Source organism: Halobacillus litoralis (assembly GCF_009856445.1).
Taxonomy (GTDB): domain Bacteria; phylum Bacillota; class Bacilli; order Bacillales; family Halobacillaceae; genus Halobacillus; species Halobacillus litoralis.
Genome location: NZ_WMFA01000003.1, coordinates 57,672 through 115,342, shown reverse-complemented (window position 1 = coordinate 115,342; position 57,671 = coordinate 57,672). Strand labels below are relative to the sequence as shown.

Genomic DNA, 57,671 nt, shown 5'->3' with positions numbered 1-57,671 from the left:
CATCTTCTGCAGGGCATGATCGTAACCGAGCTTTTCCCTGATCGTGCGGATCGCCTGGGCGGGCTCCATTTCGTTGATTTCTTTAAAAAGCTTTTTCGCCTTCTTGATGTTCTTTGATTGATAGTCAGGAATGTCCTTCTCCAAAAGCCGATCAAAAATCGACACCTGGCTGTTTCTCTTTTTCAAAAAGAAGATCTGTTTTTTCGAAATGTAAGCATTAAACTTCGTGTGAATACGCTCGAGAATATCGACACGGCGGTCATTATAGGAAAAACGCATGAAGTTCAGGATATCTTCTACGACCCAGTGTTTAAAAAACTTCGGATCGATGTCTTTCATGTAAAAATTGATGCCGGCTTTATCGAGCTGATCAGCGATCGGCACAGCCGAGGCGTTGTTTCGGTAAAGGACAGCCACCTCTTCACCCGGGTTCCTCTTTTTCAGCTGCTCCGTGAGATATTTCACCTGCTTTTCATAATTGCTCAAGTTTTTGATCTCGATGGGAGTATGGGCCTCATTTTCCGTGAACATTTCTTTCGCATACCGCTTCTTATTGCGTTTGATAAACTGATTGGATACTTTCACAATATCCTCGGAGGAGCGGTAGTTCTGGGACATCGTCAGGACCGTCCCGTTCGGATACGTCTCTTCAAAATCTAAAAGTTTGTCGACATCTGAACCCCGCCACATGAAGATTGACTGGTCATCATCCGCTACGACACAAAGGTTGTTCTGCGGTTTTGCCAGCAATTCAACGATTTCATGCTGAACCAACGAGTTATCCTGACTTTCATCCGTCAACATGTACTCAAACCGCTGCTGATATTTGGATAGGATTTCAGCATCGTCCAATAAAATTTGATGACAATACGTCAGCATGTCATCAAAATCCAGCAGCAACTTGAACGGATCTTTCTTTTTGAACGCTTCATACGATTGATAGATGACCGCTGCCTGTTTCACCTGACAAGAGACACGGTCAAGCTCTTTCCCTTCCAACATCCGGTTCTTCACAAAACTGATGTACCTCATCAGCTCGTCCATCTCATCATCCGTCATCTGCACGCCATTTGTGTCTTCATACAACTTCTTCAAAATGAACTTCTTATGAAGCGGAACTTCCGGGCCGTCCCAGCCTTTTTTCAATTCTTCATCACTGATGTTTCCTTCAATCAGCTGAAAATCCTGACTATTCTTTCGTAAGGACTCGCGGACCACCTTGTATGCGAAACTGTGGATAGTGGAAAAGTGGACCTTTTCATTCGTCAGACCGGAAAAGAAACGATCGAAACGTTCCGACATATCCCGGGCTGACGCTTTACTGAATGTGACCGCCATGATCCGGTCCGGGTCTACTTTCTTCTCAAGAATCAAATAACCGATCTTCATATTCAGTGTCGTCGTTTTCCCTGACCCGGGTGACGCAAGCAAAAGCAGCGGCCCGTCCGTGTGCACCACCGCCTGTTGCTGCACCTCATTCAAAAGGACACCCGTCTCCTGTTTCATCCGCTCAAAAAAATCCATATCTCTCCTCCTCCTTCCGATCAACGTATAACGAAAAAATAGATGGAAGAAGGCACACGCGCTTCTTCCATCTATTTTTACAACTTCACTTATTATACATTGGATTTGCAATCGTTTCTAGATGAATTTCTTCCCTCACTTACATGAGAAATTACAATCCGAATCATAATAAAAAAGAGAGGGAGGTGAAAGATCATGGCGAAAAGAACGAAGAAACATGATGCAGAACAAAAGAACAAAAAGGGATTTGACCCTAAACAGGCCGATACTGAGTTTTCTCAGGAATTCGGAAGTGCAGCAGCTAACGAAGCTCACAAACAAGAAGCTAAAAAAGCACGCAAATCTAAAAAAGCAAAACAAGACAACTAATAAAAAAAGGATTCCCTTATGCGGGAATCCTTTTTCGTTAGAAGGCAGGATACCTTCCATTCTAGACCGCCTGCCTTTGGCCTAACTCCTGATCCAGTAATAAAATGGCTGAAGGATTATCCTGTGCCAGTTTCAAGCGGTCCACAATCGTTTGGCTTTGAGCTTCTTCATCTATCTGCTCTCTTAAGAAATCCTGGATGATGACGGCCGCTTGAGGGTCGGTCTGGTTCGCATAATTGAAAGCCTGACGATAAGAATTGGTGACAAACTGCTCATGTTCCAACACCTTTTGAACGTTTCGAGTGGTGAACCATATTCTGTCGGCTGGGCAGGAATTTAAGACAACTGCACCGTCCCATCTTTATCTACGACATAATCAATCAACTTCAACATATGTGTCCGTTCTTCCTCTGATTGAAGGCGTAGCCAATTGGCCATTCCTGTATAATTCTTCTTCCCCATATAGGCAGACATCGCTAAGTATAAGGTCGTTGATACGTGTTCAATTTCAATCAGCCGATTGAATAATTGCTCCATTTCCTTATTCAAGCTTCCACCTCCCTTTGTATATGGCTCACCCTAAAAATGTATGACCACGAGGGCAAAGATATACAGAGAAGCGCGGCTGCACTTCCTTATTTTTCTTATCCTCTTTCTTCTACCTGTGTTAAAATAAGAGAACGATAGAGAGCGAAATTTAGGAGTGAACGATGGATGGACAAAAAAGACATCGCCGGTATCCGCAGGCAGCTTAAAGTGGATAATGACCTACTGAAGATCAAGAACATCTTCAACGTCTATATTATGAAAGAAACGACGGAAATTTTTCATCACCAAAGCCAGCCATTTGAAATGCTCGATAAAGACCAGCAGGAACTTTATATGAACAATTTCAAAAAGCTTCTCACCGGGCAGCTGGATGAAAAGTTGTTCGAACTGAAGTTTCAGCGAGAAGCCGAAGAAAACAGCCAGCTGATATTACATAAAGGTTTATTAAGTAATCATGTAGACGACTGGAAGGAACAAATGCTCCAGATGACAGAAAAAATCATCCGCGACAACCCTTATGAGAAGGATGTCGTCATTTCTTTCATCCGCGCCGAATACATGAAACCGACGAGGCGCCGCAGTGAAGAATCAGAGGAAAGCAGCCGCGACGCTGTGTATTCAAACCCATTCATCCTCTGCAGCATCAATAAAACCGAGGACCCGAAAAAAGAAATCCAGTTCGACTATATAGAGAAAGAGTTTAAATATAAAATTGAAGTCGATCCTGTCATCGACTTGAAGAACCCGATGACCGGCTTCCTTTTCCCAGGCATTACAGACGGTGCTTCCGACGTGAACCATATCCTCTACTCTGCAGGAAAAGCGAACGAACCGGACTATCGTTTCATTGAAGACGTATTGAACGGAGAAGAAATCATGACGGCGAAAGAAGATAAAGCCATTTTCGAAGAAGTCATCCGCGACGTCGTCGGCGACCAGCTGAGCCCTTCCACCCTTGCTAATGTGTATGGGGAGATCAACCGAACCGTCGAAGAAAACGAAGACGATACTCCTCCGAAGCTCGACTACCGGGATGTCGAACGCGTCTTGAAATCGAGCGGTGAACAGGTCGATTCGGAAAAAGTAAAACACGCCTTCGCCCAGATTACCGATAATGAAGGCTATGAGCTGAAAGCAAGCAGTATCGTACCGAAATACAACTCCAAGTCGATTAAAATCAATACGAAAATCGCTAATATTTCAATCAGCCCTCAGGACCTGCAGTATGTCAGGCAGGTCAATTACAAAGGGAAACGCTGCATCATGATTGAAGTGGAAGAAGATGCAGAGGTGGATGGATTCAAAATGCTGCCGGAGGCTTTCGGAGAATAAGTGTGATAAGACTCAAAAGGAAGTCCCTGCCCCCCCACGTGGGGGGGCAGGGACTTTCGCAGAGTTTTGGTTGATATTTTTCATTATTGATTGATATGTTGGAAATTTAATTGATTTATTCAATTTTTAATTGATATCTCACAACTTTAATTGATATCTCTGATAGATATACTTTCAGTTAGGACAAAACATATGAGGAAAGGCACGTATAAAGAATATACGTGCCTTTCCTCATACTCGAATGAATGCTTGAATCACATGTCCGATCCCTGTATGCCGTTCCCCTTCCGTCCGGTCCGCTTCGCCATAACAGAAGTGAAGGCACTTGTAATCCCTGATCCAATCCAGCACCTCTTCAGGTTTATAAAGCATTTGTTTATCCTTCGGCCCTCCAGTACCATAAATGATTTGATCTTCAGAATAGACTTCAAAGAGAACATATCCTCCAGGCTTCACGGACTTGATCATCTGATCAATAAGAAAACGCTGATGATCTTTCGGAACATGACCGAAGACCATAACCGCTGCATCAAATTGTCCAGGTTCCATTTCTTTTTTCGTAAAATCCGCTTGAACCGCATCTATATGAACACCCTCTTCTTCTGCCAGCCGTTCAGCTTTTGCCAGCCCTTCTTCCGATTGATCGAAGACCGTTACGTGATGTCCCTGCTTTGCCAGGTGCACAGCATTTCTACCTTCACCCTCTGCGAAACAAGCGATTTTTTCAGCTTCTTTCAGCTGTTCAGTCTTTTCAACTACGAACGTATTCGCCTGCTTCCCATACACATAAGTATCTTTTGAAAAGCTCTTATTCCAAAATTCTTTAGACATTTCAAATACCCCCTTCTGTATATAATGTCTATGGTAAGCATAGCACGGGTTCACTCTCTTATGCGAAAAAGCAACTCTATATCGTATAGCTGCGTAGAAACACGTTTCATTATTTACCCCTAAGGATAATGGCAAACCATACATAGAAATAAAGGAGGGCGACCATGTCCATTACACAAGGAATTCTCCTATTGTTTATCGGTTTTTTCATATTTACACTAGATAAAAAGCAGGAAAACCTGCCTGTACCGACGGTTCTCGTCTTTATCGGCATCGCTTTATCTTTCATCCCTTACTTTTCTTCCATCGAAGTGACAGAGCATATGATTTATCATGTGTTTCTGCCCGCTCTATTATTTGTGTCCGCCTATCGTTTCCCGGCAGATCAATTTAAAAAGCATATGGGTTTGATCCTTTTTCTAGCTACGGCCGGTCTTCTGTTGACGCTCGGGTTCTTAGGAGGTCTTGTCTATGCGATCAGCGGACCTTTTCTTTCGCTCTCGTTCATCGGTGCATTACTGCTGGCTTCTATTTTAACGCCAACGGATCCTGTGTCTGTGGTTTCGATCTTAAAGAATTCTACCGGCAATGAAAAGATTGCGGATGTGGTGGAGGGTGAATCCCTTCTGAATGACGGAACCAGCATCGTGATGTTTTCTGTGCTTCTGGGCATCTATACGAGCGCTGAGGATTTCACTCTCCTCTCCTTCGCAAGCGAGTTCTTAATCGTTTCTTTAGGGGGAGCCGGTCTTGGGATTGCGTTCGGTTGGTTGATGAGTAAAGGGATCCATTATACGCCTAACAAAGAATACCAGGTGATGCTGAGCATCGTTCTTGCTTATGGCATTTTCAACCTGGCAGAAGCCCTTGGTGTTTCTGGGGTTCTTGCAACCGTTTCGGCCGGTCTTATGCTTTCTTTCGAATACGGCCGAACGATCAAGGAAGAACATTTCAAGGATACATTGGACGGTTTTTGGGGGATTGTAGAAATTTCCGGCCTCTCTCTATTATTTTTGCTGATCGGAATCAAAGCCGCCCCCTATTTAAGCACCCCTGTCTGGGGGTTCGCGTTTGTCGTCTTTATCTTATCCATGCTCGTACGGTTCCTCATTATCGCCGGCAGCACAACCCTCTTCCCCCATTGGCGGAAGGAAATATCCTGGCGTGAATCCACAGTCATTTCGTGGTCCGGACTTAAAGGAACAATGTCTGTGTTTCTCATTTTAAGTTTTCAAGTGCAGCAGACAGGTACTCATGAAATGTTTCTTTCGTTAGCCTTTGCCACTGTCCTGATTTCTCTTATCATCCAAAGCCTTGGAGTCTATCCACTTTCAAAGAAATTGCTGTAGCCTCCTATTACAAAAATAAAAACAGATCAGCTGAAAAGCTGATCTGTTTTTTGTTTATGCAATTTTTCTACAAGCATCTGCACAATCCTGGCAGGCTTTCGCGCACGCTTGGCAGTGGTCATGATCATGCTTGGCACATTCTTTCCCGCAATCATCACAAATCTTCGCACAGACGGATGCAAGTTCCGCCACATAAGGAGTTCCTCTTGTAATCGCTGCTTCTAAGTATCCACAAATATCTGCACACTCACGATCCAGACGAATACACTCAGCCATCATTTTCACGTCTTCTTCTTTAAGACAGGCATCATAACAGTGGTTGCATGCCTCCATACAATCATGTAGCACCTTAAGCGTTTCCTGATACTGCTGGTGAGCCATACATAATTCCTCCTTAAAATTTTGATCTTACACAGTTATAATACCCAGTACCGGTATAAGTAAACATGTTTTTTACTTTTTTATCCATTTGTATCCGACACCCCACACCGTCTTCAAGTGGTCATTGATCGGAAAACCTGTGCGCCGGATTTTCTCACGGATGTGACGGACATGAGAGTCAATCGTTCTTCCTCCTGTGTCTGATTGAATGCCCCAGACGAGATCAAGCAGATCATTCCTATCATAGACATGATTTGGATGTTTCAGCAGAAGCCCTAAGAGTTGGAACTCCTTCGGAGTCAGAGGGATCTGTTCGCTCCCATAGTGGAGCTCATATGTATCACTATTCCACTCCAAGCCATTCATTTCGATGGAAGCTTGCGGATTTTCTCTCCTTAATAACGCTTCAATGCGTGCAATCAGGATTTCTTCATCGAAAGGCTTGGTTATGTAGTCATCCGCACCTGTCTTCAAACCTCGGATGACATCTTCTTTCTGATCTTTTGCGGTCAGCATAATGATGGGAACCTCACTGAATGTACGTATGCGCCGGCACGTTTCCATTCCATCCATATCCTTCATCATAATATCCAGAAGGACCAGGTCGTAAGAATAGTTCCGGAGTTCTTCCAAACCTTCCGCTCCGCTTCTAACTTTGCGAACCTCATATCCGTGAGGGACCAAATACAATTCTAATAAATCCAACATTCGCTTTTCATCATCGACTAAGAGAATTCTTTTCATCGTTATCTTCCTTTGGCCAAGTGATTAAGATGGTCAACCCTTCATCATTGAAAGCTTTCACGACTCCCCCGTGCAATTCAATGATTTCCCTTACAATGGAAAGGCCCAGTCCCGTTCCTCCGATCTCTCTGGATCTCGCTTTATCTACACGATATAAACGTTCGAATAAGTAAGGCAGAGCGCTTTCGGGGACACCAGGCCCATTATCAGATATTCTGATGATTACGTGCTGTTTTTCTGTTCCAGCAGTAATCGCTATCTTTGTTTCTTCGCCTCCATAACGGAGACCATTTTCCACGATGTTAAAGAAGACCTGTTTGAACCGCATAGGGTCCGCATAAATTTTCGTGTTTGACGGAACATCCAGGACCAATCGGGCTTTCTTTTCCTCTAAAGCAGGCTCCAGATGTTCCTTTACCTCTGCGAGAATACAAGACACATCAAGGAGTTGGGCTTCAATAACAAACGAATTTTCATCCATTTTTGCAAGTTGAAAAAGCTGCTGAACCATGTCGGTCAAGTGCGTGGCTTCTTCTTTAATGATGTTCAAGTATTTATCTTTATCTTTGAAGGATGTCTCCTTTTTTGACGCCACATCTGCATAGCCTTTGACATAGGTGAGCGGGGTCCTCAGTTCATGAGCAATCGCAGATAAAAAATCGTGACGCTCTTTTTTTATCCGTTCGAGATCCTCAGATAATCGGTTGATCGACGAGGCGAGAACCCCCAGCTCATCATTCGGATGTTCATCCAGATACTCTTCCACTTTGCCGGTACTTAAGTTCTCTGTGACTTCTTTCATCCGAATAAGAGGACGCGTGATAAATTTGGACAAAGCCCCAACAATCAGGACTGTAACCAGGATAAGGACGACCATAACAAGAACAAACTGACGGGTGAGATGACCAATGATGCTGCGTATTACTTCAGAGGGAGAAAACATGATCACCTTTCCGATCTCTTCATTCTCCACGATAATCGGGGAGAGCGTAGCCACATAGGGCTCCGTTCTCCACTCATCCTCAATGATTCTCTCTTTTTCTTCTGCCTTTCCATCAATTGCTTCATAGAATACATCAGGGTAGGTTTCTCCATTAAACGATTCTGATAGGATGTTTCCATCCCCGTCGGTAATGATCACCTCTGTTACAGCCTCCGATTCCATCAAGGCAACGTGAGCGAGAGTGGATTCATCAAAATTATTCTCCAACACATCCCGATGACCTGCGCCGCGCGTCAGTAACTCCTCCATTACTTCATTGATTCGATGGGAAGAAACGGTTGTATATAATACGGCAAAAAGCAAAAGTTCAATTAAAATCATAGAAATCAAAAAGAGTAATCCTAATTTGATTGATATTTTATGCTTCATATAACCTCTCATTTTCAGGGGAATACCTTGTTCATTCAATTCTACCCTCTATTTGTGCAGAAACTGTGCAGAAAATGGGAATCAGGATGCTTTGAGAAGTTTTGCGTTAATCGCTACAATCACTGTACTCAAACTCATGAGGACCGCTCCGACAGCAGGACTTAATACGATGCCGACAGGAGCAAGAACGCCTGCGGCCAGTGGAATCGAAAAGATATTATAGCCTGCTGCCCACCATAAGTTCTGAACCATTTTCTTATACGTGTTTTTCGATAAGGTTACGATTGATACAATATCTCGCGGATTGCTCTTCACGAGTACAATATCCGCTGTTTCCACCGCAACATCGGTTCCGCTTCCGATCGCAATCCCTACATCGGCAGTTGCGAGAGCCGGCGCATCATTGATTCCATCCCCGGTCATCGCCACTTTCCTGCCTTCTGCCTGTACCTTTTTCACTTGCTCCGCTTTGTGATCCGGCATAACTTCTGCATACACTTCATCAATGCCGATTTGTTCAGCCACCCAGTCAGCTACTCGTTGGTGATCCCCTGTAAGCATGATTGAGCGGATTCCTCTTTCTTTCAATTCAGATACAGCTTCTTTCGCAGAATCCCGGACCATATCTGCTAAAGCAATCATCCCGATATAAGTGTCATCCAGAAGAACAAATACGACCGTTTTGCCTTGTTCCGATAAGCGGCTGAAGGTGTCCTGATCATAGTCGTAATCGTTCTCTGCCATATATCCCGGACTCATGACTTTCACTTCTTTTCCATCCACGGTTCCTTTCAAGCCTTTTCCAGTAACGGAATCAAAGTCTTCCACTTTTCCAAGAGAAATCTCCCGGTCTTCTGCTTCCTTCAGAATCCCTTGAGCCAATGGGTGTTCAGAATTCTGCTCCGCACTTGCAGCCCAGTAAAGAAGGTCCTTTTCATCGTCTTTTTCCGGCATAAGGTCGGTCACCCCGAACTCCCCTTTGGTGAGCGTTCCTGTTTTATCAAAAATAACAGCATCAACATTCCGTGCATTTTCAAACTGTGTCCGGTTCCTTATGAGAAGCCCCTGTTTCGCAGAAAGGGAAGTGGATACTGCAACAACTAATGGTGCCGCTAACCCTAGAGCATGAGGACAAGTAATAACCATCACCGTGACCATACGTTCTAGAGCGACATCCAATGAAAAGCCTAAGGCGAGCCACACCACAAACGTCGTAATCCCTGCGCCCAGAGCCAGGTAGAACAGCCATTTAGCCGCCCGGTTTGCGAAATCCTGTGCTTTGGATTTCGAGTTCTGCGCTTCTTCCACAAGGGTAATGACCTGTGATAAATAGGTGTCGTCTCCTAACTTTTCTACTTCCAGCGTGAGACTTCCTTCTTTATTAATTGAACCACCGATGACTTCTTCTCCCGTTTCTTTCTCTACCGGCACCGATTCACCCGTAAGCATGGATTCATCAATGGCTGACTTTCCATCTATGATTTTCCCATCAACCGGGATTTTTTCTCCCGGCTTCACAAGGACCCGATCATTTTCCTTCAATTCACTCACTGGAACATCTTCAACTTGATCACCTTCTGTCAGGCGATGAGCCTCGCTCGGCATCAGCTTCACCAATTCCTGTAAGGCATTGGAAGCTCCCATTACGGACTTCATTTCAATCCAGTGACCAAGGAGCATAATATCTATCAACGTCGCAAGCTCCCAGAAGAAGTTCCTTCCTGACCACCCGAATACCACGAGGGAACTGTAGGCATAGGCCACGAATATAGCAAGCCCGATCAGAGTCATCATTCCAGGATTTTTATTTTTCAGTTCATCGATAGCTCCCGTCAAGAACGGCCATCCTCCGTAGAAAAATACGAATGTAGCTAAAGCGAATAACACGTATTGATCAAACGGAAACGTGAAGCTGAATCCCAAAAGCTCCTGGATCATAGGAGAAAGGACGAGGATAGGGATGGTTACGATTAAGGATATATAAAACCTTCGTTTGAAATCATCAATCATCGCCCCGTGGTCATGACCTTCGTGAGAATGATCATGGCCTTCATGAGACTCTTCATGATGGTGCTCTTTATGTTTTTCATGAGAATGTTCTTCACTCATCGTTCAAACCTCCATTTCTGTGAATTAAGGCTGATTCGTCTGATTCAGTTCGAAAGGTGAAAAAACACTTTCGTAATCGACAATGGTTACCATGCCACGATCCGCATGATTATTATCATGACAATGGAACAACCATTCCCCTTTATTGTCCGCTTCGAAGTAAATCGTATACGATTCTCCAGGTTTCACATTAATCAAATCTTTCACGACAGCTCCTCCGCCTTCTGCTTCCACTTGAAAACGGTGGCCATGCAAATGCATGGGATGATTCAACCGCCCGTCATTGGTGATGTCCACTTTTACGATGTCTCCTTTTTCCACTTGAATCGGTGGTGTATCAGGGAAAACACCGTCATTAATCTGCCAGACCATCCCTTCTCCCATGTTCATTCCCATACTAAGGTTCATATCATACGAGACGTCCACATCCGGTACGTTATCAAAAAGCAGATCCTTACTCGCATGGGAAGTACCTTTGCTTACCGCCTGATCTTCAGCCTCTACTTGTAAATTCTCCGCTTTAGAATCCGAAGAGAGAACGGGAATCTGCATATCCTGAGAGTGTTCAACCGCAGGCATTTCCCCGATCATTTCATCGGATTCTCCCTTCGTATATAAGACATCGATCCTTTCACCAGGGGCGATCTCCAAAACGTTGTCTTCCCCCGAGTTTTGTACAGGTTCCGCATCAACAGCAATCATTTCCATCGAGCCTTCAGGAAAAACGAGACGGTGCAGCTGGTAGCCGGCATTCACAAACCGAAGCCTCGCTGTTTCGCCTTCTTCCATTCTCAAAGGTTCGATGGCCTCGCCAGCTTTGCCGTTCACTGTGAAAGTATCGTACATTTCTTTTGTATCGGCTTCTCCATCTCCCTGCATGGAACCCATCATCATGCCGCCCATATTGGTCCAATTCTCACGGTCCTGATTGACCGCCCACTCATCTAAAATGAAAACTTCATCCTGCTCAGGTTCGTCTCCTTTTTCTTCAACGACAAGCGGCCCATATAATCCCTTGTCTACTTGGAGAGCACTATGTTGGTGTGAATGGTACCAATACGTTCCAGGGTCTTCTGCAATGAATTCATATGTGAAGGACTCCCCTGGTTCAACAGCATCCTGGGTCACCCCTGGCACCCCGTCCATCCGATTCGGGAGAATAACCCCGTGCCAATGAATAGTAACAGGAACATCTAATTCATTGTGCAGTTCAACCTGGACTAAATCGCCCTGTTCAACGTGTAAGGACTCACCAGGAACTTTTCCGTTATAGGTCCAGGCCTGGACGGACTCCCCCTTTTGTATTTCCCACTCGGTTTCTTCCGCCGTTAGTTCAAATTTTTTGGTTGGTCGGCTTCCAGCCTCTATCGGTTGAATATCCAAAATACTTGTTCCTTCTTCACTAGTATTTAAGTTCCCTGCGCTCTTCTGTTGCATGAATGGAGATTGGAAAAATACCCAGACTCCTATGCCGATGAGCACGACGATCATAAATGAACCGAGCCACATCCTGTTCATGATTTGCACCTCCAACATCAGTCATCCAATTTCTTTTTCAAGCGGTCGTATTCTTCTTCTGTAATTTCCCCGCTTGCCAAACGTCTCTTTAATACCTCTTTAGACCTTGGCTCCCTATGTTCTCGATCATTGGAATTGCGCTCTTCTGCATTTGGTTTCATCATCCATCTGACAATGAAAAAGATGGCGATGATCAGAATCAAGAGAATCAATCCAAAGCCGAAAAAGCCCCCGAAGAAGCTGTTTCCCATTCCACTACCGTCCATCATTCCACCCATTTTCATTCCTCCTTTTTCATAATACCTATACCTTGTACTGTATATATTTAAGCTAACAGGTTCTATTTGTCTATCCCCATCAATTGTGCAGAATTTATGGATTTTTTATAGACTTTTTCTTCATCCTCTTTTCATTGCTCTATATCCTTAGATTCATTTATCGCTTGTAAGAGGGCTGTCATTTCTCTATAGAAGAAAAATTTGGTATATTGTTTTCCATCATATAGAAAAGGAAGGAATGCGAAATGAAAAATGGTTATGTCATCACAATTTTGTTCAGTCTGCTTCTGGTTATAAGCGCGTGTGGGAATAGCGAAAATCAAGAAGTTGAAAAGAATACGGAAGAAACACCACCGACAGAAGAAACCAGTCAGGATGAAATGAGCGGAGATGATATGGAAGGCGATCATTCTACGGAAGAAGGACATGGTCACAGCATGTCCAGTGATGGAGAAATTCCAGAAGGATTGCAAACCGCTGAAAATCCTGCCTATAACGAAGGCGATCAGGTGATTATTGAAGCCGAGCACACGGAGGGTCATGACTCAGTAATGAAGGGGGCAGAGGCTACCGTGACAGGAGCTTTTGATACCACCGCTTATGCCGTATCTTTCACCCCGACTACCGGTGGAGACCCGGTGACGAATCACAAGTGGGTCATACATGAAGAGCTCGAAAATGCGGAAAGTGCTCCTCTCTCAGAAGGAACAGAAGTGACGCTGGCGGCTGATCATATGGAAGGAATGGATGGTGTAAAGGCGACCATCGACACAGCTGAACAAACCACTGTCTACATGGTTGACTTTACAACCGTTGACGGGGAGCAGGATGTGACCGACCACAAATGGGTAACGGAAAACGAATTGCGTTCACCTGAATAATAGTTATACAAAAACGGGGCGGTAGAAGATCATCTTCTACCGCCCCATGCTTATCCAAATATGGTGACCATTGCTCTAGAAACTCCCCTTTAAAAAACACCTTAGTAGACGAGTAGTGTAAGAAGCGAGATTCCTATCCCTAAGAAACCGAGCAGAATACTATAGGGTAGGTTTCTCAGCACAATCTGATAAGGATTCATCCGTAAAGCTACTGAAGTGATGGTAACGATCAGACCATAAGGGGCGGAAGGCACCGTAGCAATCGCACAGGCAGACAGAAGAATGGTCAGGGTCACCTCAGGGAACGTTCCAATCAACAGTTCACTGACACCACCAAAGATCCCCATCGTCGCAAGCGGATGAACGCCCAGCAGCGTCATCACAAGGAAAGCAGCCTGAATGAAGAGCATGATGAGAAGCGGACTTCCCTCAAGCGCAATCAGAGGATCCTGTAAATACTTTAAGTATGGCGAAGCATTCAATGTCTCTGTTAAAAAGGATAGCGACAGCAGGAGAACGATGAAGTTACTTAAATGGTTTGTCTTCCATTTCCATGTCGGCCAGCCGACATGCAGGAAACTCCGTCTCCGCTTCACAAGCACCGCCCATGTGAAAGCGAAGGGGAAGATCGATACGGTGACAGCAAAAAGAAAGTCCAGCTGAATGACGTTTCCTAAAAATACGACCACGGATAAAAACAGGACGAGCGCGACAATGAACTGAACGAGTTTATTCCTGCTTTTCCCTGTCCCTTTTTCTAGTGAAGGGGGTGCTTCCATCCCGTATTTGCGAAACATCATTTTCCCCATCAAAGAATCCATCGAAATACCAAGAACCGCGATCAGCAGCATCCACGGCAGCACTTCTAAATAATTCGCCCCTGTAATGAAAATCGAAGTCGCAAGCAGGATTTCCAGCGGGCTCCATAACAAAGCAAGCGAATACCCACGAAGTGTCGCCATTAAAATGAAGCTGTTCTTCACCTTCGTTTTCACATCTTTCAACTGTTCCTTCAACAAGTCCTGGGAAATGGTGGCGGAAGACAAGTTCAGGAAAGCGGCAAGAGAAACCATGGTGACTTCACTCCGGACATATAAAGAACCAAGTCCCTTGGCGTTACTTCCTAATAAGGATTGCAGGAGTTTGTTATACCTTCCCGCTTTTACCACACTATTCATCCATGGAAGCATGGATAATAGGAAGAGCAGGCCAATGTTCCCGGCAAAGAACGAGGGAATCTCCTGGAAGGTCGTCTCACTCGAGAAGAAGAAAAACGCACCGGCGACTAACAACACCATTCCTAAGATCTTGAACACACGATCCGATCGAGGAAAACTGATCGCCAGCATGACGATTCCAAGAATTCCGATGATGGTGTATAAAGTCGAATTGTTCCAAAACACGTGAACGACATTCAAGGCGAACACGAATGAGTAAAATATGTACAAGTAGTTGGATATGTGACGCACAATCATTCCCCTATCTCATCGACTGGATTTCTATGTTTGTTTGGGTGCATCGATTACTAGAATCAATGCTTTCATGCTATACACAATGGGAATATTTTTCAATGAATTTGTATTTGAAAAGCAGAGACTTTTTCTTATGCGTTTATCCATGCAGGTTTCTCTTTCCCATCCACTAACAGCCCTATTCGTAACTTTATCAATCTATTAAAATATGATTCGCGTTTTTCTTCTATATAATGAAATAAAATTTTTCCAGTAAATCAGAGGGTTCTGCCTTTCAAAAAATGACTCTTTTTATTATAATTATAATCTAAGACCGATTATAATTTTTTCACAAATATAGGAGGGTATCATTCATGGACAAAAATGAAATGCATGACAGCCAAGCTGGAAAGTGTCCCGTAACCCACGAAAAAACGAAAGAAGAAAGCGCCGTAACGACAACGAAAGTCGGCACAACGAACAAAGACTGGTGGCCCAACCAGCTGAACCTGCATATTTTACGTCAGCACGATAAAAAGTCGAATCCGATGGGAGAAGACTTCGATTATGAAGAGGAATTCAACAAACTTGATTATTACGCCCTGAAGCAGGACCTGCACGAGCTGATGACAGACAGCCAGGACTGGTGGCCGGCAGACTACGGACATTATGGCCCCCTATTTATTCGTATGTCCTGGCACGCAGCCGGTACGTATCGTACAGGAGATGGACGCGGTGGTGGTGCCACAGGAAACCAGCGATTCGCACCTCTGAACAGCTGGCCGGATAATGCGAACCTCGATAAAGCCCGCCGTCTGCTTTGGCCGATCAAACAGAAATATGGCAATAAAATCTCCTGGGCAGACCTGCTCGTACTTACTGGAAACGTCGCGCTTGAATCCATGGGATTGAAGACCTTTGGCTTTGGCGGAGGACGCGAGGACATCTGGCATCCAGAAGAAGATGTCTATTGGGGAAATGAAAAAGAGTGGCTCGGCGACAATCGTTACTCCGGCGACCGCGAACTTGAAAGCCCACTCGCTGCTGTGCAGATGGGACTCATCTATGTAAACCCGGAAGGTCCAAACGGCAACCCGGACCCACTTGCAAGTGCACGCGATATCCGCGAAACGTTCGCCCGTATGGGAATGAATGACGAAGAGACTGTTGCTCTAGTCGCTGGTGGTCACACTTTCGGTAAAGCTCACGGTGCCGGCGACCCTGACAAAGTCGGTGCATCCCCTGAAGCCGCTGACATTGAGGATCAAGGCTTAGGCTGGATGAGCTCTCACGGAAGCGGGAAAGGACGCGACACGATCACAAGTGGTGTCGATGGTGCATGGACAGCGAACCCGACCGTTTGGGACAACGGCTATTATGATCTATTGTTCGGCTACGAATGGGAATTGACGAAGAGTGCAGCAGGTGCGAACCAATGGGCGCCGGTCAATCCTAAAAAAGAGGACATGGCCCCGGATGCGGAGGATCCTTCGGTAAAAGTCCCTACCTTTATGACGACAGCCGATATGGCGCTTCGTATGGACCCGGATTACGAAAAGATCTCCCGTCGTTTCCATCAAAATCCGGATGAATTTGCCGATGCCTTTGCTCGTGCATGGTTCAAGCTGCTTCACCGTGACATGGGACCAAAAGCAAGATACCTCGGACCAGAAGTTCCGGATGAAGACTTGATTTGGCAGGATCCGATTCCAACAGTGAATTACGAATTAACCGATGCTGAAGTGGCAGAGCTGAAAACAAAAATTCTCGACTCAGGTCTTTCTGTCAGCCAACTTGTGAAAACGGCCTGGGCTGCAGCAAGCACATATCGTGGATCGGACATGCGTGGTGGCGCGAATGGTGCCCGCATCCGACTCACTCCACAAAAAGACTGGGAAGTGAACGAACCACAACAGCTTTCCAAGGTACTTGCCGTCTATGAAGGCATTCAAAAGCAGTTCGATAAAGAAGTCAGCCTTGCTGATTTAATTGTCCTTGGAGGGAGCGCAGCCGTAGAAAAAGCGGCCAAAGATGCAGGCGTCGAAGTCACGGTTCCATTTGTATCCGGACGCGGCGATGCCACCCAGGAGCAAACCGACGAAGAAAGTTTCGAAGTCCTCGAGCCGATGGCGGATGGATTCCGTAACTATGAGAAGAAGAGATATACGTTGAGCCCTGAAGAGTTGCTCGTCGACAAAGCACAGCTTCTTGGTCTTTCTGCACCGGAAATGACTGTACTCGTCGGCGGTATGCGCGTACTTGGTGCCAACTACAAAGACACAGACTACGGCGTATTCACAGACAAAGTCGGCACACTGACAAACGACTTTTTCGTGAACCTTCTTGATATGAACATCGAGTGGAAGCCGAGTGATTACAATGAATATGAAGGCCGCAATCGTCAAACAGGCGATCTTGTCAGAAAAGCAACACGCGTCGACCTCGTCTTCGGATCCAACTCTGTCCTGCGTTCGCTCGGTGAAGTGTATGCACAGGAAGACAACAAAGAGAAATTTGTCCATGACTTTATTGCTGCTTGGGTGAAAGTAATGAACGCGGATCGTTTTGATTTGAAGAAGAAGAAAGATTTGGCTTATCATAACGCGTAAGTAAGAAGCAGGAGGCTGCACCAGCCTCCTGCTTTTCTTCGTTCATATGTATCTATTACTCTTCCCTTCCACCCACTTTAGAGCTTCACCATAGTCCGTGGGGCAGGCCCGATTTAAGTGTATTTTGTGGTGGTTGTACGTCATCTAAGAAAAAACCCCTGCTCTTTCACCCCTCCCAATCATTTCCACTTTTTCATTTTTATGTGAACCATCCCGCTTTCTCATTGGTATAGTTAGTAAAAGAACCTTTGGAGGTGTACGCAATGGATACAGGCTGGATTGTCTCATTGATTGTTGTGGGAATTTGGATGGTCATTATTTTAGGGATTATGATTCCATTGGAAAGAAAACACATCGTAAGAAAGAACGGAAAAATTGATTATCATAAAACAACGATTTTCCTAAGATGGAATGTGTTCGATACACTGACGATCGCTTTGGTCATTTATACCATCATTTGCGTACAGGCGCTTAATTTGCTGATTTCATCAGGGCAGACGGTAGACAATGTCTATGTCCAATTCTTTACGAATCAATCGCAAGCTTGGACGATCATAGCTTTCATCTACCTGCTTATGAGACTATCGAACACCCTGAAGTCCATCCGCGCCCGCTATGGAGGAACCCTTGAATAAAACGGTTGAAGACTGGATGAGCGATTACCAGCATGGAAACAAAGATGCTCTGGAATCACTTTATCAGTTGTACAAAGAGCCTCTGTACTCGTTCATTTACCGCTATACCCGAGACGAACCGTTCAGTGTGGACGTTGTTCAAGATACCTTTGTAAGACTGCAACTTAATAAAATGCAATACGATCCAGAGCGAGGCACACTTAAAGCGTATCTCTTTCAAATCGCTTATCGCATCATGATTACGAAACTGAATCGCCGTAAGAAATGGCAATCCCTTCTACCATTTTTAACACCACAGCCGGCCGACTCCTTTTCCCAAGAAGATAAAATGTCGGTTCAGGAAGCGGTATCTAAGCTACCTGCCACTCATCGGGCTGTCATTCTCTTATCCTACTACCACGACCTGCCACACGCGGAAATCTCGAGTATTCTCAATCTTCCCATTGGAACGGTCAAATCACGATTGCATACAGCCATTCAACTGTTAAAAAAAGACCTCGAGGTGAAAAGTAATGAAGAAAAACCCCTTTGAACAAGAAGAACATTTAAAGTATCAGTTAGACCAATACAAGGTGGACGTTTCAAATGTCGAATGGGAGAGGAGCCGGAAAAGCCGGTGGATTCATTACTTAGCTTCCCCGACGAACAATCCATTAGACCTTCTTATGGAAACGATGCGGGGCTGGACGTTGACGAAAGTCATTCCGGCTGTTCTTTCCATGTGTCTGGCCATTTTGCAGGTCATCTTCCTGTAGTGCGAGCAGAAGAATAGCCTGCCCCTCTCCCTTTCGTTAATGCAGGAGTACAGTAGGGACAGTCACCGATATACAATTTGTCATGTGGATATCGATTCCACTTCAAGAATAACCAATGAATGTGGCTTTAGACAACGGACCACGCTTTCATAGATATCTGCTATCATGGTAGAGGGGATCAATATATTCCTACTGCGGAGAGTGGACCAACTAAAAAAAGCCCCCGCTTACAAAGGAGGTATGCTGTGTGGATCGTAACCATGAAGAGGAAGTGATACGTAATTATCAAAAAGGCGAAAAAATGATGATTTTGCTTTTTGCCCAGTGGTGTATCAATCATGACCTGGATCCAGTGGCTATTTATAAAGAGGCCTATCCTTATCAGGAGAAAAATAAAGAGCTGATCGATGCCTTGGAGCTGACCGTATCGAAGCAGGAGTCCGATCACATTGATTCTGAGACTCTTCTTGAAGTGCTGTCTCTCTATGGAAATGACGACCTTGCTTTTGTTGTATCTGATTTAATCAGCCGTAAAAATTTGAAGTAAGTAAAACTAAAAAGAAAGCACCTTCTCGTGATGCCACCGGGGCACCACGAGAAGGTGCTTTCTTTTGGTGCGTGTTATTTTGTTGCACTTCCCTTACTCCGTCAGTCCTTTACCAAGTACCTAGCAGTTGCCCCCTTACTTTTCAACTGCAACGAATGAGGGTATGGTAAAACTAGTAAAAAGTATAAAAGGAGTTTGAGGGGCAAATATGGCATACGTTTTATTAATTGTCGGCTTCGGTTTATTAATCAAAGGAGCCGATCTATTCGTTGATGGGTCTTCCAACATTGCCAGGCTACTCCGTGTACCTCCTATTTTAATAGGGTTAACGATTGTAGCTTTCGGCACAAGCTCTCCCGAGGCGACAGTCAGCATCATCGCAGCTTTACAAGGAAATGCTGAAATTTCGCTGGGCAATGTTGTAGGAAGTAATATCTTCAATGTCACTCTAGTTGTAGGGATTGCCGCTTTCCTTTACCCATTAATGGTAGAGAGCGAAACAACGAAAAAAGAAATCCCATTTGTATTGCTCGCTAGTGGAGCATTACTCGTACTTATTAGTGATACGGAGTTACAGAGTTTAAGTGAAAACTTGCTTACACGCAGCGACGGTATCATCTTTTTATTGTTCCTATCTATTTTTATGTACTATGTGATTGAAGTGGGGCTGAAAAGTAGAAAAGAATCGACACATGAAGCCATCCCCCCTGGGATCAAGTGGGGAAAAAACAGTCTTGTGACGCTGGCAGGTTTAGTAGCTATTATTTTTGGCGGCGACCTGGTGGTAGACAGCGGCACAGAAATTGCTTATGACCTCGGTATGAGTAAAACGTTAGTGGGATTAACCATCATTGCGATAGGTACATCCCTTCCCGAACTCGTAACCTCCATATCCGCAGCATTAAAGAAAGAAAGTGGAATAGCATTAGGGAATGTAGTGGGCAGCAATATCTTCAATATTTTGTTTGTTCTGGGGGCTTCCTCTGTCATTTCGCCTTTATCTGTAAATGGCAAAATCTTTATCGATGTCATGATTATGATCGTACTGAGCTTATTATTGTTTCTATTCTCAAGGACCCATTATAAAATCGGAAAAATAGAGGGTTCCATCCTTGTGGCCATGTATATCATTTATCTTGTTTACATTATTTTGAGAAACTGAAATTTCCAGTGGTTATGAAAGGGAAAATCACTTTCGTCTTTGAAAATCTGAAATAAAAAAGCCCCGGCACTATAGCAGTGCTGGGGCGAAAATAAACAACTTAGGTGACCCAACCATGTAAGAATCATCCTTGATTCTACACATTTTTTGAAATTCAGACTTCCTTGAAGGACAATTCTTCTAAGAATTCGTTTCCTGATCCGGTTAAGTCTCATTTGCCTTCTCTTCATCTTTCTTTATTCGCAACGAATGATGAAACACCAGCTAAGAGAATGCTCTTTTGTTTCCTTACTCAATGCTCGCTTAATTTTTACAGGGGGGGGATTGTCATACACTGACCTCTCCACGACCTTCCATCCGCAGGCCGGCTGTATCATATGCCCCTTTCAAGACTGCTTTTCATCCTTATTACGTGGATGAACGGCCTCCTTTGTCGGGCATTTCGTTCGTTCGGAAACGAACTCGCGATGGTTGAGCCACCTAAGTTGTTTATGTTTTTTTGTTATCTTCTTTACACTTTTATTATACCACCAAATACGGATATGGACGCGGGAAGTTGTGACCGTTCTGTAAACGTTTACTTAGATAAGATCGTATTTAACACGGCTCAGTTTATGCCTTGATGAATAAGTAGAGAAAGGGTTTTAAAACCAAAAACTTCAAAGGAGAGAACGGTATGCTGGAATCTGTAGATCTATCCTTAGACATAAGCAAAAAGCAGTATAAGGAAGAAATGAAACAGACTCAGTTGAAGTTACTTCAGCTGCAGCGATCCATCTACGATAACCAATTAGGCGTTATTATTGTCTTTGAAGGCTGGGATGCCTCGGGAAAAGGAGGCGTGATCAAGCGGGTAACGAACGGACTCGACCCGCGAGGCTTCGACGTCCATGCCATTGGCGCTCCTTCATCGAACGAAAAGAGGCATCATTATCTTAAACGTTTCTGGAATAAGATCCCACCTTACGGGAAAATAGCAATTTTTGATCGTTCCTGGTATGGCCGTGTTCTTGTGGAAAGAGTCGAGAATTTCGCTTCTGTATCCGAATGGAATCGAGCTTACAACGAAATCGTTCAATTTGAGCACCTGCTTGCTCAAGATCGATATGTCGTCATCAAAGTGTGGTTGCACATTTCTAAAGAAGAACAACTGAGACGATTTGAAGAAAGACAACAAGACCCTTTTAAAAGATGGAAAATCACGGATGAGGACTGGAGAAATCGTTCCAAATGGGAGATGTATGAAGAAGCTGTAGAGGATATGTTTCAGCACACGTCTCCTCCAGAAAGCAAGTGGCACATCGTAGCAGGAGAGAATAAACAATATGCCAGAGTGAAAATCAATCACATCATTATCCAGGAGATTGAGAATAAATTAATACAGCTCCCTCTTCCTCTCTAACAGTGTCTACCCTTAGGGAAACCGTCGCTGGTACATAAAAAGCCCTGGCACTTGAAGAAGTGCCAGGGCAAAGTAAACAACTTAGGTGACCCAACCATGTAAGAATCATCCATGACTCTACATATTTTTCTAGGTTCCAGACTTTCTCGAAGGACAATTCTACGGAGAATTCGTTTCCTTTTCCGGTTAAGTCTATTTTTTCTTCTTCCTTACTTCAACAGAAGAGCTGAGGTAATGCTCATTGTTTCCTTACTCAACCCTCAATCTAAATCGTCCTTCCAAGCTTTAGCCACTACCCACCATCTGTAGATAGCTGTATCACCTGCCTCAATCAAGACTGTTATTTCATCCCATACATCGGATGAACCTTCTTTCATCGGCTGTGACTTTTGTTCGCTTGGAAACGAACTCGCGATGGTTGAGCCACCTAAGTTGTTTATTTATTATTTGCTATCTTCTTTACACTCTTATTATAACACCATTCCCTGATTTCAACGGGGGGTAGTTGTGTCAATTTTGCAAACGTTTACATTCGGACTGTTATGACTAAATCCCGTCAACTTCCTTGTACAGAAAGAAGCCCCGACACTTAAGAAAGTGCCGGGGCGAAGTAAACAACTTAGGTGACCCAACCATGTAAGAATCATCCTTGATCCTACACATTTTTTTGGATTCAGACTTTAACGTAGGACAATTCTTCAGAGAATCCGTTCCCTTCTCCTGTTAAGTCCAATTTTCCTTCCCCTTCTTCTTTCTTTATTTCAAAAGAAGAGAGAAAGCACTAGCTATGGGAAGACTTTGTGTTTCCTTACTCCTCCCTCATTTAATTTCAAAAGGGAATCATCGTGTACCAAGACTTCCCCGCCACCTACCATCTGTAGGCGACTGTATCACCTGACCTCTCAAGACGGTTTTTTCACCCTCATTTCACGGATGAAACGTTCTTTCATCGGCTGTGACCTTCGTTCGTTTGGAAACGAACTCGCGATGGTTGAGCCACCTAAGTTGTTTATTTGTTATCTTCTTTACACTCTTATTATATCACCATTTCCTGATTTCAACGGGGGCAGTTGTGGCAACTTTGTAAACGTTTTCTTAAAAGATGAAATGACCTACGCTCTTGATCTTCACCTCCTAAAAACACCGCAGCTTTTAAATCCAATTGCTTCTTATTGATCCATTTCCAAACCATTCATCGTTCCCCCTCTTCCTCTACTTGCCACCTGTTCCCTTTCTAGAATAGTGCTTGTTTTCTATATTCCCACAACAAAAAACCACAACAAACAACATTAAAACACAACAAAACACATCTTTAACACATGATTAATACTGCTTTTACAAACAGGCTTTATAGTGAAGATGCAGTAAGAGATAGGAGGGATTAGCGAAGAATCAATCACATATTCAAACGTTGTCGTTGTTTTTATAGATTGTGGAAAATTAAGGAGGATTTCAAAATGATGAAGAAATTAATGTTGACTGTTATGACACTTTTGTTGATTTTTGTGGCAGCCTGCTCTGGTGGAAACGCAGAGGAGAAAGAAGAAATTACGGTGTACACCGCACTCGAAGATGACATGATCGAAACATACTTAACCTCTTTCCGTGAACAGAACCCAGACATTAAAGTCAATATCGTTCGTGACTCCACGGGTGTAATTACCTCAAAGCTTTTGGCTGAAAAAGATGCACCTGTCGCTGACGTTGTTTGGGGAACAGCCGCAACGAGCCTGCTTGTCGCTGATCAGCAAGGGATGCTTGAAGGATATGCACCGAAAGGAATTGATCGTGTAGCTCCTCAATACAAAGATTCAAAGGAAACACCACACTGGGTCGGAATCAACGCCTGGATGACTGGATTCGCTGTTAACACAGTGGAAATGGAAGAAATGGGACTGGATATCCCTCAAAGCTATGAAGACTTGCTTGATCCACAATATAAAGACTTGATCGTAATGCCTAACCCGGCTTCCTCAGGTACAGGATTCTTAACCGTATCTGCCTTCATGCAGCAAATGGGTGAAGAAGAAGCGTGGAATTACATGGACAAACTTCATCAGAACATCGGCATGTATACACACTCTGGTTCTAAGCCGGCAAAACTTGCTGGACAAGGGGAATATCCAATCGGAATTTCCTTCGGTTACCGTGGCATTACGCAGGCGGAAAAAGGAGAACCGATCAAGACCATTTTCCCTGAAGAAGGTTCTGGCTGGGATTTAGAAGCAAACGCTCTTGTGAAGAAAGAGGAAATCAAACCAGCTGCTAAGACGTTCCTGGACTGGGCCATTTCTGATGAAGCGATGAAAGAATACAGCGAGAACTTCGCGATCACTTCCGTACCAACGGACAAGCCGGTTCCTGAAGGTTTCCCTGAGAATCCTGAAGAGCAGTTGATTGAAAACGACTTTAACTGGGCAGCTGAGAACCGTGACGTCATTCTTGAACAATGGACCAAAAAATATGACGGAAAGAGCGCCCCTAAAGAGTAAGGTACAACGGAAGTCGGCAAACTTTTTGTACCAAAAGGGGCGGGTCTTCCCGCCTTCGGTCTCTTATTATCTCATGAAAAAGGAGCGAGTCCAATCATGAATCATCTCGCTGTCGAACAGATCACCAAAACGTTCCAAAACTTTACCGCTTTGAAAGATATATCGTTCTCGATTGAAAAAGGGGAATTCATCTGCTTGCTCGGACCAAGCGGTTGCGGAAAAACGACGCTCCTTCGCATCCTGGCAGGACTGGAAATGCCAAACGCGGGAGGCGTCCTGATGAATGGCCGGGATATGACACACCTTCCTCCGGCTGAGCGGAATTTCGGCATCGTCTTTCAGTCGTATGCCTTATTCCCGAATTTAACAGCGGCTCAAAACGTCGCCTATGGATTGAACCCTAAACAATTTTCCAAGAAGCAGCGCAAAGCAACGGCACTGGAAAATCTCAAACTCGTCAATTTAGAACAGATGGCTGACCGTTACCCTGCCCAATTATCCGGTGGACAACAACAGCGTGTCGCTTTAGCGCGTGCCCTGGCGATGAACCCGGAATTCCTTTTGCTGGACGAGCCACTGTCCGCCCTGGATGCTCAAGTCCGCTTGCAGTTAAGAAACGAAATCAAACGTCTACAGAAACAGTTAGGCATTACGACCGTTATGGTTACGCACGATCAGGAAGAAGCCCTATCCATGGCGGATCGGATGATCGTCATGAACAATGCCTTAATCGAACAGGCCGGAACACCGCAGGAAATCTATGACCGCCCCCATTCCCCCTTTGTTGCAGACTTCATCGGGGCGGTCAATTTCGTCGGCGATCAGCTCATCCCGAACGGGGAAAAACAAGATGTAGCGGTCCGCCCGGAGCATGTGACGATTCACACCCATCCGTCCGCCTCTTCCCTTCCCACCCGGGTTGAGAATTTAGAGTACCGGGGCAGCTCCTATCGCGTCGTGCTGAGGCAGACAACGAAGGACAACGTTCTCTATGCTGATATCGATACCGATACGTTCAAACAACAGCCACTTGCTGTGGGCGAAGTGGTCTATGCCGAACTGCAGGAAGATAAGGTCATCTTCTTTCACGGCCAGCCCGAGCCCATAACAACGAAGCAGCCTGTGCTCACCTAGGAGGTCCATCATGATTACAGCACTACAATCTTTATTCAGCCGGGAACCTGTCGTGAGGCAGTCCTTAAGTAAAGATGCGCACATCCAACGCATACTACTCCTGCTCATGTTCGTTGGACTTGGAACGACCATCATCCTCCCCGTCATCGAGCTGTTGAAACGGGCGATGCAGAACACCCAGGGAGAATACATCGGAGCGGAGAACTTCATCACTTACTTTTCCTCTCCCAGCTTGTTTCAATCCGCGGTGCATACCTTGTCGGTCGCATCGATCACGATGATTCTCTCGGTCAGTCTAGCCTTTCTTTTCGCCTATGCGATTGAACGGACGAAGATGAAAGGAAAAACGTTCTTTACGTACATGGCCCTGCTGCCTTTATTCGCACCGACCATGATGTACGGCATCGCTCTCGTCTATTTGCTCGGAAACAACGGCGTATTCACGACCGGGTTCTTTGGACTATTCGAGCAGTGGTTCGGCTGGCAGGAGTCCGATTTTGACATCTATGGATTCAAAGGCATTGTGATATCCGAGGTGATTTTCACCTTCCCGCAAGCCTTCCTAATATTAAAAGTTTCTCTATCCACCGCCGATCAACGTTTATATGAAGCGGCGGATACGATGGGCGCAGGAACGTTGAAGAAACTATTCACCGTCACTATCCCAAGTATCAAGTATGGGCTGGTGAGCGCCTTTTTCGTCAGTTTTACACTCAGCTTCACCGACTTTGGCGCACCAAAGGTCGTCGGTGGGCAGTACAATGTGCTCGCAACTGATGTGTACAAGCAGGTGATCGGCCAGCAAAACTTTTCCATGGGAGCAACCGTCGGCATCATCTTAACCATTCCAGCCGTGATCGCTTTTATCGTCGATCAGCGGATCCAACGGAAGCAGTCGAGCATCAGCTCAAAGGCAACTCCGTACAAGACGCCATCAAACCCTGTGCGCGACCGTCTATTCACGGCGTACTGTACAACCATTACAATCGGCATCATCACTTTGTTCCTGGCGATAATCGCTGCCGCTTTTGTAAAAGTCTGGCCTTACGACTTCTCGCTGACGCTCCGTCACTTCGGGTTCGGGTCAGTGGCGGGAGACGGGCTTCAGCCTTTCTACAATAGCCTGATCGTCTCTGCGGTCACGGCTGTCATCGGAACGGTGGTCATCTTTATCGGCGCGTACTTGATTGAAAAATCGCGTCACCTGGCATGGGTTAGAAAAGTATCATACTTTCTATCGATTCTGCCGATTGCCTTACCTGGACTGGTCATTGGTCTTGCCTTCATCTTCTTCTTTAACCAGTCGGCGATCAGCATCCCGTTTACATCCATGGAAATCGCCAACCCTTTTCAGTGGTTGTACGGAACGATGATCATTCTCGTTCTCGCGAATATCATCCACTTCTACTCGGTGTCGTTCATCACCGCAACGACATCTCTCAAGAAACAAGATGCAGAATACGAAGCCATCTCTGAAACGATGAAGGTTCCTTTTTACAAAACGTTCGCCAAAGTGACGGTGCCCCTGTCCTGGCCGGCGATTCTCGAAATGATGATGTACTTGTTCGTCAACTCGATGACGACGATCAGCGCGGTCGTCTTTCTGTATTCTTCCGAGTGGAAGCTTGCCTCCATCGCTATCGTCAACATGAACGATGCCGGAGACATTGCACCGGCAGCAGCGATGTCTTTATTGATCATCATGACCAACATCATCGTCCGTGTCGCGTACGAAACAATTGTCAAATCTATTAAAAAAAGAAAAGTAGGGATCTAATATGAAAAACATTCAAGCGATCATTTTTGACTGGGCCGGAACAACGGTCGACTACGGCTGCTTTGCCCCTGTCCAAGTATTTATCGAGGTTTTCAACAAGCGTGATATTCAGATCACATACGATGAAGCGCGTAAGCCGATGGGATTATTGAAAATCGATCACATCCGTGCCATTACAGAAATGGAGCGCGTCCGCACCGAATGGACGAACACCCATGGAAGTGAGCCGTCAGAGGAAGATATCGAAGCGATGTACAAAGATTTCGAAGACCTGCTATTCCGCGGTCTCCACCAATTCGCGACTCCGCTTCCGCACGTGACCGAAGTGATGGAACAATTGAGAGCGCGCGAGATCAAGATCGGATCCACCACAGGGTACACGGAAGAAATGATTGAAATCGTCGCCCGCGAAGCGAAGAAACAAGGATACGAACCAGATACGATCGTCGCTTCCACCGAGGTTCCTGCCGGACGCCCTTATCCATGGATGATCTATGAAAATGCGAAACAACTGAACGTCTTCCCGACAAGTCAAATGATTAAAGTCGGCGACACGGAAACGGATATGCAGGAAGGTCGTAACGCAGGGTCGTGGACCATCGGGGTCGTCAAAGGCAGCAGCACGCTTGGCCTCTCTCAACAGGAAGTTGAAGAAATGGATCCCGTCCTCCTTCAGACGAAAATCGAAGCTGCCAAGCGAACATTGCTTGAAGCCGGTGCCGATTATGTCATAACCGACATGAGTGAGCTTCCTGAAAGAATCGATGAAATTGAAAAGCAGATGAATGAAGAAGTGAGTGCGTATGCCTAAGGTGTACCACGGCGAAGGGGACGTCAACCAGTCCCCTCTCCGCCAGGCTTGGAACGAAAGGCTTTCGGACGAAACCACTCACATCCTGAAAGAAGATGAGCACTACTTTTTACATCAGTCGCTATCAACCCCGTGCCTGGATGTCATCGATCGTGCCGAGGGTTCTGCCTTTTATAATATCGAAGGAAAACGATACTTGGATTTTCACGGCAATGCCGTCCATCAAATCGGATTCCAACACCCAAGAGTCATTGAAGCGATGAAACAGCAGCTCGATACACTCAGTTTTTCAACTAGACGCTATACGAACCGTAACGCCATCGCACTCGCGAAACGATTGACCGAACTTGCGCCGGACCCTTTGAACAAATCGTTGTTCGCACCTGGGGCTACCTCTGCCATCGGTATGGCGCTGAAACTTGCACGGATCGCGACAGGGAAACACAAAACCGTTTCGATGTGGGAATCGTTTCACGGCGCTTCGATGGATGCCTTATCTGTTGGAGGTGAAGCTCATTTCCGTCGCCAAATAGGTCCGCTCCTTCCCGGCGCGATCCACGTTCCCCCTATTCAGAACTACCGGCCGAACTGGGAGGGGGCGGGCCTTGATGATCGACAGCTCGCTTCACATATTGAATACCTGTTCCAACAAGACCCAGACATCGGCGCATTCGTGATGGAAACCGTCCGGAATACAGACGTACAACTTCCTTCTCATGCGTTTATGAAGAAAATAAGAGCGCTGTGTACAGAATATGATGTGAAACTCATTTTCGATGAGACCGCCATCGGTATGGGAAGGACCGGCCGCTGGTTCGCATTCGAGCACTACGACATCGTCCCTGACATGGTCGTACTCGGAAAAGGATTAGGCGGAGCCGTCTATCCAATGGCAGCTTTACTCGTCGATGATTCCTTAGATGTCGCAAAAGATACATCGCTTGGCCATTACACCCACGAAAAAAGCCCACTCGGGGCTACAGCGGCTTTGACGATGATCGACGTCATTCAGGAGGAACAGCTTTTGGAGCAACTCCCCCTCCTGGAACAAAAAATGAAAGAGCGTTTGGAAGATTGGAAACAACGCTATTCTCTTATAGGAGATATCCGGCACATCGGTTTTCTTTTTGCCGTCGAACTCGTTACCGACCGTACAACGAAAGAAAAAGCGACAGCTGCAGCAGAAGCGGTCATGTACCATTGCTTAGATCACGGACTCAGTTTCAAAGTTTCAAAAGGAAACGTCCTGCAGCTCTGTCCGCCATTAAACCTATCACACGAAGATTTAGACGAAGCGCTGAACATTCTGGAATCAGCGATTGAAGACGTGCAGCTGAGAGAGGAGAATACGTATGCAAAATCATGATCACTATCTACTGCTCACTCCAGGTCCTTTAACAACGACCGCTTCAGTGAGAGAATCCATGTTGAAAGACTGGTGCACGTGGGATGAGGACTATAAGTCCCTCGTCCAGTCGATCCGCTCCGACCTTTTGTCTCTTGCCGGAGTATCAGAACAAGACTACACCAGTGTGCTCATGCAGGGAAGCGGCACGTTCAGTGTCGAATCTGTCATCTCCACCGCCGTCCCTGACGATGGAAAACTTTGTGTCCTCGTCAATGGCGCGTACGGAAAACGCATCGCTGAGATTGCCGAACGCCTCAAGCTGAACGTACGCACGATTGAATACGGAGAGACAGAGAAGCCTGACTTAGAAAAAGTAGAAATTGCTCTGAAACGAGATGAAGCGATCACTCATGTAGCCGTCGTCCATTGTGAAACGACAACCGGTCTCCTGAATCCGATCCACGATATCGCAGCGATTGTCAAACGCTACAATAAGGCGTTCATCGTTGATGCTATGAGCAGCTTTGGCGGGATCCAGATGTCAATCACGGATATGGACGCAGATTATGTCATCAGCAGTGCCAATAAATGCATCCAGGGCGTTCCTGGTTTCGGTTTTGTCATCGCTAAACGACAGGCCATCCAGCAGTGCGAAGGTCAGGCCCGCTCGCTGTCGCTCGACTTGTTTGATCAATGGAAAACAATGGAGGGTCAGGAAGGAAAGTGGCGCTACACGTCCCCGACTCATACTGTTAGGGCGTTCAAACAGGCACTCGAAGAATTAAAGCTGGAAGGCGGTATTCCGGCAAGACAGAACCGCTACGAGCAGAACCAACGGACACTCGTCGATGGGATGCGTGCGCTCGGCTTCACGCCCCTTCTCCCTGATGAGTGGCAGTCGCCGATCATCACACCGTTTTATTATCCGGAAAATGAGTCGTTCCAATTTGAACGATTCTATGAAGAGTTGAAGTCCCGCGGCTTTGTCATTTACCCGGGGAAAGTAACCGACCTGAAGACATTCAGAATCGGTAATATCGGAGACATTCACCCTTCAGATATAGAAGCATTGCTTGAAGCTACTAGAGAGAGTTTATACTGGCTCGAACCCGTTACCAAATAAAGAACCCTTTGCTTTTCCATGCATGAAAGAGGAAACCTAGCGTACCCCTCTTTCATGTATAATGGAAAGAAAGGAAGGTTTTTGTCACGTTAGGAGGGACGACGTTGTCACTCGTCGCAGAAGAACGGAAACAAAAAATACTACAAATGCTCGAACATCAAGGCAAAGTCCGAGTCAGCGAACTTGCCGAACAACTGGACGTGTCGACCGAAACCATTCGACGACACCTGGATGACCTGGAAAACCAACAGAAACTGAAAAAAGTATATGGCGGAGCTGTAAGAAACGAAACGTCCAACGAACTGCCGCACTATGAACGAGAATCGATACACATCGAAGAAAAAAGAACCATCGGCCAAGCAGCCGCGGATCAAGTCGAAGATCACGACACCATCGTCATCGATGAAGGAAGCACGCCGCTTCAGATGATTCCTTTTCTAAGAGGAAAGAAAAACTTAACGATCATGACCAGCTCCATCCCAGCCCTGAACCGGCTGATGGAATACACGAAACGCAGAGAACTCGAAGCCCGCGTCATCTTCATCGGCGGAGAAGTAAGCGTCGACCACCTGCGCACATCCGGCCCCATCGCTGAAAAAATGATGGAAGACTTCTACGTCAACAAAGCATTCATCGCTACAGACGGTGTCGACATCGATCATGGGATCACAAGCTTCGACCCGAACAAGGCGCTCTTTACTAGGAAGCTGATTGAACAATCGGGGAGATCTTATATTCTGGCGGATTCTTCTAAGATCGGGATGAGGACGTACGTGAAGATGTCGAATTTAGAGGATGTTTATGCTGTTGTTAGTGATGTTCCGCCGCCTGAGGATTGGGGATCGAACTTGCAGCGTTTAGGTACGGAATGGATATCTAGGTAAAACAATAAGGAGGTACTAGTGCTGCTTCTCCAAACACTAGTACCTCCCCTGTTTCCCCTTCATCCTTCCACAAAGATGACTCTTCAGAAATAATATTGTAATTTACTTTTCTTCTGTTGAAATCACGTTACCCACTCCATATGGGATGAATTTCCGGTGCCTGGCCCCTTCTGAGCGAAGCGGGGGTCAGGCTCCGATTTTGTAAAGACCATGGGGTTTGAAATAATTTCACAATATCCTCATTTGTTAATTACTCAAACTAAAGACAACTGAACAGTCCTAATCAATCGTAACGAAATTTAATAACTAAATTTACTTTTATGCTTCCTTATAAGAGACTGCTTAAATATTTCATCAAAATTCGCTTCCCAATCCATAAAAGGTTTGTCAAAATTGGCTATGTAACCAAGAAACAAATTATATAGTTCCATTCCTTTCGCATCTTTCTTAGTTGATATTTTACTTTTAATTTTATTTATTTCTCCTAAATTTTTGTTGTTCAATATGCCAGAAGAATAGAGATCGTGAAGTATGTAAAAATAATCAGATAGAAGGAAACCATCTATACCATCATACTTACCCTTGTCACTTTTATTTATATTTACAGAAAATCTTTTTATTGCCTGTTCGATGTACTTTTCAACAATCACATTGATTTCATCAACTACGGATTTATAGTATATGCATCCATCCTTTTTATTAATTATATAATAAGTGATTACAGATAGAGAGAAATAACTCTCATTACGCTTTAAGATTTCAATTAAAAATTCTCTAGGTAAGTTATTGTTATTAAACGTCAACAAAATAATTACATTTGTTAAATCAATGAACTTATCACTATTATATTTTAAGAAATTAAAGTATTTTTTATAGATGAGGTCGTCCATATTTTTTTCAATAACACTGGTCTTTTTCTGTAACAGTATCGTTATCCTGTTAACTTTAAGTACATTTTCGTATTTTACAGAAAAACCTATTATATACATTAGCAAGTCTAAAATTCTTGAGAAGTGGTAATAAATTAAATCATTATCATTAAGCTTCAATAGATCATTGATTATGTATATGATTTTATTTTCTAATGTGCTAATTATATATGAAATAATGTACACACTATGCTCCTCATATTCATGTATTATTAATCTAATGTCATCATAGAAGTTATTGTAACCATATTTATAAAAACCTAGATCTTTCTTCTTTAAGAAGTTAAGTAATTTCTCTAAAGCATCTTTGACCTTAGTTACCCACAAATGACTTCTTAAAAAGGGTTTTCTTTCAACCACCTTTTTACTTTTATTTACATTCATTTTATATTTAATACTTACCTTATTCACAATTCCCTCTAACTTTTCTGCGGTTGTAAAGTTCTTTGTGAAAATAAAATAATCATCAATATACCTAATAATCTCGTAATCCCGTTTATGTACATACCCTTCTTTCAGAGATTCATCATAGATTAAGTTATCAATTCTACATAAGACAACATCAGCAACAGTTCTTGAAAATTCAGGGCCTACAACGATACCGTTAGTTTCATTATAATTAATAGATTGAGTTAATTTGTCTAAAATCCCAGAAAATCTGCTTAATGAATTTGATATATTATCCTTCGCTATACTTTTACTACCATAATATGCCCAATCTATTGAGTGGGTGTATATTCGATCAAAACAATTACTGAAGTCCAATTTTGTAAGGTATGTATATTTTTGCTCTAAATGTTTTAAATAATAGGATTTATAGAAATCAGTTATCCTTGGAAATGCACCTAAGTTAAAATAGTTTCTTAAGAATTTGTCTCTATCACTATTATTATCTTCTTTCTCAGGAGTTAGCACCCAGTTCAATTCTTCAATATACTTTTTAGGGATTTTTTTATATGTATTATTTAGACCTAAAGGGACTCTAATAGAAAAAACGTTATTTTGATCAAAATAATTAACTATAAGTCCGTTAAACTGTTCCAAGAACTTTGCCATTTGTAAAAGCCCAAGAGGATGAACTAAGTCAATCTTCCTGAATTCTGAATTATTTTTATTTACTAAGAAAGAGAAAGGTATTGAGAATTTCAAAAGATTCATCTTTCGGTTAGAATTCTTTTCATTGCCCCTAAAGTCTATATTATTCCACTCTTCTATATGGTTTATTATGTAATCATGAAAAGTTTTTATAGAGAATATAATAGGAATTTCAGAGGGCAATGTATCTGTGAGTAGAGGGGCAATTATTTTATTTTCCAAATTATTCACCTTCTTCATAGAATTATCTATGTAAATATTATACAATATTATATAGAGTATGTGGCAAGTAGTAGCTAGTAAAGTAGGGTCCTTGCAAAACACTGCTTTATTGCTATGTAATATTAAAATATAAAATCTGCGTTTAAACGTAGTTTTTATATTTACCTGAGTCATTTCTCGGCATTACACATTAAAAACTTGCTTGTCACTTCTCTTCTTTAATTATTCTATAAGGTGATGGATATGAATATTACACTAGATAAAAACCTTTTAGACACGTATTTCAAATTATTGAAACCTTCACTTAAAACAGGGAAAGACCGAGTAAATGTATCAAATTTCGAGAGGAATATTGATCAAAATTTAGACATCATCGAGAGAAAAACTAATAATCATACTTATCAATTTACCAACTTCAAAAAAGTCACAACCAACGGTAGAACCGTAAACATACCAACTATTAGAGATAGAATACTTATTGAATATCTAAAGGATACAATAAAACAAAAGTATAAAATAAAATTAAAAGATAGAACTACTATTATATCTAATTTAAAGGATATACTTTCAGAAAATATCGACTACTACATTATAAGATTAGATATAGAGAATTTTTTCCAATCCATTCATCTAAATGATCTGCTTAGTAAAATAGAAAAGTCCTCATTGCTACAATATAGAGAGTACGATCTACTCCAAAAATTACTCTCTAAACAAGCAACCGGCCTACCAACTGGACTCTCCATAAGTAATTATCTTTCTGAGTTATTTCTTGAGGGCTTTGATTTAAGATTAAGAAGAATTCATGCAAATATATTATTCTACAGTCGTTACGTTGACGATATAATCATTGTAGTAGCTGGTAAGGTCTCAAAAACTGAAACAACAAAAATCCATAATAAGATTGAGAGCATTTTCAAAGAGTATAAGCTCAAAATGAATAAATCTAAATCTGAAAGTAAAGTACTGACTAAAGATAAAAACAGTACAGCAATTGAATATCTTGGTTATACATTTAAAAGAACAAGAAAAAACAATACACAAAAAAGAGAGCCCTCATTAGAAATAGGAATATCTAATGACAAGTTACAAAAATACACAGCAAAGATAAATTACATATTTTTTGATTTTTTTCAAAATAATAATGAACACTTGCTTTACGAGCGTCTTAAAGTGCTTACAAAAAAAAATAAAATGTCCAAGAAGTTATTTGCGATTGAGACCAATTCTAAATTTAGTCTTAAGTATACTTCTGTTACTTTTGGATTGTCAGAAGACTATAAATTCATTAATGATGCTAGCTTTAAATTAGTTGAAAAAAAACTAAATCAAAATATACACTTAGCCAAAAAAAATATACATAATAGAAAAATGAGAAGAAAATTACACAAGATGGGCTCTATAAATAGTAATAGTGGAAAAATAAACATTATTGATAAAATACCAATCCACTCTCTTAGAAGTAAAGTAAACAAGCTAGATAGTTCTACTAACTATTCACAAATATTAAAAATGAGAAAGAGTGAATTGTTACATCATTACTTTCGTATGATACAGTAAAAAATTAAACCCTAGTCCAAGAATTTTATACCAGTTTCAGACCAAAAAACAGGGGCCTCCCCCTGTTTTTCTTTCATTCATCTATCAAACATCTTTCACTACTTTTTTTCCTAATTCTTAAATTATCATTGAAGAAACTACCTAAGAAAAATACTACTTAACCTTAAATTTCTTTTCTCTCCAACCACGCCATACACTCTTCATGACTCGTATTCGGTAACAGTGAACTTCTTTCGTCTTATTTCGGTGCCTGACTGATAACTTAAAAATGATGTTTGTATCAGATACTCCCCCGAGCTGAGCTTACCTACACTAAAAAAAGCATCACACATGATAAGTGTGATGCTCTTATATATATTCCCAATATTGAACTTACACATCACGACGTTTTTTAATGCTGTAGTTTGTATGAGCCACAACGGTTTTTTCGAAATCTAAATTGCGCTCGTGGAAATCATCCATAATAGTCATGTCGCAAACAACGGAGTTTTGTAAATTAGCAGAAGTTACGACAGCTTCAAACTGTTGGCCGTCTTTTTGGAAAGTTATAATATCGCCTACGGTCGCTTTTTCCTCTTCTTTTACTTCCTCTTGTTCTTCTGATTCTTTCTTTTTAAACGCAGCATCTACTAAACCTTTGCTTATATTTTCATCAGCCATGAGAAATTCCCCTTCCTAGTGAGTGAATGTAATGTAGTTTTTGTAGTTTCGCTTTCGTTGGTGTCAAGATTCTGGCCAAGGGTTTCCTTATCTATACCCTTAATTAAGTGCCCTCATTCATCTTAGAGTATTACTCTATCACGATTCTTTTTTATAAGAATGGGACAACACTTCCTATATAAAGTTACCCTGGACTACAAAGAATATAACATGTAAAAAAAGGCCGGTTGTTGTGTGGTTACCTCCCCAAACACAACAACCGGTCCCTTATAGGCTTAAGAATTTACTTTCACTATCATTCATCCATGTCCACTACTCTCGCTACTTTACTGCCACAGTTTTCGCATTTGCCATCCAACATAACACCCACAGGATGATCAACGTTGATGAAGTCAGTGATTGTGACAATATCACTACAGTTTGTACAGTAGACATTGGCTATCAGTTGTTTTCGAAAATCCTTTGGTAACGACAACCACATTTTGTTCGCTTCCATTTCAAGAACTCCCTTTAAAAATACTACTGAAATTTACTTTTCTTTCTTCTCCAGCCACGTCACACACTCCACATGACTCGTCTGCGGGAACATATCAACAGGCTGAACTTCCTTCGTCTCATACCCGCCATCCTCTAGAATACGAAGATCACGAGCAAGTGTCGAAGGATTACAGGATACATAAACAATCCGCTCCGGTTCCATATCCAGCATCGCCTTCAACAGCTCTTCGTCACAACCTTTACGCGGAGGATCGACGACAATCACATCCGGACGCAGCCCTTGGTTACGCCACCAAGGCATAAGCTCTTCCGCTTGTCCTACATAGAATTCTGCGTTTTCCATCTTGTTCAGACGCGCATTCTTTTTCGCATCAGTAACCGCTTCAGGAACGATTTCTACGCCGTACACTTTCTTCGCTTTTTGAGCGAGGAACAAGGAAATGGTTCCAATACCGCAGTAAGCGTCAATGACGGTCTCCCCACCTCTTAAATCCGCATAGTCCAGCGCCTGGTCATAAAGTTTCTTCGTCTGGGTCGGATTGACCTGGTAGAACGACTTCGGTGAGATCATGAATCGGATATCGCCGATCGTGTCATAAATGTACTCATCGCCCCAGATGATGTTCGTTTCTTTTCCAAGGATGACATTCGTTTTCGCACTGTTTACGTTATGGACGATTGATTTCACGTTTGGAAAAGCATCACGGATCTCATCGATCATTTTGTCTTTATGCGGAAGCTTTTTCGTCTTTGTGACAAGAACGATCATGATGTCCTTCGTATTCTGACCGGTACGGACCATGATGTGTCTCAGCACGCCGCGATGAGTCTGTTCATCATAGGCATCTATACCATGTTTGGATGCGATGCGGCGGACGGTTTCGACCATGCGATCGTTCATTTCATCCTGGATCAGGCATGTGTCCATGTCGATGATGTTGTGGCTTCGCTTCTGGTAGAAGCCGGTCATCAATTCGCCGTCTTCTTTCTGCCCGACAGGAATCTGAACTTTGTTGCGGTAACGCCACGGGTCCTCCATACCGACTGTCGGGTGGACAGGGACATGCTCAAGATGTCCGATTTTCTTCATGTTGTCTTTCACTTGCTTCTGTTTCATATCGAGCTGCATTTGATAGCTCATATGTTGAAGCTGACAGCCGCCGCACTGGTAGAAAACATCACATGGCGGCTCAACCCGGTCTTCACTTGCTTCTGTCACTTTCACCAGCTTGCCAAAGCCAAAGTTCTTTTTCACTTTGACGACTTTCACTTCGGCCTTTTCACCTGGAAGGCCATACGGTACGAAAAGTGGATAGCCATCGACTTTCCCTACCCCATTGCCTTCGTGGGTCAAATCCTCAAAGCTCAATTCAATCGTCTCGTTTTTCTGTACGGGCGGTTTCGGTTTCGCCATTGTTCATCCGTCCTTTATCGCTTTATCTATATACTCTACATGTAGTTTATCATATCTCTAAGTGCGGAGTCGCCCCGGTAGGCTATGTATTCCCCCCTAAACAAAACAAAAGAACGCCACTGTCTCACACAGCAGCGCTCCCCATTATTCTTCTTCGTCAGCTTCTTCTTCTTTGAATATATCTTCTGGGACAAAAAAGTCTAGATGTCTGTATAAATTGACAAATTCCCCGGGCAATAATCCACCGAATTCCCCGTCAATATTCAACTGCATCTTTTCATCTGTCTTCACTTTTACACGGCTTGCGGTCGTGTGGATGAATTTCGGATGATTCAAGTGGTTACCCTGGATGGCAAGTGTCGCTAAACGGACGAATTCTGCGATGTTCATTTTCTCAATAATCATCAGGTCGAAAAGTCCGTCATCCATACGGGCAGATGGGGCCAGTTTTTCCAGGCCGCCGACAGAGTTGGTATTACTGACGAGGAAAAGCATGATCTCGCCTTCATACCATTTGCCGTCATACTCCATCTCAACATAGGTCGGACGAATGGATGGCAGCATCTCGATGCCTTTTAAGTAGTAGGCGAGTTGCCCAATCATTGTTTTCAGCTTACTTGGTACTTCGTAAGAGATTTCGGTTATTTTACCGCCACCGGCGATGTTCATGAAATATTGGTCGTTGACACGGCCGATATCGAGCGGATGGCTGTAGCCTTCCAGGATGATATCCACCGCTTTATGAATGTTTCTAGGCACGTGTAAAGCACGGGCAAAATCGTTCGTTGTCCCGACTGGAATGATGCCGACTTTCGGTTTGTGTGGTTTTTCGGCAAGTCCATTGATCACTTCATTGATGGTTCCGTCTCCCCCTGCAGCCACAACGAGATCGAATTCACGATCGACGGCGTATTCTGCTGCTTTGACGGCGTCACCAGCACATGTTGTGGCATGAGTGGAGGTTTCATAACCGGACTGTTCGAACCGTTGCAAAATGTCCGGGAGAACCTTGCGTATGACTTCTCTTCCAGAGGTCGGGTTATATATAATTCGGGCACTTTTCATCGTGTATGACCCCCTTTTCTATCCAAGCATGTTCCATTCTACATCATAGCGCTTTTTCCTGGATTTGCAAACCATTTCTATAGTATATGATGGCAAGTCCTAAACCATACGAAAGCACGCACCAGCAAGTGCGTGCTTTCCTTATTATTCAAGCGTTTAGCGCTTTTCCATTTCTGCAAGGATGATCTTGTTGACCATCGGCGGGTTCGCTTGTCCTTTGGTTTCTTTCATCACCTGACCGACAAGGAATCCAAGGGCTTTGTCTTTTCCGTTCTTGAAGTCTTCGATGGACTGCGGGTTGTTGTCCATGATGCCGACAACGATTTCCGTCAGCTGTCCTTCGTCGGAAATCTGCACAAGTCCTTTATCCTTAACGATCTTCTCAGGATCGCCGCCTTTTTCTACTAGCTCTGTGAAGACTTTCTTCGCGATCTTGGAACTGATGGTTCCGTCTTCGATCAGCTGGATCATCTTCGCAAGAGAAGCCGGTGTCAACTCAAGCTCATGAAGTTCTTTATAGTGCTTGTTCATGTAAGCTGAAACTTCACCCATCAACCAGTTGGAAGCTTGCTTGATGTCCGCTCCTTCGGCGATTGTTTCTTCGAAGAAATCGGAAAGCTCTTTGTTGTTTGTCAGAACCATCGCATCGTACTCTGGAAGTTTCAATTCTTCGATGTAACGCTTCTTACGGGCATCTGGAAGCTCAGGAATTTCGGCACGGATGCGTTCTTTCCAAGCTTCATCGATGTGTAGAGGCACAAGATCCGGCTCTGGGAAGTAGCGGTAGTCGTCAGAACCTTCTTTGACACGCATCAGAATTGTTTCTTTCGTCTGCTCATCGTAACGACGAGTTTCCTGAAGGATTTCTCCTCCGGAAAGCAATTCTTTCTGCTGACGCTTCTCTTCGAATTCCAGACCTTTTTGTACAAAGGAGAAGGAGTTCAAGTTCTTAAGCTCTGTCTTCGTACCGAATTCTTCCTGACCGATCGGGCGGATGGAAAGGTTGGCGTCACAACGGAGTGAACCTTCTTCCATCTTACAGTCGGAAACGCCTGTGTACTGGATGATGTTTTTCAATGCTTCCAAGTACGCGTACGCTTCTTTCGGTGAACGGATGTCAGGCTCAGATACGATCTCAACAAGCGGCGTTCCTTGACGGTTGTAGTCGACAAGGGAATATCCGTCATCGCTGTGTGTCAGCTTACCTGCATCTTCTTCCATGTGAAGACGGGTAATACCGATACGCTTCTTCTTGCCATCGACTTCGATATCGATGTAACCATTCTCACCGATTGGTTTATCAAACTGGGAGATTTGATAAGCTTTCGGGTTGTCCGGGTAGAAGTAGTTTTTACGGTCGAACTTCGTGTCTGTCGCGATGTCACAGTTCAAAGCCATGGATGCTTTCATCGCAAAGTTAACGGCTTCTTCGTTCAACACCGGCAGCACACCTGGGTACCCAAGGTCGATCGGGTTCACGTTCGTATTCGGATCATCTCCGAACATGTTCGGAGACGGGCTGAAAATTTTCGAGTCTGTTTTTAATTCTACGTGGACTTCAAGTCCGATAATCGTTTCAAAATTCATTAGCGCGCACCTCCAAGGGACGGGCGTTGTTTATGATAATCAGTCGCCTGTTCGAAGGCATGAGCGGCCCGGTAAACGGTACCTTCATCAAAGTGTTTTCCGATGATCTGAAGGCCGATCGGCAGACCGTCTCCAGAGAAACCGCAAGGGATGGAGATTCCTGGTACGCCTGCAAGGTTAACCGGAATCGTCAAAATATCGTTCGCATACATCGTCATTGGATCGTCGACTTTGTCCCCTACTTTGAAGGCAGGTGTCGGTGTTGTCGGCCCGATGATGACATCGTAGTCTTCGAACACTTTTTCAAAATCGTTCTTGATCAATGTACGAACCTGCTGGGCTTTCTTGTAGTACGCATCGTAGTAACCAGAGCTCAGCGCGAAGGTTCCAAGCATGATACGGCGCTTCACTTCGTCACCGAAACCTTCGGCGCGGGAACGCATGAACATATCCAGCATGTTTTTCGCATCTTCGGCACGCTTACCGTAACGGACACCGTCGAAACGGGCCAGGTTCGCAGATGCTTCAGAAGACGAAATCAGGTAGTACGTGGATAGGGCGTACTTGGAGTGAGGAAGAGAAACTTCTTCCCAAGTCGCTCCCATTTTTTCGTATTCTTTAAGAGCAGCTTTGACTGCTTCTTTTACTTCTTCAGAAACCCCTTCAGAAAGGTATTCTTTCGGCACACCAATATTCATGCCTTTCACATCACCAGTCAGAGACTCCGTGTACTTCGGCACTTCAACGTTCGCAGATGTAGAGTCCATCTTGTCATGACCAGCGATTGTCTCAAGCAAGAACGCATTGTCTTCGACGCTGCGCGTAATTGGTCCGATCTGGTCAAGAGAAGAGGCGAACGCGATGAGTCCGAAACGGGACACACGGCCGTAAGTCGGCTTCAATCCGACCACACCACAATAAGCGGCTGGCTGACGGATCGAACCACCTGTATCAGAACCGAGGGAGTAAGGAACTTCTCCTGCGGCTACAGCTGCGGCAGAACCACCACTGGATCCACCAGGAACGTAATCGGTATTCCAAGGGTTACGAGCCGCTGCGTAGCTTGAGTTTTCATTGGAAGAACCCATCGCGAATTCATCCATGTTCAATTTTCCGATCGTAACGGACTTGGCGTCATTCAGTTTGTTGACAACGGTCGCGTCATACAAAGGATCATCCAGGTTAGACAAGATCTGGCTACCTGCTGTCGTACGCAGTCCTTTGGTTACGATGTTATCTTTCACACCGATTGGCAGACCAAAGAGCTTCGCATCATCGTTGCCGCGCTCCTGGTCAAGTTCTGCCGCCTGCTTCTTGGCCGCTTCTTTGTTCAGCGTGATAAAGGCCTGGACTTCGTCGTCCACTTCTTCGATTCGTTTGTAAGATTCCTCCACTAAATCTGTGACAGAAATCTCTTTATTATGTAGCTTCTCTTGAAGCTCACGTAATGTATAGTCAAATAAAGACATCGTCGAACCTCCTTATTCCAATACGGATGGCACTTTGAACTGTCCATCCTGCTTGTCTGGTGCATTTTTCAGTGCATCATCCTGAGAAATCCATTTCTTCGGCTCGTCCTTACGCATGACGTTCTTCAAATCAAGAACGTGGGTCGTAGGCTCGACGCCTGTTGTATCTAATTCATTCAACTGTTCGGCATACGTGATGATGTCATCAAGCTGCTTCGTGAATGTCGTTGCTTCTTCTTCCGTGATCGCAAGGCGCGCGAGATTCGCGACGTGCTTCACTTCCTCTTTGCTAATTCTGGACATAATGCGACCTCCATTTCGATCTCACATAATATATGATCATACCAAATATCAGAATCCATTTTCAACGTACGGATACACCTTTCTTAGTTTAACACATCAGAAGGGCGCTGTCTTATCGTGAAAGCTCCCTTATTTGGAAGGGTTAGTTCCGAGACTTTGTAAGTGGATGTGGTGGCTGGGAAAAAGGCTCGCTTTCCGTGGGCCAGTGATGAGCCTCCTCGAGCTGAAGCTCTCCGGGGTCCCATCTGCTACGCACTTCCCACAGGAGTCTCCCCCCCTTTCCCAACCACCACCTGAAAGAGTAACTCCGAAACTACGGTAAGATAAAGCGGCATTCTAACTGAAAGTGATGAATCATCATCTCTCTTATAAAAACAAAAAAATTCCCGGCCAAAAGACCGGGAATTTTGTAGTGAAGAACTTCTTACATTTTCGTAACTTTATCAAATTCTTCAGCAATATCTTTCGGTGGTGTACCAGAAAGACTGACAAGAATAGCGACAAGTCCACCTAGGATGAAACCAGGTACGATTTCATAAAGGTCGAAGAATCCGCCACTCAGGAAGTCTCCCCAAATGACAACGGTAACGGCACCGACGATGATTCCGGCAAGCGCACCATTACGTGTGATGCCTTTCCAGAATAGGGACAGAATGATAACGGGACCGAATGCGGCACCGAAACCTGCCCATGCGTAGGATACAAGACCAAGAACGGTGCTGTCAGGGTTACCGGCAAGAAGCACGGCGATCAAGGCGATACCGGCTACGGCAGCACGACCAACCCATACCAATTCTTTTTCTGTCGCGTTCTGACGGAACAGTGCTTTATAGAAGTCCTCTGCAAGTGCAGAAGAAGATACAAGCAACTGAGAGTCAATGGTACTCATGATAGCAGAAAGGATCGCTGCTAGTAAGATACCGGCAATGATTGGGTGGAACAGGATTTGGGAGAACGTGATGAAAATCTTCTCAGAGTCGACAAGCATCTGGATGCCGCCTTCTGTCATCACTTCTGCATTGAATGTAGAAAGATCAGCTACATCTGCTGTGTTGATGTAAGCAAGTCCAAATAGACCTGTGAAGATGGCACCGTATAGACCTAGAACCATCCAGCCGATACCGATCAAACGTGCTTTTGGAACGTCCTTAGGAGAACGTAGAGCCATGAAACGCACAAGGATGTGCGGCTGACCGAAGTAACCAAGTCCCCATGCAAGAGAAGATAGGATCGCAAGGGCACCGACACCTTGAACCATGTTCAAGTGAGATGGATCGATTTGGGCTACTGCGTCTGTCGCAGCATTCCAACCACCAAGTTCAGTAATCGCAACAATCGGCACAGCGATTAAGGCAAAGAACATCAGGATACCTTGAACAAAGTCTGTCCAACTTACGGCTAGGAATCCACCTAAGAAAGTGTAAGAAATAGTAACAATTGCGCCTAACCATAGAGCCTGTGTATAGCTCAAAGCAAAGGAAGCTTCAAACAGCTTCGCACCGGCAACCATACCGGAAGATGTATAGAAGGTGAAGAATAAAAGAATGACAGCTGCAGAAATGACACGTAACACGTGGGAGTGGTCACGGAAGCGGTTCTCAAGATAGTCTGGAACAGTAATCGAGTCATTTGCAATCTCCGTAAATACACGAAGTCGGCGTGCGACGAACTGCCAGTTTAAGTATGCACCAATAGCTAGACCGACACCGATCCAAGCTGCGGACAAGCCTCCAGCGTAAATCGCACCAGGTAAACCTAGCAGCAACCAACCACTCATGTCGGATGCACCGGCAGATAGTGCGGCAACTCCTGGACCTAAACGACGACCACCTAAGACATAGTCAGATAAATCACTTGTAAGACGATATGCAGCAAAACCGATTCCCAGCATACCGATTAAATAGACAATAAACGTTATTAACGTAGCAGTACTCATGTTTTGTTATTCGCTCCTCTCAGTGAATAGTGTAATGATAGATAGAATGATTAAAATTGGCATTGGTACAAATAACCAGAACCATGTTGCTCCAGCGATGGTTGCTGATGTTGCAGTAGCGAGTTCAAACACATTTCCACCTCCTAGATGTTGGTTTATACAATCCTATGCAAATCGTACCGACGCATGGTTCTTAAGTCATATTGACTTAAAAAAACCAAACACAGGTACAACTATATCATATAACTTTTATACGAACATTGCAAAAATTGTGTGAATAGGTCATAATTGAATGTTTATTCGTTTATATAGTATAAAAATACATATATGTGACATTTTTATGATATTCATTCACAAAATTTATTTTAAAAAATTTTAGAGGTCATAGAAAAATGGGGAAATGTTCCCTTTTCCCTACAGCGTTAGTATGTTCCATTTTTCATGAAAAAATCCCTTTCCACATACATGTGGAAGAGGGATTTTTTGGTCGTTCTATTACAGCATTTCAGACGTTGTTTTTCCTTGCATATGATGAATAAGGTAATCAGGACCACCGGCTTTTGAATCCGTTCCTGACATGTTGAAGCCACCGAATGGATGATAACCTACAATGGCAGCCGTACACCCGCGGTTGAAGTACAAATTCCCGACATGGAAGTCATCGCGTGCTTTTTCAATATGCTCGCGATTGTTGGAAATAACAGCTCCTGTTAAGCCGTAGTCGGTGTTGTTTGCGAACTGAATCGCTTCATCAAAAGATTTCGCCTTCGTGAAACCTACAACAGGACCGAAGATTTCCTCCTGCATGAGACGGGCATCCGGAGCAAGGTCAGCAAAAACAGTCGGCGCAACGAACCAGCCTTTGCTGTCGTCTCCTTTTCCGCCTGTCATCAACCTTCCTTCTTCCTTTCCGATTCCGATATAACTCATAATCTTATCATAAGCGCCCTGGTCGATCACCGGTCCCATGTAGTTGCTGTTATCGGTTGGATCACCATAGTTGACCTGTTCCTTCGTCTTCTGAACGACTCGATCCAGCAGCTCATCATACACATCTTCATGAGCAATAACACGGGAACAGGCGGAACATTTTTGTCCGGAGAATCCGAAAGCCGAATACGTAATCGCATCTGCCGCAAGCTCAAGGTCAGAATCACTGTCTACAACAATGGTATCTTTCCCGCCCATTTCAATGATGGTACGCTTCAACCACTTTTGGCCTTCGTGAACTTTTGCCGCACGTTCGAATAAACGGGTACCCACTTCACGGGAGCCTGTAAAGCTTACAAAACGCGTACGCGGGTGATCGACAAGATAGTCGCCGACTTCTTTTCCGCTTCCCGGGATGTAGTTGATGACCCCTTTCGGCAGCCCGGCTTCTTCTAACACTTCCATCATTTTATAAGCGATGATTGGAGTTGCACTCGCCGGCTTCAGAAGAACCGTATTTCCGGATACCATTGCGGCAACCGTTGTTCCACACATGATGGCAAACAGGAAGTTCCATGGGGAAATGACCACCCCTACTCCAAGCGGAATGTAATGGAACCTGTTATTTTCTATTGGACGTGAATTGATTTCCACGCCTTTATCAATTTCAAGCATCTGCCGCCCATAATACTCCATGAAGTCGATTGCTTCTGCTGTGTCCGCATCCGCTTCCTTCCATGGTTTTCCGCCTTCTTTGACAAGGTGTGCCGTGAACTCATGCTTACGACGGCGGACGATCGCTGCCGCGCGGAAAAGGATGTCTGCACGGAACTTCGCTTTCGTCTTTCTCCACCAGTCAAAGGTTTCATCTGCCACCTGATGAGCTTTCTCAGCAAGATCCTGGTTCGCTTTCGACACATAGCCGATGACTTCTTTCTTGTTAGCCGGATTAACGACCTTGATCTTGTCATCCGTGACAATTCTCTCCCCACCGATGATGAGAGGGTACTCTTTTCCAAGGTCCGCTTCTACCTGCTTAATTGCCGCCTGCAGAGCTTTCCGATTTTCTTCCACTGTGAAATCAGTAAATGGTTCGTGTTTGTAAGGGACTACCATGAAAAACCGCCTCCTTGAAAAGTAAGATGGGTGACGCTATGTAATAGTTTGAAAATTACCACATTAAGCGTTTCCATAACTATTCTATCGTAACGGTGAATCTAGTTCAATCGATTGAGATGGATTTGAAGTGATATATTTATATATACACTATTGAACGCTATCCATCGGATCTATGCTCGGAAATTCTCTTATTTAATCACATTTTGTCGAATATTGCTATAAACCGTACTTTATTATTTATCATGAAACCCATTTCCTATTTGCCTCAATCTTGTTATTTGACGATTAGAATACACGCCTATAAAATGGTCATGTCAATATTTTTTGCCTTAATGCAAAAATCAAAGTCTCATTCAGAGGTGCGTGTGTAACTATGATTGAACTTTTAAAAGAGTTAAATCCCGTACTACAGGCTCTTTTAGGCACGTTATTCACATGGGGCATGACCGCTCTTGGTGCCTCTCTTGTCTTTTTCGTAAAAGGTTCGAATCAAAAATTCCTTGATAGTATGCTTGCCTTTGCTGGTGGGGTTATGATTGCGGCAAGCTATTGGTCGCTTCTAGCTCCAGCCATCGAAATGTCTTCAGAGGGACCTGTTCCCTCCTGGTTCCCAGCTGCTGTAGGCTTTTTATTAGGTGGAGCCCTATTGCTCCTCATCGACCGCATGCTGCCTGCATTAGATACGGATCGTTACTTATATGATATTAAAGATGAGAAGGCAAAAAACCGAACCGCACTTCTCGTCTTTTCCATGACTCTTCATAATATTCCAGAAGGACTGGCCGTCGGCGTTGCGTTTGGTGCATTAGCTTCTAATGGAACCGAGGCCACTCTAGCCGGTGCAGTAGCCCTTGCCATCGGAATTGGCATACAGAATTTCCCTGAAGGGACTGCGGTGTCTATGCCTCTTCACCGTGATGGGATGGGGAAAAAGAAAAGTTTCCTATTCGGACAATTTTCCGGCATGGTTGAACCCATGGCCGCTGTCATCGGCGCTTTTGCTGTTATTGCCATTGAGCCGATTCTGCCTTATGCTTTGAGTTTTGCGGCAGGAGCGATGATTTTTGTTGTAGCTAAAGAAATCATTCCTGGTTCCCACGAGAAAGGGAACGTAAATCTGGCTTCCATCAGTCTTATGCTTGGTTTCACTGTCATGATGACGCTGGATGTTGCTCTTGGATAATAGAAAAAAGACCGCACAGGATTTTCCTGTGCGGTCTTTCTATTATTCATACACATGAACGAAAGGTTCCTGCTCGCCGGCTCTTTTAACGATCAGGCTTTCCGGTTCATCCATACTGTGGATATTCACTTGAACATTGTAATGGTCGGCAAACATTTCGTTTACAAGACTGTACACATATTGTGTAAAACCGACAACTTCCGATTCGGATTGGAACTGGATCGGAATTTCAATCGAAACTTCGCGAAGGTCGTTATTGACGTAAAATCCATTGGCAATCATCCCTACGAAGTTCGGGAAGTAGTCGGAAACTTCTTTTCGGAAGTCTGAAAAGATCTGTGAATCATCGAAGTGATCGTCTTCTGCTTCCTTGGAAGGAAACAGCACATGCTTTTCATCGATGTTATCCCAACCATTGATGGTAAGGTCAGATCCTTTGACATACGTTTTACTTAAAAACTTGCCTGGAACTTTCGAACTTGCTTCCTCTTCTTCATATAAGGCGAATACGACCGGTACACCATTGAGCTCTTCTCTTTCCCGAATCCGCTTCAAAATCTCTCCCGCGTATTCCTTCCCTTTTTGAAGGAGTTCTTCGGTCGAGTGGTCCTCAGAAAAGCTTCGGTCCTCAGCGGTAAAGTTGTAGACGGTTCTCAATGAGATTCCGATGGTCAACCCTCTCAATTCCACCTTGTTTTCATCTTGTCTGACTAAGTAATTCTGCTCGATGATATTTGAGATATAACGGGGGCTTTCACGAAACTCTTCTTCGGTCGCTTCATCTTCGTTAAGCTCGGGATTCAAGCCGTCTTCATTGCTCCCACTCTCCCTGCCTAACCACCGAAGCAGCGTATCGCCTTCAAAGTATTGTCCCGGTTGAAAGAAATACTTGTCCGGATTAAAGTATTCTTTGGAATGACGGCGAAGGCCGCTTTCGAATTCATCAATGTCCATCCGGTTCCCCATCTGGTTCGTCGTCACCGCACGTGCCGTTGAAACCTTCGGACTGCTCTCTGTCAGAATCATCCGGTAATCCTGCTCCGACATACTGTAGTTCGGGATGATGGCGGATTGATTATTTTTTTCATCTTTCGTTTCTTGTATGACTTCTTCTCTATTGTCAAAAACGGGCGTACACGCGCTTACGACGAGCAAAGAACTAAGCAACAGTGCGTGCATCTTCCTCATGCTTTCCACTCCCTTAATGAGACCAGCCGGAGCGCGTATGTTTTCCTACGCTCCGGCTACTCTTGTATAACCATAAAACGTTTTGTATCGATCAGGATAGAGCGTCTTTGAACTGCGCTTCACCCCAAATTTCAATCCCCAGGTCTGATGCTTTCGCGTACTTGGAACCAGCGTCTTCGCCAGCGATGAGAAGGTCAGTCTTCTTACTCACACTTCCTGTCACTTTCCCGCCAAGTTCCTCAATCATTTTTTTCATGTCCGAACGGCTGTATTCTTCCATTTTCCCTGTGATTACCACGGTCTTATCGTTGAAAGGAGAATCGACCGGCTGATCACTCTTCTTCGCACCCTTATACTCCATATTCAGGCCGAGCTGCTTCAATTCTTCCAATAACTGTATGACCTGGTCTTCGTCAAAATAGCTGGCAATCGACTCGGCCATTTTGCTGCCGATTTCAGGGATGGCTTCAAGCGCAGCGGCATCCGCTTCGACGAGCGCGTCCATATGTTCAAAATGCTGGGCAAGCGTACTCGCTGCCTTCGAACCTACGTAACGGACTCCCAGTCCGAACAGCAGTCGCTCCAGGGAGTTTTCTTTTGAAGCTTCAATCGCATTCAAAAGGTTCTCCACGGATTTTTCACCCATACGGTCAAGCTGCAGCAGCTCCTCACGGTCGAGTTTATACAAGTCTGCGATCGTATGGATCAAGTTTTCCTGGAACAGTTGGGCGATCACTTTTTCCCCAAGGCCTTCGATATCCATCGCATTTCTTGAAACGAAGTGGATCAAGCCTTCCCGTAGTTGAGCCGGGCAGTTCGGGTTCACACATCGTAAGGCGACTTCTTCATCAAGGCGGACGAGCTGACTGCCACACTCCGGACATTCTTCCGGCATGCGGTACGGCTCTTCTTCACCAGTCCGCTGATCTTCAACTACACGGACCACTTCAGGAATGATGTCTCCCGCTTTCTTGATGACGACGGTATCTCCGATGCGGATATCTTTCTCGATGATCAGGTCTTCATTGTGTAAAGATGCGCGTTGAACCGTTGTTCCTGCGACTTTGACAGGATCAAGAATCGCTGTCGGTGTCACGGCACCTGTACGACCGACACTGAGTTCAATGTCTTTGAGTTTCGTAATCGCTTCTTCGGCTGGGAATTTGTAAGCCGTTGCCCAGCGCGGGCTCTTCGCTGTAAAGCCGAGGTCTTCCTGTTGATCGAGGCTGTCCACTTTGATGACGATACCATCAATCTCGTAATCAAGGTCAGCACGGTGTTCGACCCAGCTATTGACATAGTCGATGACCTCTTCGATATCGTTACACTTTTTCCACTCCGGATTGGTTTTCAGTCCGAGCTCTTTCATTTTCTCCAGGCGCTCACTGTGCGCTTCGGTCGGATCGTTTTCCCACACACCGATGCCATAAAGGAAAATATCGAGGTTACGCTTGGCCGCGATTTTCGGGTCCAGCTGCCTTAGAGAACCCGCAGCTGCGTTTCGCGGGTTGGCAAAAGGCTCTTCCCCATTCGATTCCTTGGCTTCATTCAGAGCCATGAATGACTTCTTCGGCATATACGCTTCACCACGGACTTCAACAGTCATCGGCTCTTTCAAGCGAAGAGGAATGTTGCGGATGGTACGCAGGTTCTTCGTAATGTCTTCCCCAGTCGTCCCATCTCCACGAGTCGCTCCCCGAACGAAGATCCCATCTTCATATTTCAAAGAAACCGCAAGACCGTCGATTTTCAGTTCACATACGTAATTGACCTCTGCATCGGTCCCGTTTTTGACACGACGGTCAAAATCACGGAGTTCTTCATCATTGAAGGCATTTCCCAGGCTCAGCATCGGGATATCGTGCTGCACTTTTACAAAAGCATCAAGTGGCTTACCTCCAACCCGCTGAGAAGGTGAATCGGGTGTCTGCAAATCTGGATGCGCTTCTTCAAGATTGATCAATTCCTGCATTTTTTTATCATATTCATAGTCCGAAACACTCGGATCATCGAGCGTGTGGTACTCGTAGCTGTACTGCTCAAGATCCTTTCTAAGTGCTTCGATTTTTTGCTTAGCTTCCGTTGCGTTCATATCCATCCACTTCCTTACGCTTTCGTAATCGGAGCAAAACGGGCAAGCAGGCGCTTGATGCCTGTCGGTGCCGGGAAGGCGATATCGAGTTCCATCGCATCTCCTTCGCCCTGCACTTTGACGACCGTTCCTTCGCCCCACTTCTTATGCTGCGCTTTGTCGCCCGGCTGCCAGCCGATTTTCTCGCCGCCTGAGGATGCTTTTTTCTCAGGTTTCTTCGCGGCCCGTTTCTTAGGAGCCGCTTGAGGCTTCGCCCCGAACGGCGTACTTTCACGTTTTTTATTGAAAAATGGCAGCTCTTCCTTCTGTTCTTTTCCTTCAACCAGCTCTTCCGGAATTTCATGGATAAAGCGACTGATTGGATTCATGTTTGTCCGTCCGTAAAGGGTGCGCATTTTGGCATGGGAAATGAACAATTCTTTCTCTGCACGGGTGATCCCGACATAAGCAAGACGGCGTTCTTCTTCCATCTCCTCTTCATCCATAAGTGCACGGCTGTGCGGGAAGACGTTCTCCTCCATACCGATCAGGAAGACGACCGGGAATTCCAGACCTTTCGCAGAGTGCAGGGTCATCAACGTCACTGTATCATCACTACTAGGGTCTTCATTCATAGAATCAATATCCGCAATCAGTGCAAGATCGGTCAAGAAAGCGACCAGTGTCTTATCTTCCGCGTTTTCTTCAAAGTTCTTCGTCACAGATTTGAATTCTTCGATGTTCTCAAGGCGGCTTTGTGCTTCAATGCTCTTCTCGTTCATAAGCATCTCTTCATAGCCGGTCTTATCGATGACTTCCTGAACCATATCAGTCGCAGAAAGGAATTCCTGCTGTTCAGCCCACGTCTGGATCATTTTACGGAAACTCATGATCGCTTTCGCTGCTTTCGCACTCACGCCGACGAAATCGACTTCGGCTGCCGCTTCATAAAGGGAAATATCGTGATCGGCCGCATAGGCAAGCATCTTATCCATACTCGTTTTCCCGACACCGCGTTTCGGTTCGTTGACCACACGCTGGAAGCTGAGGTCGTCGTTCGGGTTTGCGATCAGACGCAGGTAAGCAAGCATGTCCTTGATCTCTTTACGATCATAGAACTTCGTCCCACCGATCATTTGGTACGGCACGCCAGCTTTGACGAACGTTTCCTCAATCGTACGGGACTGAGCGTTCGTACGGTACAAAATCGCAACATCCTGGTAACGGAACTTCCCTTGGCGGACGAGGTCTTCAATTTTATCTGTGACAAAAAGACCTTCTTCACGTTCCGTGCCTGCTTGGTGGTAATGGATCTTCTCTCCACCTTTATTATCCGTCCAAAGACGCTTCGGTTTACGGCCGCTGTTTTTATCGATGACATTGTTGGCAGCATCCAGGATTAATTCTGTCGAGCGGTAGTTCTGCTCAAGCAGGATCGTCCGAGCTTTCGGATAGTCACTTTCAAAGTTCAGGATGTTTTGAATATCCGCCCCGCGCCATGCATAAATCGACTGGTCGGAATCACCGACGACACATAGGTTCTGGTAACGGCTCGCCAAATGTTTGACGAGTTGATACTGGGCATGGTTCGTATCCTGATACTCATCGACATGAATGTACTGAAAACGGCGCTGGTAGGATTCCAGAACTTCCGGCACTTCATCGAAGAGTCGTAAGGTCTGCATGATCAAGTCATCGAAATCGAGCGACTGATTTTTGCGGAGTTTCTTTTGATAGCCTTTATAGATTTGGGCGATTTGTTCTTCGTGCATGTTGTTCGCCTGTTTTTCATAATCCTCTGCCGTCATCAATTCGTTCTTCGAATTACTGATGGCACCGAGCATTGCACGTGGGTCCCATTTTTTCGGATCAAGATTGATCTCTTTCAGCACTTGTTTAATGACAGAAAGCTGATCGCTCGAATCGAGGATGGAAAAGTTGCGGTCATAACCGATCCGGTCGATGTCGCGTCTAAGGATACGCACACACATCGAGTGGAACGTAGACATCCAAATCTTTTCCCCGTCTTTGCCGACAAGAGATTCGACACGCTCTTTCATTTCGCGTGCTGCTTTATTGGTAAAGGTAATCGCTAATATATTCCGTGGTGCTACATCTTTTTCACTAAGTAGATAGGCGATGCGGTGTGTCAGTACACGTGTTTTACCACTTCCGGCACCTGCCATGATGAGCAGCGGGCCTTCTGTGTGGGTCACCGCTTCTCGTTGTTCTGTATTCAAGCCTTGAATCAATGCGTTCAATGCCTGTGTCATGAGGGTCCACCATCCTTCATCTTCATTGATTTAACGGCTTCGACCGTTTTAAGAGCAACCTCTAGGTTATCATAAATCACATCGCCGACAACGATGACATCTGCGTAAGCGGCCATTTCTGCTGCCTGTTCTTCCGAACGGATGCCTCCGCCGTAGACGAGAGATGTATTTTTCAATTCACGGGCCACGTCCCTGACCAAGCCGGGGTTCCCGTAAGTACCACTGTATTCCATGTAGAAGACGGGCAGATGGAAGATGTGTTCAGCCATCCGGGCATAGGCGAGGACATCTTCATGATCCGGGAGCGTACAATTGGTCCGCTTGAACACCTTCGCTTCCGGGTTAAGGACACAATACCCTTCCGTCAGCATGTCCTGCCACTCGATCACATCGCCATATTCTTTAATCGCCTGGTGCTGCACATCGATCATCCACTTCTTATCTCCACTATTCAGGACAAGAGGAATGAAATAGGCATGAAAATCGGGCGCAATGGCTTCGATGTCTGAAACTTCAAGCACATAAGGGATGTCAAAGGACTCCAGGCGTTCCTGCAAATCCGTGACGTTTTCGAACGTGACCCCGTCTGTACCGCCGATGATGAGCGCATCTGTGCCTGATGAGCCTATCTTCTCTAAGTCTGCGTTTGTGATCGTCTTATTCGGATCAAGCTTGAACACATGATCCCACTCGCTTATATTGTACATTTCGGTCCTCCAAAACAACAGTTATCCATCTACCCATTATAGCAAATTTTCATCCCCGGGTTGAGGGGCACAACCAAACAAATCTATGACCAATCAAAAGAGGGAGTTTGAAGGGGCGGTGGGGATTAATTTGGAAATATCTGCATGACCTGGTACACCATAAATTGCAAATACATAAAAACCCACCTCTCTAAGCAAAAAGAGAGGTGGGTTGTGATTTTCTTCTGATGTAAAATGCTGGATGACAAGGTCATACAAATATTACCATAACTACCACCACTACATCCCCAAGTCATGATGGTTGTTCGGGGAGGAGGCGGGTGGATGTGAAGGTCATGGTGACGAGGCCGACGCTTAGGATGGTGATGGCGGAGAGGATGAGCGTCTCTAGGGAGAACAGGTAGCCGCTCGCACCGATGACGACAGCGTCAATCGCGAGGATGACGAAACCGACATTGACTTTGCACCAATCGGCGATCATTTGCGCGAGGAGGTCAGTGCCGCCCGTGCTCGTATGCATCCGGAGCATCAAACCGATTCCCCCACCCACAAGTGCCCCTCCTATGATGGAACTGATCGCTGGATCGAGCGGCAGGTGATGGGCGCGCAGCCCTTGGAGAACGTCAATGGAAAAAGAAGAAATGAGCAGTCCATGCAGACTGTTGTAGAAATAAGAGCGGTAAAAGAACCAGGCAAGCGTAAAGATTGGAATGCTGAAGCAGATGATCGTCAGTCCTACTTCAAGCCCCCATATGTAATTGGCAATCATCCCGATTCCAATGATGCCTCCATCCAACACATGATCCGGAATCAGGAAAAAGTTGATGCCGAGTGAAAGTATCATACTGCCGAGAATGATCATGGCGCCTTTTTTCAACATCGTTTTCATCGGACAGGTCCCCTTCCATAGTACTAGCCTATGCCTGTCCGGTTTCTCTTAGAATCATGGATGGTTTTTCTCCGCAGCCATCAAAAAAGACTGCCCACATCCTGTTGGCAGCCTCTCCTCACCTATTCGGTTTGTTTCGCTTGTACACGGTCAAGCGCTTGTGTATAAGCGTCATTGCCATAATTCAAGCAGCGTTTCACACGGGAGATCGTCGCCGTGGATGCACCTGTTTCGGTTTCAATTTTATGATAAGTGAAGCCTTCACGCAGCATGCGCGCTACTTCCAATCGCTGAGCGAGTGACTGGACTTCATTCATCGTTGCGAGATCATCGAAGAATTCATAGCATTCTTCTACACTTTGTAAAGATAATACCGCTTCGAACAGTTGATCGAGCGTCTTTCCTCTCAATTTATCGATCTGCATGCCTTTTCCCTCCTTACTCCGTTTCTACTGCGGCGTTCCCTGGAATGATGTTCACCCAAGTCTTACCCGGGGTAAATGCCAGCGCGCTGCCGTCTTTATAGGGAAGCAATCGTCCATCGACGTTCTTCCACTCTACTTCTTTCATTTGTCCTTTTTGTAAAAGATACCCGTTCCCGCCTGAAGTAAGATCGATCACTCGACGACCTGCGCCATCGATGATTTGATGGTCCGTTTCTAGTATCCAGACATTTTCAACGGCCACACGTTCCTCATTCAAACGGTCGATGGTCGGCTCTCCATCACTGGAACGTAAAAACTGCTCGTTTTCAGAATCATAGGTGAACCTCACATTCGTCCGACTGCCATATGTGATCTGAACGTCATCCACCGGCGTACCAGCGAAGGAGTCTTTCTCAGTAAAAGGCAGCGCTTCAGGTGCCCCTTCAGCATCATAGCCTTTAGTTGCAGCCGCCTGCTCGACTCCCTCTGTCAAAAGATAAGAGTTGTGAGGGGCTGAACGATCGGAGGACCGTTCAAATAACCAGCCGTTGTTATCATACATCGCTCCATCCAGATAATCGATCCCGCTGCTGGCTACCTGCTGATTGATGGCCATGGACGCCCCGTGGTACGTGTAAAGCGCATCAAACCCATCAGCGATTTTGAAATAATATGGACGTGCACTTCTTACCGGACCTATTGTATCAGGAATCTCACTGTGGAACAAAGCAAGGAAGCGTGTGATCTGCCCCTCTGCCAAAATTTCATAGACAATATCGGCCTGGCTCAACCCTGATTGCGGTCTTGCTTTCGTGTGATTGTTCACCATGACGGACAAGGCCCGATGATCGGCTTTATCCGCCGTCGGTTCCCCTGTCAGTGGGAACATTTCTGTATAGGCTTGTTCGGTTTCTTCCTTTTCATCAACGATCACGTTTTCTTCTGTCTCTATTTGTTCTTCGACCGCTGTTTCTTTCTCTTTCGTATCTTCAGGTTGTACAGCCCCTGCTTCCTCGTTACAGGCGGTGAGCAGAAGGACGATAAGCAAGCTGAAGAATGTAAGCTTTCTCAATAACAGCACTTCCCTCTTTTATTTTAACGCATTATTGAAGGAAAGAGTACCTCTTTCTTTTTCACATCCATGATTCCAAGCGGTGTAATCCGGATGAACGGCAGGTGCATGGACGATAAAAAGAGGAGCGTGTAGACGGGATCATTGAACGTAAACCCATGCTGCAGCAGGCAATCTTTTAATTTCGCTTCTTCCTCTATAAGCTCTTTCATCGGCAGATCGGCCATTACGCCGCCAAGGGCCAACGGAAGTTCATAAAGGACTTCACCTTCATTCACCAGCACAATCCCGCCACCGATTTCCTTCATGCGTTGAAAGGCCTTCTTCATATCTTTACGTGATTTCCCTGTCAATATGATATCGCCTGTATTGCTGTAAGAGCTGACAAGGCCGCCTAAGGTCTGTGTGAACCCTTTCAGCAGCGTATTGACCATCCATTCCCCTTCCCGGTCCATCAGCATGAGGTAAGATTCTTTATTGTCCTCACTCAGCCGGTCGGTGTAAACATCTGTGTCGATGGCATATGGTTTCATGATGACATCATTCACCATCTCAAGACCGATCGGCATGGAAAACTGCATATCCGCATCGGTCACTTCCCAATCGAGATCAAGCGGCTTCACTCCATTTTTCTTCCACTGTATCGGTGTTTCTTTTTCCAAAACTTCGCCGTCACGCTTCGTCCACTCGCCTTTAGCAATCACAGAGTGGGGCATCGGGTCTTTCGGATGTGATAAAAAGTTCAGGTGAGCGACGCGCCCGGCGTTCAAGCTCCCCACACGATTTTCTATTCCGAAGTGACGGGCCGCATAATACGTAGCCATCATATATGCATCGATTTCCGGCACGCCTGCATCCAATGCGATTTGGATACATGGATTGATCAGTCCTTCACGATAAAAGCCAGGCGTCGATCCATCTGTCGTGTACATCATATGGTCGAAGTGGTTGTGACCTTGATCCACTAACCCTTGTAAAATATCCGGAAGATCCGGACGGATGGAAGAATAGCGCAAACCTGTATGATAACCGATTTCCAAGCGCTTCAGTACATCATCAGCGGTCATCGATTCGTGTTCTGAATCCATACCGAGCAAACGCATTTTCACAAGCGTTTGTTCAGATGCACCCGGCAGGTGAGCTTCCAATGGCTTTCTTGAGCGTTTGGTCTCCTGCATAAAATGCAGAATCTGCTCGTCTCCATGGTGAAGAACATCCGGCCAGGCGGTCAGCTCCCCGCCCTGAATTACGGCATCATGAGTAATCCAGTCCGGAATCTGCGAATCGAAAGCGTGACGATCTTCGTCACGCAGCACTGACTGCGGGTCAAAACGGGCCCACCAGTACATCGTAGCCGGCAAATCCATGAATTCTTCCAATAAAGAAAACGCTTTCTCTTTTTCCGTTAAAAAAAGCCACATCAAGTTATCGTTGACGAGCGTTGTCGTCCCGGTCTCTGCCGCATATTCTGCAAAGCTCTGGGGATTATATAACTGAAATGGATGGGCATGCGGTTCAACGTAGCCAGGCACAATATAACTGTCTGTGCCATCAATGATTTCCGTACCTTCAGTATAGGAAGGAAGCTCTTGGCCGGTATAGATGATGCGGTCATCATACAACCAAATATGGCCATGCATCCATTTCTTTAAGTAAACATTCAAGTATGTTGTGTTTTTGATTAATTTCGTCGGCGCCGTTTTTCCATC

At 44.9% G+C, this 57,671-nt stretch carries 49 protein-coding genes and 1 pseudogene (2 of these 50 cut by a window edge); 20 read left to right on the top strand and 30 right to left on the bottom strand.

The window, feature by feature from the left end; translation table 11 throughout:
* Positions 1-1,524: the 5' portion of an ATP-dependent helicase gene (locus GLW00_RS10995; protein ID WP_160913994.1), read on the bottom strand. 666 nt of this gene lie to the left of the window's left edge; 1,524 of the gene's 2,190 nt are visible here — the first part of the coding sequence; the start codon lies at positions 1,522-1,524; its stop codon lies beyond the left edge, outside the window.
* A 195-nt stretch (positions 1,525-1,719) separates the two neighbouring features.
* On the opposite strand from GLW00_RS10995, the gene GLW00_RS20500 reads away from it, so the two are divergent.
* Positions 1,720-1,893, top strand: coding sequence for a hypothetical protein (locus GLW00_RS20500; protein ID WP_202412464.1), 174 nt, complete (start codon positions 1,720-1,722; stop codon positions 1,891-1,893).
* 61 nt (positions 1,894-1,954) lie between these two features.
* On the opposite strand, the pseudogene GLW00_RS10990 reads toward GLW00_RS20500, so the two are convergent.
* Positions 1,955-2,430: pseudogene (locus GLW00_RS10990) on the bottom strand (ferritin).
* A gap of 177 nt (positions 2,431-2,607) precedes the next feature.
* On the opposite strand from GLW00_RS10990, the gene GLW00_RS10985 reads away from it, so the two are divergent.
* Complete coding sequence (locus GLW00_RS10985; RefSeq protein WP_160913992.1) at positions 2,608-3,774, top strand: DUF4317 domain-containing protein; 1,167 nt, start codon at positions 2,608-2,610, stop codon at positions 3,772-3,774.
* Between the two features lie 231 nt (positions 3,775-4,005).
* On the opposite strand, the gene GLW00_RS10980 is transcribed toward GLW00_RS10985, so the two are convergent.
* A complete protein-coding gene (locus GLW00_RS10980; RefSeq protein ID WP_160913990.1) occupies positions 4,006-4,605 on the bottom strand; it encodes a class I SAM-dependent methyltransferase in 600 nt (199 codons plus the stop codon).
* Positions 4,606-4,769: 164 nt separating this feature from the next.
* Between GLW00_RS10980 and GLW00_RS10975 the strand changes: the two genes are divergently transcribed.
* Positions 4,770-5,954 (top strand): cation:proton antiporter, encoded by a 1,185-nt coding sequence (locus tag GLW00_RS10975; RefSeq protein ID WP_160913988.1) that lies wholly within the window; start codon positions 4,770-4,772, stop codon positions 5,952-5,954.
* A 54-nt stretch (positions 5,955-6,008) separates the two neighbouring features.
* On the opposite strand, the gene GLW00_RS10970 is transcribed toward GLW00_RS10975, so the two are convergent.
* The 6 genes from GLW00_RS10970 to GLW00_RS10945 all read right to left on the bottom strand — a co-directional run bounded on the left by GLW00_RS10970 (position 6,009) and on the right by GLW00_RS10945 (position 12,356).
* Entirely contained in the window at positions 6,009-6,335 is a 327-nt protein-coding gene (locus GLW00_RS10970) for a four-helix bundle copper-binding protein (protein ID WP_160913986.1), read from the bottom strand.
* Positions 6,336-6,407: 72 nt separating this feature from the next.
* The gene (locus GLW00_RS10965; RefSeq protein WP_160913984.1) at positions 6,408-7,079 is read right to left on the bottom strand and encodes a response regulator transcription factor; all 672 of its coding nucleotides are present in this window, start codon (positions 7,077-7,079) and stop codon (positions 6,408-6,410) included.
* Positions 7,054-8,451 (bottom strand): sensor histidine kinase, encoded by a 1,398-nt coding sequence (locus GLW00_RS10960; protein ID WP_160913982.1) that lies wholly within the window; start codon positions 8,449-8,451, stop codon positions 7,054-7,056. Before GLW00_RS10960 ends, GLW00_RS10965 begins: the two co-directional genes overlap by 26 nt.
* Before the next feature lie 81 nt (positions 8,452-8,532).
* Positions 8,533-10,560 (bottom strand): heavy metal translocating P-type ATPase, encoded by a 2,028-nt coding sequence (locus GLW00_RS10955; protein WP_160913981.1) that lies wholly within the window; start codon positions 10,558-10,560, stop codon positions 8,533-8,535.
* Between the two features lie 24 nt (positions 10,561-10,584).
* Entirely contained in the window at positions 10,585-12,078 is a 1,494-nt protein-coding gene (locus tag GLW00_RS10950) for a multicopper oxidase family protein (RefSeq protein WP_160913979.1), read from the bottom strand.
* A gap of 17 nt (positions 12,079-12,095) precedes the next feature.
* On the bottom strand, positions 12,096-12,356 hold the full coding sequence (locus GLW00_RS10945; RefSeq protein ID WP_160913977.1) for an SHOCT domain-containing protein: 261 nt from the start codon (positions 12,354-12,356) through the stop codon (positions 12,096-12,098).
* A 245-nt stretch (positions 12,357-12,601) separates the two neighbouring features.
* Here GLW00_RS10945 and GLW00_RS10940 point away from each other — a divergent pair, with 245 nt between their 5' ends.
* Entirely contained in the window at positions 12,602-13,237 is a 636-nt protein-coding gene (locus tag GLW00_RS10940) for a YdhK family protein (RefSeq protein WP_160913975.1), read from the top strand.
* Between the two features lie 101 nt (positions 13,238-13,338).
* Here the strand turns inward: GLW00_RS10940 and GLW00_RS10935 are convergent, their stop codons facing one another.
* On the bottom strand, positions 13,339-14,712 hold the full coding sequence (locus GLW00_RS10935) for a hypothetical protein (RefSeq protein ID WP_160913973.1): 1,374 nt from the start codon (positions 14,710-14,712) through the stop codon (positions 13,339-13,341).
* A gap of 350 nt (positions 14,713-15,062) precedes the next feature.
* Here GLW00_RS10935 and katG point away from each other — a divergent pair, with 350 nt between their 5' ends.
* The 7 genes from katG to GLW00_RS10900 all read left to right on the top strand — a co-directional run bounded on the left by katG (position 15,063) and on the right by GLW00_RS10900 (position 21,798).
* A complete protein-coding gene (gene katG, locus GLW00_RS10930) occupies positions 15,063-17,297 on the top strand; it encodes a catalase/peroxidase HPI (protein WP_160913971.1) in 2,235 nt (744 codons plus the stop codon).
* A 263-nt stretch (positions 17,298-17,560) separates the two neighbouring features.
* Entirely contained in the window at positions 17,561-17,932 is a 372-nt protein-coding gene (locus GLW00_RS10925) for a group-specific protein (protein WP_160913970.1), read from the top strand.
* 16 nt (positions 17,933-17,948) lie between these two features.
* Positions 17,949-18,464: an RNA polymerase sigma factor gene (locus tag GLW00_RS10920; RefSeq protein WP_160914314.1), complete on the top strand. Its 516-nt coding sequence runs from the start codon at positions 17,949-17,951 to the stop codon at positions 18,462-18,464.
* On the top strand, positions 18,445-18,687 hold the full coding sequence (locus GLW00_RS10915; protein ID WP_160913968.1) for a hypothetical protein: 243 nt from the start codon (positions 18,445-18,447) through the stop codon (positions 18,685-18,687). Before GLW00_RS10920 ends, GLW00_RS10915 begins: the two co-directional genes overlap by 20 nt.
* Positions 18,688-18,934: 247 nt before the next feature.
* On the top strand, positions 18,935-19,234 hold the full coding sequence (gene yxiS / locus GLW00_RS10910; protein WP_335808467.1) for a protein YxiS: 300 nt from the start codon (positions 18,935-18,937) through the stop codon (positions 19,232-19,234).
* Positions 19,235-19,442: 208 nt separating this feature from the next.
* Positions 19,443-20,396, top strand: coding sequence for a calcium/sodium antiporter (locus GLW00_RS10905; protein WP_160913966.1), 954 nt, complete (start codon positions 19,443-19,445; stop codon positions 20,394-20,396).
* A gap of 676 nt (positions 20,397-21,072) precedes the next feature.
* Positions 21,073-21,798 carry a polyphosphate kinase 2 family protein gene (locus tag GLW00_RS10900; protein WP_160913964.1) on the top strand — a complete coding sequence of 242 codons (726 nt, stop codon included), beginning with the start codon at positions 21,073-21,075 and terminating at the stop codon, positions 21,796-21,798.
* A 1,057-nt stretch (positions 21,799-22,855) separates the two neighbouring features.
* Here GLW00_RS10900 and GLW00_RS20815 read toward each other — a convergent pair.
* The gene (locus GLW00_RS20815) at positions 22,856-22,990 is read right to left on the bottom strand and encodes a hypothetical protein (protein ID WP_272482816.1); all 135 of its coding nucleotides are present in this window, start codon (positions 22,988-22,990) and stop codon (positions 22,856-22,858) included.
* A 292-nt stretch (positions 22,991-23,282) separates the two neighbouring features.
* Between GLW00_RS20815 and GLW00_RS10895 the strand changes: the two genes are divergently transcribed.
* From GLW00_RS10895 to GLW00_RS10865, 7 genes are all read left to right on the top strand, one after another.
* Entirely contained in the window at positions 23,283-24,290 is a 1,008-nt protein-coding gene (locus GLW00_RS10895) for a putative 2-aminoethylphosphonate ABC transporter substrate-binding protein (RefSeq protein WP_237417493.1), read from the top strand.
* A 93-nt stretch (positions 24,291-24,383) separates the two neighbouring features.
* The gene (locus GLW00_RS10890; RefSeq protein ID WP_160914308.1) at positions 24,384-25,424 is read left to right on the top strand and encodes an ABC transporter ATP-binding protein; all 1,041 of its coding nucleotides are present in this window, start codon (positions 24,384-24,386) and stop codon (positions 25,422-25,424) included.
* Between the two features lie 10 nt (positions 25,425-25,434).
* Positions 25,435-27,201 (top strand): putative 2-aminoethylphosphonate ABC transporter permease subunit, encoded by a 1,767-nt coding sequence (locus GLW00_RS10885; RefSeq protein WP_160913963.1) that lies wholly within the window; start codon positions 25,435-25,437, stop codon positions 27,199-27,201.
* Position 27,202: 1 nt separating this feature from the next.
* Positions 27,203-28,012 carry a phosphonoacetaldehyde hydrolase gene (gene phnX, locus GLW00_RS10880; protein ID WP_160913961.1) on the top strand — a complete coding sequence of 270 codons (810 nt, stop codon included), beginning with the start codon at positions 27,203-27,205 and terminating at the stop codon, positions 28,010-28,012.
* Positions 28,005-29,378, top strand: a complete 1,374-nt coding sequence (pbfA, locus tag GLW00_RS10875) for a (R)-1-hydroxy-2-aminoethylphosphonate ammonia-lyase (protein WP_160913959.1) — start codon at positions 28,005-28,007, stop codon at positions 29,376-29,378. The genes phnX and pbfA overlap by 8 nt, the downstream gene beginning before the upstream one ends.
* The gene (locus tag GLW00_RS10870; RefSeq protein ID WP_160913957.1) at positions 29,365-30,483 is read left to right on the top strand and encodes a 2-aminoethylphosphonate--pyruvate transaminase; all 1,119 of its coding nucleotides are present in this window, start codon (positions 29,365-29,367) and stop codon (positions 30,481-30,483) included. Before pbfA ends, GLW00_RS10870 begins: the two co-directional genes overlap by 14 nt.
* A 104-nt stretch (positions 30,484-30,587) precedes the next feature.
* Positions 30,588-31,367, top strand: a complete 780-nt coding sequence (locus GLW00_RS10865) for a DeoR/GlpR family DNA-binding transcription regulator (RefSeq protein ID WP_160913955.1) — start codon at positions 30,588-30,590, stop codon at positions 31,365-31,367.
* A gap of 299 nt (positions 31,368-31,666) precedes the next feature.
* On the opposite strand, the gene GLW00_RS10860 is transcribed toward GLW00_RS10865, so the two are convergent.
* Positions 31,667-33,613, bottom strand: a complete 1,947-nt coding sequence (locus tag GLW00_RS10860) for an RNA-directed DNA polymerase (RefSeq protein WP_160913953.1) — start codon at positions 33,611-33,613, stop codon at positions 31,667-31,669.
* A gap of 243 nt (positions 33,614-33,856) precedes the next feature.
* Between GLW00_RS10860 and drt3a the strand changes: the two genes are divergently transcribed.
* Positions 33,857-35,173, top strand: coding sequence for an antiviral reverse transcriptase Drt3a (gene drt3a / locus GLW00_RS10855; RefSeq protein ID WP_160913952.1), 1,317 nt, complete (start codon positions 33,857-33,859; stop codon positions 35,171-35,173).
* A 372-nt stretch (positions 35,174-35,545) separates the two neighbouring features.
* Here drt3a and GLW00_RS10850 read toward each other — a convergent pair whose 3' ends face one another.
* From GLW00_RS10850 to pruA, 10 genes are all read right to left on the bottom strand, one after another.
* Positions 35,546-35,833 (bottom strand): YkvS family protein, encoded by a 288-nt coding sequence (locus GLW00_RS10850; protein WP_160913950.1) that lies wholly within the window; start codon positions 35,831-35,833, stop codon positions 35,546-35,548.
* A 295-nt stretch (positions 35,834-36,128) separates the two neighbouring features.
* The gene (locus tag GLW00_RS10845; protein WP_237417485.1) at positions 36,129-36,314 is read right to left on the bottom strand and encodes a hypothetical protein; all 186 of its coding nucleotides are present in this window, start codon (positions 36,312-36,314) and stop codon (positions 36,129-36,131) included.
* A 48-nt stretch (positions 36,315-36,362) separates the two neighbouring features.
* Positions 36,363-37,745, bottom strand: coding sequence for a 23S rRNA (uracil(1939)-C(5))-methyltransferase RlmD (gene rlmD / locus GLW00_RS10840; RefSeq protein ID WP_160913946.1), 1,383 nt, complete (start codon positions 37,743-37,745; stop codon positions 36,363-36,365).
* A gap of 144 nt (positions 37,746-37,889) precedes the next feature.
* Positions 37,890-38,810, bottom strand: coding sequence for a diacylglycerol kinase (locus GLW00_RS10835; protein ID WP_160913944.1), 921 nt, complete (start codon positions 38,808-38,810; stop codon positions 37,890-37,892).
* A gap of 156 nt (positions 38,811-38,966) precedes the next feature.
* Positions 38,967-40,397, bottom strand: coding sequence for an Asp-tRNA(Asn)/Glu-tRNA(Gln) amidotransferase subunit GatB (gene gatB / locus GLW00_RS10830; RefSeq protein WP_160913942.1), 1,431 nt, complete (start codon positions 40,395-40,397; stop codon positions 38,967-38,969).
* Entirely contained in the window at positions 40,397-41,866 is a 1,470-nt protein-coding gene (gene gatA, locus GLW00_RS10825; protein ID WP_160913940.1) for an Asp-tRNA(Asn)/Glu-tRNA(Gln) amidotransferase subunit GatA, read from the bottom strand. The genes gatB and gatA overlap by 1 nt, the downstream gene beginning before the upstream one ends.
* Before the next feature lie 12 nt (positions 41,867-41,878).
* Positions 41,879-42,169, bottom strand: coding sequence for an Asp-tRNA(Asn)/Glu-tRNA(Gln) amidotransferase subunit GatC (gene gatC / locus GLW00_RS10820; protein ID WP_089651494.1), 291 nt, complete (start codon positions 42,167-42,169; stop codon positions 41,879-41,881).
* Between the two features lie 424 nt (positions 42,170-42,593).
* Positions 42,594-44,105, bottom strand: a complete 1,512-nt coding sequence (putP, locus tag GLW00_RS10815) for a sodium/proline symporter PutP (protein WP_160913938.1) — start codon at positions 44,103-44,105, stop codon at positions 42,594-42,596.
* Between the two features lie 6 nt (positions 44,106-44,111).
* Complete coding sequence (locus GLW00_RS20810) at positions 44,112-44,237, bottom strand: hypothetical protein (RefSeq protein WP_272482815.1); 126 nt, start codon at positions 44,235-44,237, stop codon at positions 44,112-44,114.
* Between the two features lie 363 nt (positions 44,238-44,600).
* Positions 44,601-46,151 carry an L-glutamate gamma-semialdehyde dehydrogenase gene (gene pruA, locus GLW00_RS10810; protein ID WP_160913936.1) on the bottom strand — a complete coding sequence of 517 codons (1,551 nt, stop codon included), beginning with the start codon at positions 46,149-46,151 and terminating at the stop codon, positions 44,601-44,603.
* A 376-nt stretch (positions 46,152-46,527) separates the two neighbouring features.
* Between pruA and GLW00_RS10805 the strand changes: the two genes are divergently transcribed.
* Positions 46,528-47,337 (top strand): ZIP family metal transporter, encoded by an 810-nt coding sequence (locus GLW00_RS10805; protein ID WP_160913934.1) that lies wholly within the window; start codon positions 46,528-46,530, stop codon positions 47,335-47,337.
* Between the two features lie 42 nt (positions 47,338-47,379).
* Here the strand turns inward: GLW00_RS10805 and GLW00_RS10800 are convergent, their stop codons facing one another.
* The 8 genes from GLW00_RS10800 to GLW00_RS10765 form a co-directional block, all read right to left on the bottom strand.
* Complete coding sequence (locus GLW00_RS10800) at positions 47,380-48,525, bottom strand: CamS family sex pheromone protein (RefSeq protein ID WP_160913932.1); 1,146 nt, start codon at positions 48,523-48,525, stop codon at positions 47,380-47,382.
* Between the two features lie 91 nt (positions 48,526-48,616).
* Entirely contained in the window at positions 48,617-50,617 is a 2,001-nt protein-coding gene (gene ligA / locus GLW00_RS10795; RefSeq protein ID WP_160913930.1) for an NAD-dependent DNA ligase LigA, read from the bottom strand.
* A 14-nt stretch (positions 50,618-50,631) separates the two neighbouring features.
* Positions 50,632-52,869 carry a DNA helicase PcrA gene (gene pcrA / locus GLW00_RS10790; RefSeq protein ID WP_160913928.1) on the bottom strand — a complete coding sequence of 746 codons (2,238 nt, stop codon included), beginning with the start codon at positions 52,867-52,869 and terminating at the stop codon, positions 50,632-50,634.
* Entirely contained in the window at positions 52,866-53,576 is a 711-nt protein-coding gene (gene pcrB, locus GLW00_RS10785) for a heptaprenylglyceryl phosphate synthase (protein WP_160913926.1), read from the bottom strand. Before pcrB ends, pcrA begins: the two co-directional genes overlap by 4 nt.
* A 292-nt stretch (positions 53,577-53,868) precedes the next feature.
* Positions 53,869-54,456 (bottom strand): YitT family protein, encoded by a 588-nt coding sequence (locus GLW00_RS10780; protein WP_160914306.1) that lies wholly within the window; start codon positions 54,454-54,456, stop codon positions 53,869-53,871.
* A 131-nt stretch (positions 54,457-54,587) separates the two neighbouring features.
* Positions 54,588-54,890 carry a YerC/YecD family TrpR-related protein gene (locus tag GLW00_RS10775; protein WP_089651501.1) on the bottom strand — a complete coding sequence of 101 codons (303 nt, stop codon included), beginning with the start codon at positions 54,888-54,890 and terminating at the stop codon, positions 54,588-54,590.
* A 13-nt stretch (positions 54,891-54,903) separates the two neighbouring features.
* The gene (locus GLW00_RS10770; RefSeq protein ID WP_160913924.1) at positions 54,904-55,962 is read right to left on the bottom strand and encodes a DUF3048 domain-containing protein; all 1,059 of its coding nucleotides are present in this window, start codon (positions 55,960-55,962) and stop codon (positions 54,904-54,906) included.
* A 23-nt stretch (positions 55,963-55,985) separates the two neighbouring features.
* Positions 55,986-57,671, bottom strand: the 3' portion of a protein-coding gene (locus tag GLW00_RS10765; RefSeq protein ID WP_160913922.1) for an adenine deaminase C-terminal domain-containing protein. 60 nt of this gene lie beyond the right edge of the window; the window shows 1,686 of its 1,746 coding nt (coding positions 61-1,746); its start codon lies beyond the right edge, outside the window; its stop codon occupies positions 55,986-55,988.

Excerpts from the sequence above, each read along its gene's own strand:
- GLW00_RS20500 (WP_202412464.1), top strand. The coding sequence starts at position 1,720 with ATGGCGAAAAGAACGAAGAAACATGATGCAGAACAAAAGAACAAAAAG.
- GLW00_RS10985 (WP_160913992.1), top strand. The coding sequence starts at position 2,608 with ATGGACAAAAAAGACATCGCCGGTATCCGCAGGCAGCTTAAAGTGGAT.
- GLW00_RS10980 (WP_160913990.1), bottom strand. The coding sequence starts at position 4,605 with ATGTCTAAAGAATTTTGGAATAAGAGCTTTTCAAAAGATACTTATGTG.
- GLW00_RS10975 (WP_160913988.1), top strand. The coding sequence starts at position 4,770 with ATGTCCATTACACAAGGAATTCTCCTATTGTTTATCGGTTTTTTCATA.
- GLW00_RS10970 (WP_160913986.1), bottom strand. The coding sequence starts at position 6,335 with ATGGCTCACCAGCAGTATCAGGAAACGCTTAAGGTGCTACATGATTGT.
- GLW00_RS10965 (WP_160913984.1), bottom strand. The coding sequence starts at position 7,079 with ATGAAAAGAATTCTCTTAGTCGATGATGAAAAGCGAATGTTGGATTTA.
- GLW00_RS10960 (WP_160913982.1), bottom strand. The coding sequence starts at position 8,451 with ATGAAGCATAAAATATCAATCAAATTAGGATTACTCTTTTTGATTTCT.
- GLW00_RS10955 (WP_160913981.1), bottom strand. The coding sequence starts at position 10,560 with ATGAGTGAAGAACATTCTCATGAAAAACATAAAGAGCACCATCATGAA.
- GLW00_RS10950 (WP_160913979.1), bottom strand. The coding sequence starts at position 12,078 with ATGAACAGGATGTGGCTCGGTTCATTTATGATCGTCGTGCTCATCGGC.
- GLW00_RS10945 (WP_160913977.1), bottom strand. The coding sequence starts at position 12,356 with ATGGGTGGAATGATGGACGGTAGTGGAATGGGAAACAGCTTCTTCGGG.
- GLW00_RS10940 (WP_160913975.1), top strand. The coding sequence starts at position 12,602 with ATGAAAAATGGTTATGTCATCACAATTTTGTTCAGTCTGCTTCTGGTT.
- GLW00_RS10935 (WP_160913973.1), bottom strand. The coding sequence starts at position 14,712 with ATGATTGTGCGTCACATATCCAACTACTTGTACATATTTTACTCATTC.
- katG (WP_160913971.1), top strand. The coding sequence starts at position 15,063 with ATGGACAAAAATGAAATGCATGACAGCCAAGCTGGAAAGTGTCCCGTA.
- GLW00_RS10925 (WP_160913970.1), top strand. The coding sequence starts at position 17,561 with ATGGATACAGGCTGGATTGTCTCATTGATTGTTGTGGGAATTTGGATG.
- GLW00_RS10920 (WP_160914314.1), top strand. The coding sequence starts at position 17,949 with ATGAGCGATTACCAGCATGGAAACAAAGATGCTCTGGAATCACTTTAT.
- GLW00_RS10915 (WP_160913968.1), top strand. The coding sequence starts at position 18,445 with ATGAAGAAAAACCCCTTTGAACAAGAAGAACATTTAAAGTATCAGTTA.
- GLW00_RS10905 (WP_160913966.1), top strand. The coding sequence starts at position 19,443 with ATGGCATACGTTTTATTAATTGTCGGCTTCGGTTTATTAATCAAAGGA.
- GLW00_RS10900 (WP_160913964.1), top strand. The coding sequence starts at position 21,073 with ATGCTGGAATCTGTAGATCTATCCTTAGACATAAGCAAAAAGCAGTAT.
- GLW00_RS20815 (WP_272482816.1), bottom strand. The coding sequence starts at position 22,990 with ATGGTTTGGAAATGGATCAATAAGAAGCAATTGGATTTAAAAGCTGCG.
- GLW00_RS10895 (WP_237417493.1), top strand. The coding sequence starts at position 23,283 with ATGACACTTTTGTTGATTTTTGTGGCAGCCTGCTCTGGTGGAAACGCA.
- GLW00_RS10885 (WP_160913963.1), top strand. The coding sequence starts at position 25,435 with ATGATTACAGCACTACAATCTTTATTCAGCCGGGAACCTGTCGTGAGG.
- phnX (WP_160913961.1), top strand. The coding sequence starts at position 27,203 with ATGAAAAACATTCAAGCGATCATTTTTGACTGGGCCGGAACAACGGTC.
- pbfA (WP_160913959.1), top strand. The coding sequence starts at position 28,005 with ATGCCTAAGGTGTACCACGGCGAAGGGGACGTCAACCAGTCCCCTCTC.
- GLW00_RS10870 (WP_160913957.1), top strand. The coding sequence starts at position 29,365 with ATGCAAAATCATGATCACTATCTACTGCTCACTCCAGGTCCTTTAACA.
- drt3a (WP_160913952.1), top strand. The coding sequence starts at position 33,857 with ATGAATATTACACTAGATAAAAACCTTTTAGACACGTATTTCAAATTA.
- GLW00_RS10850 (WP_160913950.1), bottom strand. The coding sequence starts at position 35,833 with ATGGCTGATGAAAATATAAGCAAAGGTTTAGTAGATGCTGCGTTTAAA.
- GLW00_RS10845 (WP_237417485.1), bottom strand. The coding sequence starts at position 36,314 with ATGTGGTTGTCGTTACCAAAGGATTTTCGAAAACAACTGATAGCCAAT.
- rlmD (WP_160913946.1), bottom strand. The coding sequence starts at position 37,745 with ATGGCGAAACCGAAACCGCCCGTACAGAAAAACGAGACGATTGAATTG.
- GLW00_RS10835 (WP_160913944.1), bottom strand. The coding sequence starts at position 38,810 with ATGAAAAGTGCCCGAATTATATATAACCCGACCTCTGGAAGAGAAGTC.
- gatB (WP_160913942.1), bottom strand. The coding sequence starts at position 40,397 with ATGAATTTTGAAACGATTATCGGACTTGAAGTCCACGTAGAATTAAAA.
- gatA (WP_160913940.1), bottom strand. The coding sequence starts at position 41,866 with ATGTCTTTATTTGACTATACATTACGTGAGCTTCAAGAGAAGCTACAT.
- gatC (WP_089651494.1), bottom strand. The coding sequence starts at position 42,169 with ATGTCCAGAATTAGCAAAGAGGAAGTGAAGCACGTCGCGAATCTCGCG.
- putP (WP_160913938.1), bottom strand. The coding sequence starts at position 44,105 with ATGAGTACTGCTACGTTAATAACGTTTATTGTCTATTTAATCGGTATG.
- pruA (WP_160913936.1), bottom strand. The coding sequence starts at position 46,151 with ATGGTAGTCCCTTACAAACACGAACCATTTACTGATTTCACAGTGGAA.
- GLW00_RS10805 (WP_160913934.1), top strand. The coding sequence starts at position 46,528 with ATGATTGAACTTTTAAAAGAGTTAAATCCCGTACTACAGGCTCTTTTA.
- GLW00_RS10800 (WP_160913932.1), bottom strand. The coding sequence starts at position 48,525 with ATGAGGAAGATGCACGCACTGTTGCTTAGTTCTTTGCTCGTCGTAAGC.
- ligA (WP_160913930.1), bottom strand. The coding sequence starts at position 50,617 with ATGAACGCAACGGAAGCTAAGCAAAAAATCGAAGCACTTAGAAAGGAT.
- pcrA (WP_160913928.1), bottom strand. The coding sequence starts at position 52,869 with ATGACACAGGCATTGAACGCATTGATTCAAGGCTTGAATACAGAACAA.
- pcrB (WP_160913926.1), bottom strand. The coding sequence starts at position 53,576 with ATGTACAATATAAGCGAGTGGGATCATGTGTTCAAGCTTGATCCGAAT.
- GLW00_RS10780 (WP_160914306.1), bottom strand. The coding sequence starts at position 54,456 with ATGTTGAAAAAAGGCGCCATGATCATTCTCGGCAGTATGATACTTTCA.
- GLW00_RS10775 (WP_089651501.1), bottom strand. The coding sequence starts at position 54,890 with ATGCAGATCGATAAATTGAGAGGAAAGACGCTCGATCAACTGTTCGAA.